Genomic DNA, 44984 nt, shown 5'->3' with positions numbered 1-44984 from the left:
CTTGCCTGTGCTTGTTTGTGGAACAGGCATCTTGCCTGTGCTTGTTTGTGGAACAGGCATCTTGCCTGTGCTTGTTTGTGGAACAGGCATCTTGCCTGTTGAATTTGTGGAACAGGCATCTTGCCTGTGCTTGTTTGTGGAACAGGCATCTTGCCTGTGCTTGTTTGTGGAACAGGCATCTTGCCTGTGCTTGTTTCTGGAACAGGCATCTTGCCTGTTTTAGCATCAACTCTCGATCGCCAAGAAAAGGTAAACTATAAACAGCAAACATAACATTCAAACAATTATGATTTTTCCAGGTTCGGCAGTTCGAGTTAAAGATAAGGGTGAGATTTACTACGCATTTCAAGGACAAGTCCAGCGAGTTACCGACGGGAAAGTCGCGGTACTGTTTGAAGGCGGGAATTGGGACAAGCTGATTACGTTCCGCCTGTCGCAGTTGGAACTTGTCGATGCTACGGCTGGTCGCGCGAAATAGTCAGCGGTCATTAGTCATTGTTAATGGGTAATTTGTAATTGCTAAAGTACCCAATACCAGGCTACTAACTCATGACCCTTGAAAACTAGCACAAAACCAATGACGAATGACTAATGACTGATGACGAATGACTAATGACTAATCACTAAAACTATGCGTTTACCTTTACCCCAATTTGCTACAAAAGAGCGCCATCCCGATCGCATTGCTGAGGTTATCGAGACGGCAACTTCGGAGTTTTTGGCTCAATGTTTGGAACCGTTCGACTTAAGCTTTCCCGTGATGCCGCCTTTTGGGAGTTGGGTGAAGGCCGAGGATGAAGAGTCAAAAAATCAAATTTACGGCGTGGTTTATTACGCTACGACTAGCCCGATCGACTCGGTGCACAGAGCTCGCGCTTTGGGTTTGTCCCTCGAAGAGTTGCGGGAAGAACAACCGCAGATTTTTGCGATGCTAAAAACCGAGTTTCGAGTGGCGATTGTGGGGTTTGAGGCTGCGCCGGAAAGGTTGAACGGTCACGGCCCATCGAGGGGTAAAATTTATCAGTATTTGCCGCCGCGCCCGCCGCAAATTCACCAGGCGGTTTATCGCTGCGAACCGGATGAGGTGATTGATTTTACGGTGCAGTTGGATTTTTTGAGGACGCTGCTGGGTGTGACTAATGCGCCGGTGGAGGCGCTGACGGCGGCGGCGATTCGGGAGATTTATCAGTTGCGGATGCGCGATCGATCTTGGTTGGTGGAAGCGGGGAGGAGTTTGAGTGTTTTGTTGAAGGATGATTATGACAGGTTGAGGGTGATTTTGAGTCAGATTCATCCGTAGGGAAAAGGTTAAGAATCAGAATAATAAACAGTGACATAGCCGTCGTTCCAGTGGTCTTTATCTAAGGGATAACAGCTTATATGAAAGCCTTCTGGAGCATCTATAAAACCGGGTTGGGAGAGCATTCTTGCCTTAGCAGATTCGGCTAATGTTTTAGTCGAATAAATACCGATAATTTTTAAGTCTTCGCGGTCATCTCCCAATTCATGGACGTGCTCAAGAATAAAGACATTAATTATTTTATGAAAATCCTTTCACAATCGCTCTTTAGGTTGATTATAGTACAATACGGTTCAGTTAGTGCTAAAAAAACCGATCGTGCGTAGGTTGGGCCCGTGGAACGAACCCTCCGTTTCACTCCACCCAACATTTCCGCTACAATTTTCCTTAACCCAAGCGTATTGGATTATAGTACATAGCATTCATTCCAACCAGGCATCTAAATCTAATGTAAAGTGATGGGTATTTTGCAGTAAAAAAGAGCGACCTTGTTTAACTAAATTGCCTTGACAAATAACCGGAATTCTGGCTTGATAAGCTTTGACTGCCAGTTCGTAGACTGGTTCTGCTAGTTCTAACTGAATGCGCCGCAGCTTGCCAACAATAACGCCCGTCAAAGTTAATTTTCCTGCTGATAATCCTTCTTGCAAGTTGGTAACTATGCCTTGAATGGTAATGTTAGGAGCTGATGTCAAGAGATTGCTGAGGATTTCGATCTGGGAACGATTTTCAGCAATTTCTAGGGTTTGTAAAACTTCAGCCATCCGGCGGGGAAAGTCTAAAAATTCTGGTTTTAATGGTAGCAGAATCTCTAACTCTTCTGAGGTTTCGCTGTGGCGATTCCAGAGAGAAGCTTTATCGTCAATTTGTCGCACTTCTTGCCAGCAATGCGTTTCGAGGTAAGTACGCACAATTTCTGGCTGTAGATTTTTGAGAATTTCGGGATCTCGAACGGTGACTATCATAGAGTTTCGCCTGCTTCTATTAGCTGCATGAGGGTGGTAAGAGCATTTACATTAAAGATATTCTGTCTGGGTATGGAAATTGTAACAGTGGTTTGATTCTGGGTTGGGGGTTGACCTCGCAGAGAAACCCAATAACCGCAATATTTCAGGCAAAGTTCCTGTTGAGATTGGATTAGCCAATTGTCTAAATTGTCGGGTACGACTACAAGGATTAACAGTCGGGGAGTATGAATATTTTCTACTTTCAATTCATTGTAGTTCTTGACTTCGAGCGGATATCTAATTGCTTCCTGTCCAATCACATCCCTAGATGTGCATTTTACCTGGAGTTCAAGTCGGGGATATCGAATAATTCCACTTCCCATACCGCCAGCAAGAATGATATCGATGCCGTCAAAATCTAATGGTCTAGCTGCTATCTGGAAGGAGTAGCCAGCCGAGGCAGCAACTGCATAAATATACGCATAACTGAACTGTTCTTTTTGCTGGTTAATGTCCACAATCGCTATTTGTTTAGTCTATCTCAAGCATAACTGGCACGGGATGATCTCGCTCCTACCTTAGTGTAGCGCCCTAGATGACAATCAGCAACGTTTACAGGAGCATGACTCTCTGACAAAATCGGGAACATGGCAAGAGCAGGTAAAGCCCTCAAAAAAATATTAGAGGCATACGATATCAGTCAATATCAATTGGCGGCAAAGATGGAAATCGATCGCTCAAACGTTAGCCGTTGGGTGAGTGAAGAACGAGATCCATCCGCTGAGGCGGTATTTGCGATTAAGCAAGCGTTGCAGACATTCAATCGGGAGGCGGCTGATGAATTCGTCAGGTTGTACCTGGGAAATGGCGAGGAAAACGGTTAGGTTCTCAGGTGTGGAGAGCGCCCCACCGATCGCCCTTGCTGCATTCAAGGACGATCGCCCATGAATTTGCAATAATTTATTTAAAGCGAGGAAGATTATATGTGGCTAGAAATAACAGCGCTAAATCAAGTTCCCGAATGGGGTGTCTTGAAGGTAAAAGTTGACGAAACTTCAGTGATTTTGAACCGTCAAGGCATGAATGTCACTTGTTACCGCAATGCTTGCACTCATTTAGAATATCCGATCGACATGGGTAAAGTCAGCAACGGTATCATTACCTGTCCGTTTCACAAATATCAGTACAAATTAGATACGGGTAAATGTTTGAATGCACCCGCCGATTCCCTGGAATCTTATCCGGTAAAGATTGAGGGCGATCGAGTTTTTGTAGAAATAAATTAGTCAGGACTTACGGACTCCGACAAAGAAACCGGGTTTTTTACGAAATACTTTGTTACACACCCTAAATTAGGTAAAAACCCGGTTTCTGCGCCCATGTGTACTTTATACCGTTTTCGCGCGCCGCTGACGGAGAAAAACTGCCAAAAGCCCGATCGCACCTACCGTCAACAGCAGCCATTCTTCGGGTTCAGGAACCCCCGAAACATTCAGAGGATTATTCGGCTTACTCAACTGTTCCTTACCCGATTCTACCTCTCTGTCAAATCGATCGCTCTTAGCTTCCGCTGCCTTTAGCTGCTCCCTTTGCGCGTCATTAACTAACACAATCATCGAAGAATACGGAGTCACCACTTTGAAATTTTTAGCTACTGCGTGCATCGCATCCAATTGCGTCAATTGATTTGAATTTTTCTGCTTGCTAAGTGCAGTTATCAACTGCCGCGCAGCTATGGGTTTAAACCCTTCATTTCCGGTATCTTTTAGCTCTGTAACAGCCCCCGATTTGAGTGTCTTTTCTGATTTGGAATTTTTGGCATAACTCCAAGCATAGCCGTCAACAACGCTAACTGTAGATTCGCCCGAAGCTGCTGTCGTTGCTACTCGCTGCATCGCCTCTTTCATATCTGTAGAAACTCCGCCACCGCTATCTTGAATAGCCTTCAATGTTGCGTCGTCGTAGCCGGGGGGCAAACCTCCCAAATGCACTGTCCATAGGGGTGAAGAGATGGAAAGTTTAAGTTTGCGATCGTCCGACAATTCATAACTGTGGCGATCGCTCACCAAAAATACATTATCGTAACTTTTATCGCCCCGCAACTGTGCAAACTGTTGCAGCATATCTTTGAGCTGGATTGTACCATAAAATGTCACCTTTGCCGCATCGAAATTGCGTACATCTTCCACAAACTTAGGTGGCATTCCCGCAGCGCTGGCGACATACACATCAACACCATTTTTGCCTGCTGCATTAGCTTTCAACCATTCAAAAGTCTCTTTTACTTCCTTACTTTCCGCCGCCATGCTGCGGGAAGTATCGAGAATAACTGCAAATTTCTTGCCTTGCGGTAGCGAGTAATTTGCATCAGCCAACGGCTTAGCAGAAATGATATTTCCTCCCGGTAGAATCGCCTGCTGCACGGTTAGCGGTTGCTGTGCGACTGCGGGCAAAAAGTGTGGTAGCCAAGTTTCTCTTGCTTCTTTGCGACTGTATTTTACCTCTTTTCCGGCGATCGTGCGGCGAGTATTTTGGTTCCAAAAAATGTTGCGTTTTTCAGCCAAAACAGGCATCGCCCAACCCTGGGGCTGGCGCATGACTTTGTAAGTAAGCCACAGGTGCATTTCCGTTGGCCCTTCTGTTTGGGTGAATTCTCGTTTAGCCGGGATTGGAAAAGCCCGCAAGCGGTATTGTTTGGGGCCAATTTGTTCTAGCAAAGCCGGATCGACTCTTTCTACTACCTGTTGATTGTAGACTTGTTGGGCTGCACCGCGAGGCGATACCGTAAATACAAAACGTTTGTTTAAATCGCCAGTATCTCCCAGCCAAACTCCTGTAACTGCGGCGCTTTCCGGCAGGGAAAAGTAGTAGAATACTTCTTGCAAGTTCGGCGTTTGATTTTTGTAAACTTCGTAGAGTTGAACGTCAGCCCAGTCGCCGTTTTCTTTGACTGTAACTTCTTGCGACTGCAACCATACTTTTTCCTGATTGACATTCAGCAAACCGGCTTTCGCTTCTTCACGATTTGAGGTTGACTGCACCGCGTGTTTTACTGCTTCTGTGTCGCCTTTTTGCAGTTCCGTATCGAAGAATTCGCCGTAGAGTTTTTCTGCTTTTTCCACATCAGCACTAGAGCCTTGATACAAAAACGGCGACATTAAAAAATTATAGCTGTTCTGCAAGGTTTGAGCCGCTGCGTCAGGGAAAATCCAAATATTTTTGTATATCTCATAAATGTGGTTGTTTTCTCCTACCGTGCTCAGGTAGCGGTAAGGGGACAAATAAGCGTTAACTAAGCCGGATCGAATCATATCAGACTTGGCTAATAAAGTTTGGCGAACCGTGTCATTTGCGGGGGGAGTCGCCAGCATTTTCATTACTGCAACTTGTGGCTGCTGCTGCAAAGCCGAGAAAATAGCCAGCCAAGCTGCTATGACTCCCAAACTTCCAATTATCGCTTTATTTTTGCCGTATTGTGCCGCAAAACTCTGCCATATTTTTCGGCCGGAATGAATGTAGAGAAAGCCGTACAGCGAAGGCATGACAACGAATAAGCTACAGGTTAAACCAAACAATATAAACGATAGCGGTATCCAAATTAAAGCCGAGGCCCATGCCCCGTATTGAAACATCTCCAGAAATGGTGAAACCCAGGTAAACTTGAAAAATTGAATGACGAAAAATAAGAATCCATAAAGTGTATACCATGCCACAGGTACAGCGTAATAAATCAGCAATGTTGCCGCCCAAACCCCAACTACTACCATTAAACTGTGACATCCTAATTGCAGCCACGCACTTCGCTTTTCTCCGATTAAGTTGAAAATACGAGGCTGTTTATTATGGGAATTCTGGGAATCGAAAATATTTTGCACATTTTCTCTTTTACCCAGATATCCGTACAGCATTTCCACTGAAAATGCTGCAATGCACAAAGCAATAGTAGCGATGATTTGAGAACTAGCTGGGGTGAGTTCTCGCAGCAGGAACAAGCGGAGCAAACACAGCAAAAATAGCGGTGCTTCTACGCCGTAAAACCAACGCATTAGCTGTAGGGGTTGCTTGCCAAAACGCCTAGCTCCTATTACTGTACATACAGTGGGTACTGCGATCGTAGCTGCCATCGTCAAAGAAAACTCTAGGGGGATAGTGCCATCGATTGTCGCCATAATTAATGGCACTCCTATAATCGGCAAAATCCCCAAGTAAACAATCGATAAAAACGTCAAATTCCACGCCCAAAAAAATGTTTTAAAAATTCCATCAAATACCTGTTTAATTTTCATTCATTTCTCCTTGTAAGCTTTGTTTAACGGTCTCGTATATGTTACCCGCAAACTCTTTTACTTCATGATTTTCTGCTTGTAGCGAACTGTCAAATAAAATAGAAACTAGCACCCAATTGTGATTTTTGTGAGTGAGATCGCTGCCGATGCGCGACAAGAAGTTATCGGTAGTTTGCTGTGCAGATTGCAGCCAGTATGTAGCGGATAGTTGGTTGTCTTGGAGAGACAGCCAGCGCCCCGTTATAGCAGGAGTTAGCTGTTTTTTTTCTATGCGATTGACGGGAATTCCGCTCGCTACAAAACACAACTCGGGGGCGTGATAAGTTTGCCAGGATGTGCTGGCTACTGTGAGCATGGAACCGCGCAAGTTGCCTGCGACAAATCTGATTTTTTGTGTTTGCGTGTCTGGATAGTTGCCAAAGAATTTTTGTTCGCTAGGATTCAGGGAAATCGACTCTGATTTAATGTATTCAGGTAATGTTAAAGGTGCGATCGCCATTTTTGACGTTTCTACATGAGACAGTTGAGCCATTATTGCCAAAACTGTGACTGCTGCAATTATTCCTGGTTTGGCTAAAGGGTGATTTGGGAGAATTTCTGAGTTGGGTTTTGCAGAAGTACCGCTGGTTTTTTCTGGCTGAAATTTCGGTACTCGTTGCAGCATTAACCACGTCACAAAACAAGCACATACTAAACCGACAATTCCCAGAGGAACGTGCATAATTTGTGCTATGTTGGGCTGTTGAAAAACTTCTGAAACCAGGACTAACACGGCAACCCGCGCAGCGTTAGCACATACCAACATTAAGAGATTAGCAGCGCCGACTGCTAGCCATTTTAAACTCAATTTACGCCCTTCTAGCCAGGTAGCAGCAAGCAAAAATAGCGTTCCCACTAAGAGAGTTTTAATGCCGCTGCAAGGCACGTCAACCTGAGCGATGCCGTTTTCCAAAATGATAATATCGTAAGAAGAAATAGCCCCAATGTGCAGCAGAGAAAGCAACTGTTCTACTACCTGAGCAGTGAGGACTCGCGCGGGCAAACCTAAGCCGCTATTCAACTGACTATTAAATGGTAAAATACAAGCAAGCAAGCCCGCAATTGGTAAGTTTTTTCGCCAAAAGTTGGAATCCACCAATAAGCCGCACAGCCCGTAAGTTCCGAGGATAAATAGCAGGACAGTAACTTGTTTGATATCAATTATGTACTGAAGGGCGATCGAGCAAATACCCGCACCCAACATTAACAGCAGCGGATCTCGCCTTAAAACGAAATTGGGTGAAAATCCGAAGGGGCGAGCGGAGTTCCCGCTCGATCGCACTACTAATGCTACAATCAGAAAGCCAATTACTATTTTATATAGTGTGGGTATCTCAACAAACGAGGATAACAGCCACTTAACAGCCGAGATATTGGCCCAAAACCAAGCAAGCGCCAGCAAAAAAGGAGCCAGCCAAACCAAATTAACCGCAGGATGAGGAGTAACAGAATCTGGAATTGCAGAATCAGTGATATTGGTGCGCTGCATGATACCGCTTGATATTCACGTTGGTGACATCTTAGCTCAGCCAAATTGGTAATGTCCAGACCGATTATTTAAGTTTTGTCAAGCTTCGATTTTCTCTACAGAGAAGCTAGCGTTATAATAATTAATTTTATCGGAGGTAAAAATGAGCGAAAAAAGTCCAGGATACAAAATTGTTAGCGATAACCGACAAGCGCGCCATCTCTATGAAATTATAGAGACATACCAAGTGGGAATCGAGTTGAAGGGCACCGAAGTCAAATCTATTCGGGAAGGAAAAGCCAATTTGCGCGACGGATATGGTTTAGTTCGGAACGGGGAACTGTGGCTGATCAACGTTCACATTTCGCCTTGGAGAAGTGCTAGCAACTATTTTAATCACGAACCCCGCCGCACTCGTAAATTGCTGATGCACAAGCAGGAAATTCGCAAATTAATCGGCAAAGTCGAAGAAAAAGGCTTGACTTTAGTGCCGTTAAAAATGTATTTGAAAGGCGGCTGGGTAAAACTGGATATCGGTTTGGGTAAAGGGAAAAAACTGTACGACAAGCGCGAAGATTTGAAGAAACGCGAAGATAAGCGGGATATGGAAAGAGCGATGAAGCAATTTTAGTCATTAGTCATTAGTTATTAGACATCTCCAAAAAATAAACTCAAACCTTTGCTACTGGAAGGTAGAAATTTAATTTATGGAGATGTTTATTAGTCAGGAGTCATTAGTGGTTCATGATGGGTGATTGCTGATTAATGATTGGCTATTTTAAATCGATTTCGGTTCATGACTCATTATAATATTTTTCAAAATCCTCAAGGGAGGAGGTTGAGGACTTCCATCGTCACTACAAACTTAATTAGAGTTATTTCACCGCAGTCCATCTTAGGATCGCGAATTAAATAACTTACAATTTTAATTGTTATTGTGGGATGGGCTCTTATAGCCCGTCCACTCATGACGGGCTATAAGAGCCCATCCCACTTTCAAGAGTGGAAGTTATTTAATTCTCATTCCTTACAGCAAATTCTATGTTGATTAACTAAACCCCAGCTCGTTCGCTCCCCGTAGGGAAACGGCCCAGGGTAAGTCCCTCTACACTTCATAAACCTGGAATACGCTGTATCTCCTCATACAGTCGCATACTGTCGATCGACTGCTGCCTAAGTATTATTACTTAGACAAGGAGAAGAGTTCTATCTGCTTTCTGCTTCCCGGTTCTTTTTTTCTGAAAATATCCGGATGGCTTGTGGAGTCTCAGGAATGGTTAACCTATGCTCGAATACCTCTGGGTAGTGGGAACATTACCCAAGCATTCGGCTGTGGACTCACAAACTCTTATAAGAAAGGGACTCAAACCTGAGTCATTTCGTAAGATTATATGCCATTAGGGTGGCAATTAAATCTGGTCAAAAAATATCGCCCAACTCTCAAGTTAAAAAATGCTAAAAATGACACCATTAGCTAACATTTTCAATGCCATGAAAGAGCCAGTAAAAAAGCATAATAACTCCAAGTGGGGAGCCTTCTTGCTGATGCTAGCAGTAGGCTTTGGCGGCTGGCAAATTGGGTTGCCGGAGCTGGCATCTTTTTTTAATAATAGGGCTTTTGAAAACTACAAAGCCAATCGATTCGCTGATACTCAACAAGCATATGAGTTAGCGCTCTGGGTAGATCCAAAAAGCCGCACAGCTCTTTACAATTTAGGATGGCTTTGCGAAGAGGTGCAAGATTTAGAGTGCGCCCGAGAAAAATATCTGCAAGCTGCAAAACTCGGTCTGCCTGCTGCTTACAGCAACCTGGCTAGGTTATATATAGTCGATAAAAAAAACTATCCGGCTGCAGTTCACTTCCTGTGGCAAGGTTTGAAATTAGCTGAGGACGATCGAGTAAAATATTCTTTACTCAAAAACTTGGGATGGGCTCGCCTGGAACAGGGTCGATATTCAGAGGCATTGCAGCATCTGGATGAAGCGATTAAAATTGATAGTGAAGGGCCAGCAACTTACTGCTTAAAAGCGCAAGTCCTAGAAAAGATAAAAAATACGAAGGAAGCGCTGCCGCAGTGGAAAATTTGTCTAAAGTATGCGGATTCTCAAGAATTCGATGAGGATATATGGATAGGGATGGCACGTCAACGATTAAACGAGGAAAAAACAAAAAAATGAAACGCACAGTTTTGCTTTCATCAACCATACTGGCAATTATAACGGTACTGGAGCTAAGTCAAGCCTCAAAAGCAGTGCCAACTCCTGCGACTGTTAAACATGCCCTTAATCAATCAGTCGAAATGCTGTTGAGTTCGGATCAGTCGATGCGACAGTGCAGAGATAGAAATGGTGGAAAATATGCGTGTCCGAGATTCATCATGACTCCGGAGAGCGAAGAATAAGAGTTATTTTCAATAAATTTTGTAGAGTGTACCATCACCACTTTACAGCAACAGGTATGTAGTATGTAGTAGTAAGTATGCAGGGTGCGCCGTCCGCACCTTATAGCATTTGAGATGTGAGATTAAGAATTGAAGAATTGGAAATAACTTATGGCGATAATGGTTTGCAGCTTGCATAAAGCTGCATTCTTTTTTGGAACTGTTATAACTCTTAATCATTGCTGTCTAGGCTATTGCTGGCATCCACACCGGGCGCAGGGCTGTTTCATTCGACCAAGGGACAAACCCTGGTGAAGATTCCCGATATTTGAAACATCGATTTGATCATTCGTGGAGGGGGTAGGCATTCTTGGCACTACCCCTACAAAACGATTATTTCCCTGAGAATGAAACCGCCCTGCCACCGGGCGGGGATAAAACCCCGCCAGCAATTCTATCTACTCGCCCTCCGTCAAAGCTGAATCTTGCTGCTGGTGCGAGGTGCTGTAAAAACTAGCAATAATCGCCACCATCAACCACCAAAGCATATTAACTTCCGGCCGGTACCAAACTGTATCGACAAAACCGTGGGCCATCATGCCTGCTAAAGTGGCGATCGCCCCAATCAACCAAAACCCCTGATTCGATTTGAGATTTTGGATTTGAGATTTGGGATTTTGGGATTCTTCCTCTAAATTAGAGATGTTAAATTGTGCATCCCGCAGATTTTTGATCTGCAACAAACCATGATTGACGGTGACAGTCATCAGCCACAGGAAACACATTAAACCGATAAAACCGGTTTCTACCACAATTTCCAGCAGCACCGAGTAAGCGCTCAAAGCAGTGAATCTCGGCTTCATATAAAGCGGGTAAACTTTATTAAAAGCAGTGTTTCCCGGCCCGATTCCCAGAATTGGCCGATCGCGAATCATGTCAATCACCGCCGTCCACACATTAATCCGAAAATTGTTACTGCTGTCACCTCGACCAATAAACATACTCGAAACTCGATCGCGCAGAGGCTCCACTAAAGCCACTCCTAAAATTAACGCCCCAGCCAAACCTCCTAACCCTAACGGCAGCGCCCAAGTTCGCCAGAACCGAGGCATCAAAGGGCTGTACCAGTACCACAGCAGCACTAAAAATACCACCAGTAGAGCCACAAAACCGATCCAAGCACCCCGGCTATCCGTGTAGCGCAAACACGCGCAATTCACCACCAGCATCGTCAGCGCTAAAATTTTTGTTCCCCATCCTTTCCACACAAAAAGTGCGGCAGCGCTCAATGCAATGGCTGGCAGCAAATAGGAACCAAGCAAGTTAGGATTTCCCAGAAAGCTGTAAACTCGCGTGACATTGGCTTGAGTAGAAGTCGGATCGTTCCAAGTAGCTAATGGCGGCACTTTGTCAATCCACTGCCGCACGCCGTAGAAACTGACAACTAGAGAGACGTTCAAAAATACGGCAATTAACCACGATCGCCAACGGGGATCTCGCAAGATCCGAGCCATCAGCGCAAAAAACAGCAAATACAGGGTTAGCTTGCTCCAACCAGTAGCAGCGGCGACTTTCACCGGCGACATCGCCGTTGCGACGGTGGCTATGCCCCAGTACAGCAGTACCAGCAAGTAAATCGGCCTCAAGGCGATCGGGCGATCGTCCGAAACAGTTAGCAGCACCCAAAATGCAGCGCTAGCCGCCATCAACACCCCCACCAAGGCATTGTTTACAAACGGCGCCAAACCGAAAGTCAAGGCCAGCAAAACAAAACCCAAGGGTTCTGCCCACTGCATCAGCCAGCTACTCTGCCGCCAACTGCGTAAAGAGCCGATCGCCAAATTGAATAAATAACTTCTACTTTGCCACTGAGAGAGCGGCAAATTTGCCAGAGTTAACTGTTGCCAAACTGAATTCATTTTTAGATTGATTATTGGTAATTGGAAATTGGGAATCGGGAATTGGGAATTGAGTCTAAAAGCATCGACAATTGGTAGTAACTCCCATCTTGGACTATTCTCTCTTAAGGCTTTTCTTGTCGGATCCACAAAGAATAAATTTATTGTGGGGGGACACGCGAGCCCGCGCCTAAAAGCCTTATTGAGAATAGTGCAACATCTCAGTATTAATTAACAAATGACTTGTTTCATCTTCCTTCTTCTTTCCATCCGTTACATCCGTTAGAAAATCCGTTGCCGAACTTCCTTCTTCCTTCTTTAGCCTTCCAACAATTCCGTAGCATTTGTGCAAGGCAGCCAGAGCACGTAGCGATATCCAGATTCCGGGGTTCCTTGAATCGAGAGTTGGCCGCCTTGAATTTCCACCAATTGGCAGCAAAGCAGCAGCCCCAAGCGTTCGCGCGCCCCGTAACCAGCTAACACTGGTGCACTATCCTCTGCATTCTGCGCCGCCAAAGCCGCCAACTCAGAAAACGCCAGCGTTAATCGCTGCGAACCCTGTGTCGGGAGTTGCGGTTCTCCGGGAGAGTCGGTTTCGGAGTTCGATGGCGAACCGCTACCAGATCCGGCCTTCAACAAGTAGTCGGTGTAGAGTTTAGCATGGGGCAAACTTTCCCCTAACCAAGGATGAAAAACCCACACTCCGATGTTGATACCGTCTTCTTTCCGAGAAACGTGGACTCGAATCACGCTGCCTGCCCCAGCAGATTGAATAATGCTAAAAATTAAGTGGTGCAGCATTTGCTGAACCTTATCTTTATCTACCAACCAGATGCGCGACCCGGGCCCCATCGACAAATTAATTTCTTGCTCTCGTCTACTTGCCGCCGAGGACAGGATTGTCACAACCTGCTGGGACAGAGTTTCTATATCGACTGCGGTTCGCTTCAATGTGAAAGCGGAATCATCTAGTTCTGCCAGTTCCAAAATTTCTTCAACTAGCGATCGCAAAGAGCGGCTGCTGTCTTGGATCACGTCAATATATTCTTTTTGCTTGCTCGTTAAGGGGCCATAAATTTCTTGTTTCAACACACTTGCCATGCCGAGGACAGAAGTGAGTGGTGTGAGCAATTCCTGCGCTAAATTATTTAGCAGTTTTACTTTAATTGAGTTAGTAGACAAATCGATAGGTTTGTTAGTCATCGTTAATTTTTATTGGTTCATTGTCGAGCGAGGGTTTGCGGTTCATTAGACCTATTCCCAAAGTCTATAACAATCTGTTTATAATTCACGACAAAAAAAAGTCGTGAAGAAAAATATATATTCCTTCTTCCCTAGAAGCTCTTGTTTATCTGAGTAATTAACTACCAGCCGGGAAGTCCCTCGGTATATTTAAAGGGGATTAATCTGAGCGCTGCGCGAAGTACCCCGTTGGAAATTACTCCTTGGGATGAAAGGCTCGTCGGGTGTAGGTACCCAAAGCGACAATTATTTCTGTATATCCCTTGATAATCTGGAAATACTCTGATAATATATTAGCAAGTGGGGGTGGAACTACCTCACTATAAAAAGCCTTTGAAAAAAAGGAAAAAGAAGCCTGCGGTCTAACTGTACTCAGTTGACAGTCAGGTTTGTTCACGATTTAATCATTGCTTCTAAAGCTGATTGCAAGTCTTGAGTGAGTTCGGCAACTGCTAACCTGCGGCTGGTTTGATATCCCTCCCAACGATCGCTCACTGATATGGGTTCGCCCACGGTCATTTGTACCTGCTGTTTGCCCAACTTCGGTCTGCCGAAAGGATTTCCCCCTTTGATGCGAGCCAGTACGTCCCACAGCAGTAAAGTTGTTTCTGCCAAACGTTCTGCTGTCAGTTGTTCTGCGACGTACCTGCCCGTGACAGACACGAAACTTTCTACAAGTCTCATGTGCCACATCCGAAGACTTGCTTCTTCAGCGAGGCGATCGGCTAATCCTCTTTCTAAGGGAGAAAGTGCTGCAATATCTTTGATATCTTCTCGATAGATATACTCCCAGCCTGCTTGTTCCAGACGGCGGCAGCGGTCTATTAAACTGCCTTTGGGCTTTAAGTTAAAATATTCTTCGGCTACTTGCAAACCCACGTCTAACAAAGCTTTCAGTCGAGCAATTATTACTTCATTGTCCGAATCATTTGCCGTTATTTTGGGGGGGAATAATGATGTTAAACTAGATGTAGATGACTGTATTTGCTTATGATAAAAACGGCTGTAAAACTCTTCCATTACTGCTAGCAAATGACCGCCAAGTCGAATCAGGCGTAGATATTGGAATTTATGATTTTGGTTTTCGGAATCGGAATTTGCCGTCTCTAAATTAGCGATATCGGTGCGTTCTAAGGGTGGCAGTCCGCAATCAATTTCTAATTGAGTTAAAAGTTTTTCTAGGGGTTGCCAAGGTGGATTGACATAGCGGTATTGAATGCCGATCGGCACAATTAAAACTTTTTCAGTGCGTGCGGCTTTTAGCAAATCTTCAACGCACCAGAAACCCATTTGAGCAATTCCCGGTTCGAGGGGGCTCACTATTTCATTGTGACCGTTGGTAGCGCCTTCTGGGGCGGCGGCGATCGGGAATTGGCTGTTGGCAAATAAATCGCGGGCCGATCGCAATCCGGCGCGATCGATCTTACCGCGAACGATCGGAGTGCCACCGAGTTGGGAATAAAGCCAGCCGACTCCCGCACCGGCCCACAGGGGAATGCCGCGATCGTAGATAAAGTGGGAATGTACCGGGGATTGCAGGGGAATGCCTTTGGCCCGCGCCGCCTGGGGAACGAGTTTCCAAATTAGTTGTCCCAAACAGTAGGGATCGTCTGAGTTGGGGTGGCGGAAGGCTAGCAAGAAGCGAACTTTCTGATTTTGAAATTGGTGGAATAGTTCGGCGAGGGTTTCGACGTTTTCGGCTTGAACGTGGCTGATACTCGTCCGAAATCGCAGCCACCAGGGGAGTATTTGCTTACAACCTTGCATCACTAGGGGGTTGTAGGCTGGGGGTATGAATTCCAGCGGTGGCTGAACTTGGCTAATTGAATTGGGCATTGTGCGATTTTAAATTTTAAATTTTAGATTTTAGATTACTAGGTTGGGGTGAAAACTTCCAATTTTGAGAATGCTGAAGTTTGTTTTATTAACCGCAGAGGACGCAGAGGACACGGAGGAAGAGAGGATATAGCAAAGCGTGTCGTGTCAATTTAATGTCAAAAGTATTACCTGTCTGGGATCGGATATCATGTCGAGTCGATCGACCCCAATATTTTCGTCGGGGCGAGTTTACGGGATTTCTGGCTTATATTACAACTTGGGGGTAAACCCGCCCACACAAGAATTACGATTATTTTACAGGACTAGATATGAACCCATCATCTTTTTTACCCCCCTGCCCTTGACAAAGGGGATGCGAGGAGATGGGAAACTCGACTAAAAAGGTGATTTATCCTCAGTTTCAGCCTTCAACACAGATTTTTGCAATCCCAAATCTAAAATCTAAAATCTAAAATCCTATTGTGCGGCTTCAAATATCATTTCTTGGAAGTTAATGACATCCGATCGCGGATCGCAGTGAGTGACTTTGACTTCAAACCGATCGCCTATTGCCACCGATCGACCAAATCGCATTGCCAATTCTAAACCCAAATCTTCCAATAAAATCAATCCGAGATTGCTGTCTTCCCTCAGCCAGCGAAGCATTAAGGCTTCCCAAACTTCATCGGGGTTGCGCCGCAAATATTCCAATCCCCAATAGCGGTTGGTTTGGCGTTCGACGGTGGATGCTTCTTTAACTGCGGTGCCGAGACACATCACAATGTCCTGTATTTCTTCAGCGGAAAAAGGTAGTGGTTCGCCTCGCAGGTGGGCTTTGATTTGGAAGTGAGTCAGCAAATCGGTATAGCGGCGGATCGGGGAAGTAACTTGAGTGTATAATTCCAAACCCAAGCCTGCGTGGCGTCCGGGGGTGAGGCCCATTTCGCTGCGGGGCATACACCGACGCACGGCGCAAGCGCGGGCGGGGCCTGCAGGCACGGCTAGCAATTCTTCATCGGGAGGGAGTTCGGGCTGTGGCTGATAGCGGTAGGGTATGGGCAGGCTGTGAGCTTGACCGTAGCGGGCGGCTAGTTCGCCGGCTAAAATCATCATTTCGGCGACTAGCATCCGGGCGGTGGAGTCGTCGATGACGTGGATTTTGATGTCGTCGCCGTTGACTTTGATGACGGATTCTGGCATGAAAATGCTGATTGCGCCTTGGGCTTCCCGCCATTTTTGGCGCAGTTTGGCCGCAGAGGCGATCGCTGCTATTTCTGGTTCTGCTTCGATTCCCAACTCCAGCATTTCGTCTACGTCATCGTATGTCAAGCGGTAGGTGGGTTTTATGGTGCTGATGTGGATGCTGTAATCTTGAGCCGCGCCGATTTCGTCTAAGGTGACGCTGAAGCTGAGGGCGCTGCACTCTTTGCCTTGAATTAAACTCATCGGCCCGGTTGCCAAAGCTGGGGGAAACATGGAGATCATTCCCGTGGGCAGGTAAACCGTAGTGGTGCGCTTTCTGGCTTCGAGGTCGAGTTCGTCTCCGGGGGAAAGCAAGCGGGTGGGATCGGCGATGTGTATCCAGATCCGCTGCTGGCCGTTTTCGAGGAATTCTAAGCTGAGGCCGTCGTCGATTTCGGTGGTGCTTTCGTCGTCGATCGTGTAAACCTTGAGGTGAGTTAAATCGAGACGATTTGTGTCCGAGTCGGTTGGGGGATTTTCTAGGCAGCGTTGGGCCACTTCTAATACCTTTGCGGAGAATTGTAGGGGAATTTGGCTTCGCCGCAAAAACAGGTTTTCGTGGGTACTCCAGAGGCCTAGATCGACTAGGAGGCTAAAGGCTGCTTCGGGGTTTTCGGATCGTTGTAAGCTGGCTAAAGTTTCTAAGGCTGGGGTGCGGTGCGTTGCTTCTTCTCCGAGGATGGCAAAGCGTTCTAGGGCGTCGAGGCGAGTTCGATCGCTATTTTCCCAATCTACATTTTCCCCTGCCAGCCGCTGTTTGACTCGATCCCAAAATCCTTGGGATTCTTGGTGTCGCTGCTGTTCTACTTCTTGCTGGTGTTTGATTTCGGCTACTTGGGCTGCCGATCGCGGTTCGTAGCGATCGCCCTTTTGTTTGAAATACAGTTTATCTGTTGACAGCAAACAGTACGCCGCGTAACACTGGGCCGCACTACTCTCAGAAAATAGCAGCATTGCCAGGGATTCGGGATCTGCTGTTTCTCCGTCACCGACTAAAAGTTCCCAAGCGACTTCCAAACTCGACGGATCTGAGTAGGCTTCTACTTCTTTGAGAAATTTGGGAATGTCGGAGGGTTTGTAAGTTTCTCCGACTACTTCGTAGCTGATTTGTTTGGGCGGTATGCTGTGCGGTTGACCGTTTTCGTCTACCACGACCCAGTTTTTCTTGCCGTCGGGGCGATCGGCAACTGCCAGACGGCGGTCGCCGTGCACTCTAAATTCTACTAACGTTCCCTTCTCCACTTGCCAGCTTTATATTTGAGATTTTGGATTTTTACAGTAGCCACTTATCGAGTTTCGAGCTTGCGATTTTAGATTTTGGATGTTGGCAATTTTTCTGGTCAATTGTGAAAGTTAAAATCTAAAAAGTTTTTCTTTATTCTTGCTTTTTTTTTAACTTTTGACTTGTGATTAAGACTTGCGCTGCTGCGACTCTTAATCTTATTTCGCGATTATTTCGCTGCATTCTTGCTGCACTATTAATGACAGAAAGACGTTGTTCTCGCGCAAGTCTTATTCCCAGTCCAAAATCTAAAACCCAAAATCCCAAATCCTGTTAACCTTCTTGGTTTACGAAGGGCATCAAAGCTACAATTCTTGCTCTTTTGATGCTTCTGGTCAGGTCTCGCTGCTGTTTTGCCGTCAAACCGGTAATCCGGCGGGGCAAAATTTTACCGCGTTCTGTGACGTATTTTTTGAGCAAATCTACATCTTTGTAGTCGATCGGGTCTCCTGGTTTGATGGGCGAAACGCGCCGGCGAAAGTAAGTCATGGTTTGTTGTTTGTTGACTGTTGTTTGTTGACTGTTGATTGTGAGTTTTTAGTTATTAGCCGTTAGTTGCTAGCCGTCAGGAAAGCATTGGTTAATTATCTGCTTTTCGCCGATCAATATCAATTGCCAACAACTGATGACTGATGACTAAGGACTAATGACTAATCGCTACTTGATCTCTTTGTGGGCAGTGTGGCTGTTGCAATGGGGGCAGAACTTTTTGAGTTCCAGCCGCGCCGTCGTGTTGCGACGGTTCTTGGTGGTGGTGTACCGAGACACGCCTTTTGAGCGTTTGCTTACGTTTGTACGGCACTCAGTACACTCTAGAGTAATTATGATGCGGACGCCTTTAGCCATAATTCTAAATAAATTTCGACTAATTTAAACACAATTTATTATCTTCTCACATTGCTCTGCACTTGGTCAAGCAATCTTCTAACTTTGATGTCGAGGGAGTAGCCACGGCGGGTTCCAACTACGATCGTCCCGCCGATGCGATCGTGGAAAGCTTGGGGAAACCTTTCGGCGGAGGTGAGGGCTACGCTACAGTCGATCGCCAGGGGCAGCATCAGCAGCAAGACGGCGGCGTTGGTAGATGTGAGTCCACCTATACCTGCGAAGGCTAAGGCCGCGCAAAAGCCCAGCAATGCCTCGCGCTTGCACAGTTTTTGCACTCCGGGAGTCCGTTGGAATCTGGGATCGACAATTTTCATGTCCAATGCCCAGCGCCCGAGACTTTGGCCTTGGTTTTTCCTGACGATGGCTACGCGCATGATCAGCCACAGCAAAACAAAAAATATGATTTGGACGATCGCATTAGTACCCAGAAGCAAACTGGGTAGCCAAACTGCGATTCCGTCGATGCAGAGGGCCGCGGCGCGGCGGCCGACGGATACTTTGGGAAGGAGAGGTACTAAATCGGAACTCATAGGCAAAAAGGTCGATCGCCACTAGCTACTTTTTGATCTTAAGCTCTCGATTAATCGATCGGCATCAATGGCGTGTAACTCAACTTCCAAGCCAAGCGCTAATTATTCAAGCTGAAAATGGATGTTCGCCAATTCCCAACTGCTTTTTCGACTTTTCCACCTGTTCCCAGAGTGTTTGGATCTGAGTAAATGCCTGTTCCACAGAGATTTTACCGTTAGATGTCAAGGAACTGATGTAACCCACTCGCTGAGAAAACTCTTGTAAATTCGCATTAAATACTAAATTCTCTGGCTTTACTTCACCGTAATAACGATTTTGAGGATATAAAAAATTTGAATTTGCTACCATTGCTTTAACCTCGCTTGAAAACCTTTTTTTCTAGTTATCTATATTATAAACCGCGATCCCCTTCTAAAGTTGTGCTGTAAGTAGCAGAAATTATGTGACATTTGGCGAACTTTTTTGTGATGGCAATTACACGGATAGATGAGGGCGACAAAAACCTCAGTATTTTCACCTGTACAACTTACGCAGGCGGGGTCAACAACCAGGTTTATGCCTTAAGGCTTATAACTTCGGATGTTGCGTCCAAACCAGGTTTTTGTTAGTCCAGGACTGAGTTATTGAAAGAAGTGACAAAAACCCCTGAAATGGATAATATTATTGCAGAGATAAATAGTTAGACTTTTAGTAAAAAACTGCGTAGTGTATCCCAATGCGCGTCAAGCGAAGCTATCCCGAAGGGAATCGCCCCGTCCCAAACCCCGGCTGAGGCAAGTTTTAATCAGACTTCCCATCGCCGTAATTGCTGCTGTTATTGCCTTCAACCTTCTTCACTCCTTAATTCCAGTGTTTAAAGAATCTGTATCCCAAGCAACGCCGCCACCAGAAATCCAAAACGTGCTCGCCGGCAATCGCAAAATTGTGATAGTGGGCGACAGCATCACCGAGGGTGGGAAATACCCCGGAGGTTACGTTTGGCTGCTGCAACGCTATCTCAATGCCCTTTATCCCGATCGCCAAATCGAAATCGTCAACGCCGGAATCTCCGGTAACAAGGCGACTGATATGCAAGCGCGCTTCCAAAAAGATGCGATCGACCAAAAGCCAGATTTAGTGATGATTAATGTCGGAGTCAACGACGTTTGGCACGCTTTCTTTGACTTCCAAAACCTGCGATTTTATCCGCAAGGCAAGTTGCCCACGGGAGTGCCACTGGCAGAATATCGGGAGAAAATAACTCAAATGGTGCTGGCGGCAAAAGCCGCAGGAATTCGAGTTGTACTGCTTTCTCCTACTCCTATCGGCGAAATTCTCGACGGCCCAGAAAATCGTAGGTTGCAAGAGTATATTGCCGCGATGCGAGAAATTGCGTTAGAGAATCAGTGCTTGTTTATCGATTTGAATGCGCCTTGTCGGGAAGTTATCGGCACTTATCAAAAGCACGCGGGCAAAACTCTGAATTTGTTGGCTGCAGATGGAGTGCACCCAAATCAATCGGGATATCGAATTATAGCTTTTACTATCTTGCGCGGTTTGGGCGTACCCGCAAAGGATATTGAGAATTTGGAAGTCAAAAATTGAATCTTTGATTTTAGTTAACAGTTGACTTTGGGGTGTTAATTGAAAGTATCAAAGCTACAAGCCCCCTGATTTATGTCGCGGGTGAATTATTCCAATATAACATCTAAAATCTCAAATCATTCAATCGGCGGATGATACCGCTTTAACCAACAACTACCGATAATCACCAACGCCACCACAACTATAATTTCTGTCCAAAAAAACGACAGAAAATCACTGGCAGTTCCCACCGGAGGCACCCCAGGTTGAGCATTGCGAATAGCGGGAAAAGCAAATAGCATTACACCCGTCCAACTCAGCATTCCTACTTCCGGTAACTTACCCGATTTCATCACTTTTAATGCTAGCAAAAGCGCCATAATTGACAGCACCCACATGATCACAATAATCACTAAGGCAAAGAACTTCACCGGGAGCGATCGAGTTGCAGAAACATCGATATAAATAAAGATAGATGAATTCTCTTCCATCGGCTTATAACTGATGTCGAAACCGGGAACATCGGCATGGAAATTAAATTCCAGAGGTACGGGATTCAGTTCAAAGGGAGCAAACTTTTTCCCAATCGAAGGCAGCGGGTCGATCGAAATAGCTACTTTAGCAATGTGGGTGTCAAACGGGTAATTGTTAATTTTCCCTTTGACTAAGTTAAACTTCAATGCAGGGACAATCATCGGTTTGCCTTCTTTAAAGGTAATTTCCGAATCCGGTACATTTGCGCCGTTAACTGTCATTAACAAGTCTTGAGCCGGGTAAGTTGGCCCTTTTTTATAAATACCTTTGAGTTCAAACTGCAAGCGGGCTTCTAATTCGTTTTTAATGGGGTCAACGGCAATTAATGTCATTTTTACCTCAACCAAGCCTTTCGACGCTACAGCGCTTTCTGGAGATGGATTGTAAGGCTCTTGGGCGTTAGCATTGTGAGAGTAAATAGATAAGATAATTGCAAAGATTACGACCAGACTGCAAATTAAAATAAGTATTTTTTTGAGATTAACTTTGTTGATACTTTGCATTTAATAGGGATTTTTATGTGTTAAAATGTTGTTAGTATTTCCCGCAGTCCGCCAGGGGTTTAAACCCCTGGCTCATAGCTAAAGTCGGTTAAAACCGACTGAAGAAACTTGAGCGATAATAAATGTTGGTTTTAGTCCTCTTTTAGAGGACTTTCGCTGTGAGCCGGGGTTTTCAACCCCCGGCGGGCTGTGGCGAGCGGCGCAAGAACCAGGCGAATCAACGCGAAACTACGAACCGATAGGAAGCAGTACATTTGATGTAAAACTGCCGTGCAAGCCGTAGGGAATGTGCTGTTTTAAATGCAAGCGCGCTACAGGGCCTTTGGTAATGTCGCGAGCATCTAAAATCACTAAGGTCGATCGATGATTAGCTGCATCATACATTAAAACCAGCAGCCAGCCGTCATCCTCAGCCGTTGCACCTTCAGGCGAGACGCCTGAACCACGGGGAACAAACACCGGTTCCCCCGCAAAACCACGCGGTGCGGCACTCCAAATTTGCCTTTCACCAGTCACGAAATCAATTTTGAGGATAGCTTGCAAAGGAGCATTTCCCGTGGGAGCATCCGCAGCACCGATATACAGATATCGGTAAGGTTGTCCGACATTATTAGGATGCAAAGTTGGAAACTCGCAGCACCGAGTTTCAACAACTTGATGCTGTACGGTTTTGTCTTGCAAATTCAACTTAAACCGCCACAATTCGCCCGCTGGAATGCTCTCAAAATCAACCTCGCGAAAATCGCCGTCTGCTTCTACAGTTGGAAATGATTCGTAACAAACTGAATCCACAAAAACTTCGTCTCCTTCTTCCCATGCGTTGCAGTGGTGGAACACAAAACAAGGTTCGGTTTCTAATATCTTCACCTCGTCAGTGCCGTTGCGGGGAATTAAAATTGCTTGCGTTGGCTTGTTTGGCGAAAATTGAATGCACTGGGATGCACTCCGAAATCCTAACAAGAAAAGCAGCGGATTGAAGCTGACGGGATTTTGGAAGAATATGCAGTAATTCGGGGTAATTACCATGTCGTGCAGGAAGGCAAAACCCGGTATTGTATGGGCGTGACGCTGCAAAAGTTTGCCGCTTTCGTCGAGTTCGTAAATCGTGATGGTACTCGACAAACCGGGCTTGACGGAAAAGTTGACTAATCTGTCTCCTTTGCCATTTTTCCCTTTTTCAATTCTGGGGTGGGCGGCGAAGGCTTCACCGGGTTCCAAGATGCCATCTAGGGTGTCTAAGCCGAGTGTTTCTAGGGTGCGGGGGTCGAGTCTGTAGGGCTGTGCGGCTTCCCAAAGTGCTAGCAGTTTGTCGCCCCAATAAATGATGTTGGTGTTGGCAATGTTTTTGATTTTGACATCAAAGATGTTGGCTAGCCAGCCACCCGGTTTCTGTGTGCCGAAAACGCCTCGGTGGAGAATTTTTCCGGCTTCTTGTTCGGCGAGATAGCCTTCTGTGCGGACGAATCGGTTGCGGAAATGGGCGCGGCCTTCGGATATGGCGATCGCACAAACCATCCCGTCGCCGTCAAACGGGTGGTGGATGCGCTGGCCGTTGACATCCAATAATCCGGGCCCGTTGCGAAAGAATGTGCCTTGCAAGTCGGGGGGGATTTCGCCTTCTATGTCGTCAATCCAGTAGTCGGATTCGTTGGGTTGGGATTCGTAGCCACGCTGCCAGTCTGTGCGATCGTATGATGGGTTTTGGGCTGCTGTTTGAGGTTGGGAAATCTGTAATTTTTGCATGGGTATAATAAGCTTTTCTTGATTTAACCGCAGAGAACACAGAGGGCGCAGAGAGAAGGAAATTCGGAGAATGGGGAAACACAGTTAAATTCATCCGTTAAATTCATCCGTGTATCCGTGTCAAAATCTGTGTGTGCCTGCCTTTATTTACTGTCTGCGGTGCGACTTTGTGACCTTACTGTCGGTACTAAGTCGGGAAAGTATTCGGGCATGAAATGCTGTCCGCCTGGTTTGGAACTGCCTGGTTCTGGTTCTAATACGGGAAGAGACTTTTGATTGTTTGGATCGCTGCTTTCTGTACTGTCGGCGGGCAGCCAATTTAAGAAGGGTAGGGGCAGAAGTGTGGACAGGTTTGTGATGACTATTAGCAGCCAGAGGTTATCGAAATTGCGATCGGTAATTCCTAGCAAGTGGGTCAAAAGTGCACCGCCTTCGTGGGACAAAAGTCCTGCTAAATTTGTGATTGACATCAGCAGCGCAAATAAAGTTGCTTCGACGCCGGGGGGACACAATCTGGCGGAGAGTACGAGCACCGGCATATAAGCAATTTGTCCGATTACTGTCAGGATTAGGCTGTCTCCGATGCTGAACCATTGATCGTCAATTCCTAAAGCTCTGTTGGCATGAGTTACTAATAATAAAGTAGTCATGCCTAATGCTGTCGCTATGACGGTTGACCAGCCAAAAATTACTCGAAATGGAACTGTTTTGAGGAAGCGTTGAAACAGCCAAATGCCGGCGAGGGAGGCAATGCTGGTAACGAGGCGCACTCGGCCGAGAAACTCTGGTTGAAAGCCTAATTCATTGGTGGTGAAAAAGAAGAAGGCGGAGTCTGAGCTTGGGGTGGCTTGCCAGAGGAAGAGAAAGGCTGTGGGCAGCCAAATGGTTTTTTGGGTAACAGCTTGCCGTAGTTGTTTGAATTGGTCTTTGACAGTTTCAAAGTCGGTTCTTTTGTCGGTTTTTTCTTCGGCAATTAACCAAGCTGTTGCTGATACAATTAGCGGGAAAGATGCGGTGATTAAAAAGATAGTGTGGGTGCTGAAGTGTTGCAGCAGGGAACCGCTGAGGTAGGCGGTAATTAGTCCGCCGAGGGCTGAAGCGCCCCAAGACAAGGATTGCAGGGAACCGGCGTCGGTAACGGATTCTTTTCTGGCCCTTTCGACTACCAGGGAATCGGCGATTACGTCGCTGACTGCGAGGGAGAGGGAACTCAGGGCGATCGCGCCTGTAGCTGCAAGCGGTGTGTGTACAATTGTTGCGAGGCTCACCCATGCTAAGGTTCCCAGCAGCCCGGAGAGGACGATGTAAGGGCGTCTGCGGTAGCCGAATATCGGCAAGCCGTCGGACATGAACCCGAACACGGGTTTGATAATCCAAGGCAGGGCTACGACGCCCAGCATGGCCGAGACTTCTGCCGGACTCATGCCGAGTTCGTCTTTGAGAAAGAAGCTGACGGCTAAGCGGGCTAGTCCGAGAATGCCTTGGACGAAGTAAATCAGTAAGATGGCTATGAGTTCGGGGGTTGGCTCATTCCCAAAGAATACTTTTTCTTTTAAAGATTCTTTGAGTTTGCTGACGCCGGAGGGGGAAACGAGCATTTGAGCAATATTTCTTAATGAATCTCAATATTTATAACACATTCTTAATGAGTTGGGGGAACTGCCGGAGGTGGGAGGCGAGAGTGGCGGGGATCTGGTAAGTGCTATAAAATTGTATTTATCTTGAATTTAAGCGTGTTTTGTAATAATAAAAACCGAAAAACGAACCGCGAAGGCGCGTTAGGCGAAGCCGCGCGTAAACCCTAGGACGCCAAGCAAGAGAAAGAAGAAAAAACTCACAACTGCGGTCAGCTTTGTTATATGATTATTGACCCTAAAAATGTACCGGAAATTACGGGTTCTAAGTACCCTCGGCAATTCCAATCTGCTGTTGCGGGGAGAGTTAAAAAACGCTTGGGCGATGCTGCCGGATTGCAGAATTTTGGGGTAAATTTGGTTAGACTGGCGCCGGGAAGTTGTTCTGCTCTCAGGCACTGGCATACCCGTCAAGATGAGTTAATCTATGTTCTGGAAGGGGAAGTTACTCTGATTACAAATTCGGGAGAGCAAGTGCTGAAACCGGGTATGGCGGCGGGTTTTCCGGCGGGTGATGCAGACGGGCATCATTTAGTCAACCGCTCGAATGCAGATGTTGTTTATCTGGAAATTGGCGATTCCCTTCGGGATAGCTTCGCTTCACGCACTCCGGGAGATAGTGCCGAATATCCCGATGACGATCTAATGGCAAAAGCTAACGGGAATAGTTGGATTTTTACTCGCAAAAATGGCGAGGTTTATGAGGATTAAAAAATTATGAGTCAAGTGAATCTTTGGACTTCGGCGGAACACGCTTTATGGTATCTGGCTAAGGCTGATGGTATTCCTCACCGCACTGAAGGTGAAGCGGTTTTGTTGGAGGAAGTGCCGAAAAATGTGAAGCGAATTCTGGATGTGGGCACGGGAGACGGGCGGTTGTTGGGTCTGCTTAAGTGCGATCGACCAAATGTTGAATGTGTGGCGATCGACTTTTCGCCGACAATGCTGGAAAAAGCCAGAATTCGCTTTGCTGATGACCCAAATGTCACGGTAATCGAGCACAATTTTGATGAATCGCTGCCGGATTTGGGCAAGTTTGATGCGGTTGTTTCTAGTTTTGCGATTCATCATGTAGCAGACGATCGCAAACGTTCGCTTTACACTGAGATTTTCGAGCTTTTGGAACCGGGAGGCATTTTTTGCAACTTGGAGCACGTAGCGTCCGCAACTCCGGCTTTACATGAGAGATTTCGAGAGGCGATCGGTATTAGCGATTCGCCCGACGATCCATCTAATAAATTGCTGGATGTGGAAACGCAATTGCGCTGGTTTAGAGAAATTGGTTTTACCGATGCCGACTGTTATTGGAAGTGGCGGGAACTCGCTTTATTAGTTGGGGTGAAACCTGTTTAGAGTATTTCGTGAAATTCCTAGATTAGGTAAGGACACGGCAGTGCCATGTTCCTACAAATATCGCATAGAATCTGTATGAGTTGCGTGAATTAATTAAATTAAATCAGGTACTTTAGGTTTGATTCGGCGCTCGTACCAGTTCATTAACGGGGTGGAACTAATACCGTGCAAAATCACAGAAAGTACGATCGTTGTAAAGGTAATCCAGGCAATTTTTTCGGCGGTTTCGCCTTTCAAACCGTCACCGAAAGCATAAGTAAGATAATAGATAGAACCGACACCACGAATGCCGAACCAACCGCACAGCAAGCGGCTGGCGGGATGCAAAGGACTGCCGATCGTACTAATCCAAGCTCCCACAGGCCGAATTAAAAAAATTAACAATCCACCTACTAAGAGGGAGTATCCTCCAGAGGCCAACATAGGCTCTAAACGCAAAAGCGAACCTAATAGTAAAATAGTTGCTACTTCCATTAACTTTTCTATGCGCTCGGTAAAGTGCAGTTGGGAAAGCGGCTTTTCTGGGTTTCGGTAACTCCGCTGCACCACAATTCCTGCTACAAAAACTGCGAGAAATCCGTAGCCGTTGACTACTTCTGTGAGGGAATAGGTGAGCAGAATTGTGCTCAGAGCAATGAAATCTTCCATTAATTGATCGGCTGGTCGATAGTGTTGGAGTTGCCGATCGATCCAGGTGACGGCTTTAGCTACTAAAATTCCCATAACGATAGCTGCGCCAATCGCCCAAATCAAGTCAACTGCTACCCACTGCGAAAACCAGTTCGACCAGTTGTTATCTTTTAGCGAATAAATGCCGAAATAAACAAAGGGAAAAGCTAAAGCGTCGTTTAAACCGCCTTCTGATGTTAAACCAAAGCGCAATTCATCGCGATCGTCTATATCAGCTAACTGAACTTCTGAGGCTAAAACTGGATCGGTGGGAGCGAGAATTGCTCCCAGTAAAATCGCCGGGCCCCAATCTAATTTCACAAACCAATGACCGATCGCAGCCACTGCAAAAATCGAAATTGGCATTAAAAAACCGATCAGCCGCGCTGTGGAATTCCAGGCCCAAAGTTGCAGTGGGCGATTCATTTTTAAGCCACAACTGAACAGAGAAACAATAACTACAAATTCTGTAAGTCTTTCTAAAAATTCAGCTTCGGGACGCAAGTCAATCAGCTTGATGCCGTAGGGCCCCAATCCGATACCGACAATTAGATAAATTAAGGCATAAGATACAGGCAATCGCGAAATCCAGCCGGAACCCAAGGTAACGGTAAGCAGGAGGATGCCAATAACTAGCAAGTTGAGAATGTAATCATCCACCATAACGATCGCACTTTTAATCAGATATAGCAAGTGCTATTTTGACAGGTAAAAGCTTCGGGCGCATCCGTCGTCCGCTAGATTCAGCTATCCTCCGAAAGTGGTGTGGGCGGGTTTATATAGATTGTTAGTGGGAATTAGAGATTGTTGGTGAAACCCTCCCTACAAGTATTATGGTTAATTTATCGGCTCTCATCCGACTCATGACTAATGACTAATGACTGAAGACTAATAATTAATTAGAAAGACCACTTTTTTCAGTAGCGATTATGTGCAAATCTACGTGTTTGAGCGATCGCACTAACTGTTGAGTCAAAGAACCCCGCAGCAGCAATTTCCAGCGGGATTGCTGGCTTTCGCCGATCACAATTTGAGTAACGCGATACTGTTTAGCTACTTCGGAAATCGCTTTGGCTATATTAGTGCCGTTTACCCGCAAAAATTTCCCGTTAAATTCTTGACACAGTTTCTCACAAGTTTCAACGTGCAAGCTTTCTGCTTTTGTTAAAAATCGGTCTGGATCGTTGACAAACACAGCATAAAATGGGGCATTCATGTAGCTCGCAATCCTCGCGCCTCGCCGCAGCAATTGCAAGGAGTTCGGATAAGTCGAGATGCACACTAAAACTCGTTCGTGAATGTTGCAAGATTGACCTTTTAAAGTTGCTGCATCGTCTTCCACGGTGTCTGCGACTTCTCGCAGGGCGAGTTCTCGCAAAGCGATTAAATGACGGCGCTGGAAAAAGTTTTCTAAAGATTGTTCAATTTTTTCAGGAGCATAAATCTTGCCTTCTAGCAACCTTTCTTCTAAAGTTTCCGGCGTGACATCGACAACGACTATTTCGTCAGCATCTTCGAGGACGCGATCGGGCACTCGCTCTCGCACTACAACTCCGGTAATTCTAGCTACTAAATCGTTGAGACTTTCTATGTGCTGAATGTTAAGGGTAGAGAAAACATCAATTCCAGCCTTGAGAATTTCTTCCACATCTTGATATCGTTTTTCTCGCAGAGAACCGGGAATGTTTGTATGAGCGAGTTCGTCTATTAATGCTAATTGAGGACGGCGTGCTATGACAGATTCTGTATCCATTTCGGTGAGCATTTTTTCGCCGCGTAGCATTTGTTTTTTGGACACTATTTCCAATGCTTCTGCTTTAGCTGCTGTCTCTTTCCTGCCGTGAGTTTCTAACAGTCCAATTACCACATCAATGCCTTCAGATTTGAGCGTGTGTCCTTCTTCCAGCATTCGGAACGTTTTGCCGACACCGGGGGCCATGCCGATAAATATTTTGTGCTTTCCCCGGCGGGAGGTGCGATCGTAAGTGCGGTTAGGTTGGGCATAAACCGCGTCTGGATTGTTAGTAAGTTCGCTAGAGTGAATCATAGCTGAGTTGTCAGTTGTTCTTTGTTCGTTGTTCGTTGTTAGTCACATTTGTAGGTTGGGTTGAACGAAGTGAAACCCAACTCCAACTTGAACTGAAGTGTTGGGTTTCGTTCCTCAACCCAACCTACGTATATTATAAACGGTCGAGAGCCAAATTCAGTTGGAGGACGTTAACTCCCGGTTCACCGAAAATGCCAATAAATCTGCCCTCTGTATTTTTAGCTACCAACATTTCTACTTGATTGAGATTGAGCGATCGCACCGTTGCTATCCGCTGAATTTGCGATCGAGCTGCCTCTACGCTAATGTGCGGATCGAGGCTAGAACCGGAAGTATAGACTAAATCAGCAGTTGGTTTGATACCAGCTTTGTTGAGGCGATCTAATTCAACTTGCACCCCCTGAAAACCATCTTTCTCATTACCTCGTTTCAGCAAATCAGAGTTACTGGGGGCAAGGTTGCTCGCTCCCGAAACACCCGTTCTTTGACTAACATTTTCTCCCTTTGTCGGATCGTAATTTTCTGTCGCAAAGCTGCTGTAATTGGTGGTGCTGGGACGACCCCAAAAATATCTTTCTGAGGAGAAAGGCTGACCGATTAAAGCAGAGCCAACTACAACTCCTTGGTTGGTAATTAAGCTGCCGTTTGCCTGGGAGTTGAAGGCATTTTGGCCGATTACTAGCAAGATTAAAGGGTAAATAATGGCTGTAATTCCCCACAAAACCAGGGTAAGGCGAATGGCTCTAATTATTTCTCTCATAAATTACCTCGATCGGTTATTTGCTAATGGTTAATTATTGACTAAAATCTTTCCGGCTGAAAGATGACTACGAACAAGTAAATAGAAAGGGCGATAATCACCAAACCTAGGAGACTTAAACCCCAGACAGCTTTTCGGGTCAAATCTTCGCCCGCAGCAGCGTAGACAGCGGGGGCAACTATAGCATTGAAACACATTACTAGAAATAGCTGCACCGGGATTGGGTGGCGCTGCCAAAGCCTTTGAGCTAACTCAATAATTTCTTGGAAATCTCTGGGAAAAATATCATTCAGCAAATCATTCCGTTTCATGAATTCTCCTTATTTTGGGAATAAATATCTGTCTTTCTATTGGATGATTTTTGTGGGAAAATCGAGGCATAGCCTCTGGATATGCGTTCCCAGGCAGAGCCTGGGAACGAGATTAATCCGTGTATCCGTGTCAAAATCCTTGTCATGCTTTCCCGATCTATGCTAACCCAACGGCGGTAATCAAAACATCAATAATTTTGATGGCAATAAACGGCGCGACTGCCCCGCCCAATCCGTAGATTAAAATGTTCCGCTGCAACAGTTGATTTGCAGTCAAGGGTCTAAACTTTACACCAGTTAATGCTAGGGGAATCAAAGCTGGAATAATCAAAGCATTGTAAACTAATGCTGACAAAACCGCAGATTGACCGCTGGCTAAACCCATGACGTTTAATGCGCCTACGGGGGAAAAAATGGCGGGAATAATTGCAAAATATTTTGCGATATCGTTGGCTAGGGAAAATGTGGTCAGCGCGCCGCGAGTAATCAGCAATTGTTTGCCAATTGTAACTAAATCAATGAGTTTGGTGGGGTCAGAATCTAAGTCCACCATGTTTGCAGCTTCCTTCGCGGCTTGGGTTCCAGAATTCATCGCCAAGCCTACGTTTGCTTGTGCTAGTGCGGGTGCGTCGTTGGTTCCGTCTCCCGTCATTGCGACTAATTTACCCTCGGCTTGTTGCTTGCGAATTACGTCGATTTTGTCTTCGGGAGTTGCTTCGGCAATGAAGTCGTCAACGCCTGCTTCATCGGCAATTACTGATGCTGTAATCCGGTTATCTCCGGTGAGCATAATGGTACGAATTCCCATTTTTCGCAGTTGGTCAAATCGATCGCGAATTCCCGGTTTAATCACATCTTTTAAATAGATAATGCCGTAGGTGTCGCTGCCTTGACAAACGCCTAAAGGCGTGCCTCCAAGCCGGGAAACTCGCTCGTAAGCTGCATCGAGATCGGGGCCGATATTGCCGCCGCGCGATCGCACAAAACCCTTCACCGCATCCACCGCACCCTTGCGAACCTCCGTCCTGTCGGGCAAATCCGTGCCAGACATCCGCGTTTTTGCGGAAAAATCAAGCCCTGTGGCGTTGGTGCGATCGAAATTCACCGTTGCGCCCAATTTTTCGGCCAAACGGACGATCGACTTTCCCTCTGGAGTATCGTCAAACACACTCGCAGCAAGGGCTACACTCGCAACATCCTCCAGCGAGTGACCGTTTACCGGAATGAACTCCTCGGCTAAACGGTTCCCCAGCGTGATCGTCCCCGTTTTGTCCAAAATCAGCGTATTCACGTCGCCGCAAGCCTCCACGGCGCGTCCAGAGGTCGCTATCACGTTAAACTGAGCGACGCGATCCATGCCCGCAATGCCGATCGCGCTCAGCAAACCGCCGATCGTTGTTGGAATCAGCGCCACCAGCAGCGAAATCAGCGTCACCACGCCCACAGGGGTTTTCACGTAATTTCCCACGGGCGGAATCGTCGAAACCACAATCAAAAACACCAGCGTTAGCACCGCCAGCAGCACCGTCAGCGCGATCTCGTTCGGCGTTTTCGACCTTTCAGCGCCCTCTACCAGCGCGATCATCCTGTCCAAAAATCCCTTACCGGGGTCGGCCATCACCCGCAGCGTCAATTCGTCGGAAAGGATGCGCGTACCGCCGGTGACGGAACTGGCGATGTCCGAACCCGGTTCCTTGAGCACCGGCGCGGATTCGCCAGTGATCGCAGATTCGTCTACAGATGCGACGCCTGCAATCACTTCGCCGTCGGCGGGAATGACATCGCCTGCGATCACTTTAATTTGGTCGCCCCGTCTCAGGGATGTCGAACTAACTTCTTGAATTGAACCGTCTGGTAGGAGTTTGCGGGCTGTTGTGTCGGCTTTGGTCGATCGCAGTGCGTCTGCTTGCGCTTTCCCCCGCCCTTCTGCTATCGCTTCGGCAAAATTAGCAAATACCAAGGTGAAGAACAAAATAAACGTGACTAAACCGTTGAAAACTCTCTGATTTTCGCCGGGAACCGGGCCGAACAGCGTCGGGTCGATCGTTAATAATGCAGTCACAATTGTGCCAACCCACACCACAAACATCACCGGATTTTTTAGCATTACCCGTGGGTTTAGCTTGACAAAAGCTTCTTTAAAAGCTCTTTGATAAAGACCTTTTGTATTTGCTTTTGGCGTGTGCTTGCGAGACTCGCGAGAGCCTCTAGCAGGTTTTTTTGGGGAATCTGGAGTATGGGATGAGGTCATGTCGATTTGGGATTTTTAATGAACCACAGAGAACACAGAGAACGCAGAGAGAGAGAATAGTGAGGTTGAGAATTTTCGCTATTGAGATGGAGGAGTTGGTGTTGCTAAAGGTGTTGTGGGTACAGTTATCGATGCTGGTTCAAATTTGCCGCTGCTAATTTCATATCCTTCGGCAATTGGCCCTAAAGCTAGAACTGGGAAAAATGTCAGCGCGCCCAGAATTATAATTACTCCTGCGGTGACGCTGGTGAATAAAACTGAATCGGTTCTGAGAGTGCCGGTTGTTTCGGGAACCAGTTGTTTGTTCGTCATGCTGTCGGCTAAAAGTAGCAGGGCAATAATTGGAACGTAGCGCCCCAATAGCAGGCTGAAACAGGTGCTTAAATTCCACCAAAGTCCGGTAGGTGCGGGTTGAGAGTCGGCCAATCCTTCTAAGCCAGAACCGTTGTTGGCTGCCGCCGAAGCGTATTCGTACATCACCTGGGAAATGCCGTGAAATCCGGGGTTGCTGATGCCGCTCAAACTGTCGGTAAATGCGAGAGAAATGGCACCGGGGATTAAAACTGCGATCGGGTGAATTAACAAAACAACGCTGGCTAAAACAATTTCCCGTTTTTCAATTTTGCGTCCCAAAAACTCCGGCGTTCTCCCCACCATCAAGCCCGTGAGAAACACGCTCAAAATTGAGTAGATAAATAAGTAAGCAGTTCCCGTTCCTTGTCCGCCCCAAACGATTTGCAGAAACAAATTAAACAGAGTGGCAAAACCACCGGGAGGCATTAAAGAATCGTGCATTCCGTTGACAGCGCCGCACATTGTGCCAGTGGTAGTCACCGCCCACAGTGCAGTTTCTGCCCAGCCAAACCTAACTTCTTTGCCTTCTAAATTTGGTTGCTGCGAACCCAGTAAATTATTAATTTGAGGGTTGCCGCCGTACTCGCCAAATGCTGCAATGCCAATCAAAATTACATAGATGGCAAACACCATCCAAAAAATCAGCCATCCCTGCTTTTTGTTGTTGGCAAATCTGCCGTAGGTGTGAATCATAGCTGCTGGTATAGAAAGCATTGCTAGTGTTTCCAGCAGGTTGGTAAAAGGATTGGGATTTTCAAAAGGATGAGCCGAGTTAATGGCAAAAAATCCGCCGCCATTTTCTCCCAGTTGTTTGATGCTTTCAAAGTGAGCTACTGGGCCGCGAGCAATTATTTGCGTGCCGCCTTCTAAGGTACGGGCAACGGCCGGCCCTGCGAGGGTTTCCGGCACTCCTGAAATTAGCAAAAGTAAGGCAATTATTAAAGAAAGGGGTAGCAGAATCCGGGTGATTGATTGAATTAAATCGATGTAAAAGTTGCCCAAGGGACGGCCGGTCAAGCCCCGGATAAAGGCAATCCCTACTGCTAAACCGGTAGCTGCTGAGGTAAACATTAAAAATCCCAGGGTTAACTGGGACAAATAAGTAAATGTTGTCTCGCCGGAGTAATGCTGTTGGTCGGTATTTGTGAGGAATGAAATAGTTGTGTGCAGCGCAGTATCCCAGGTTGGGGCAGTTAAGCCGGTGGCATTTAAAGGCAGCACTCCTTGAAGCATGAAAATTAGGAAAACAAATATGCCCATTGCTGCATTGCTGTACAGTAGCGATCGCGCATATTGCCAACCTGTCATCGAATCTATAGACCGGATATTGCTGGCTTTATAGATGAGTTTTTCTAGGGGTTTAATAGCGGGGTCGAGAATGGTTGGTTCTCCCATGTACACCCGCGCCATGTAATTACCAAAAATAGGGGCGATCGCTACTACAATGATTAGCGTTAATGCGATTTGAATTAATCCTTCAAGCATAACTGAGCCAATACTTCCTTAAAAGTGCAATCTGCTTTTAAAAATCAATATACTTGCCGTTAGGATTTTTGATAATCAGCCCGCAGGTATAAGTTGCTGTTTAGCCGTTATACTTAGCTGCTATATATTTTCACTGACTGACAAATGTTTAAATATTTAGCAGTATCTATACTTGCAGATATAGATGTTATCTAAACGCTTGTTTTTGCGTCACTGTAGACAAATTTTAGCGAATAAAAACCCTAGGGATAAGGCAGAGAGTAGAGTGTAAATATAAAATATAAAATGGATGGATAAGGGATGTTAAACAGCTTATTAAAAATCACAGACAACCTGGCAATTCAAGAGAAGTATTTGCGGGGGAGGTGGTCGATCGCAATTTTATTCGCGATCGTTGTAGTGCTGGAATTTACTACGCCGTCGGAGTATCTGTTTGGGTATTTGTATACAGGGCCGATTTTATTGGCAAATTCGCGCTTGAGTCGGTTGGGTAAGTTGCAAATTACGCTGGTATCGGCAGCTTTGACGCTGTTAAATTTGTTTGTTCCTCCTGGAGAATCGATCGCCCTAGCAACTGTAGCAAATAGATCGATCGCAGTCATGGCTTTAGGGGTGACGGGATATTTAAGCGATCGCAACCAGCAGTACCAAGAGACGATCGCGATCGCTAAAGCTGAGTTGCAGTCGCAGCAGCAGCTAGCAAGCATCCGAGAAGATTTTGTCTCTACTTTGAGTCACGACTTAAAAACGCCGATGCTGGGGGCGATTGAAACAATTAAAGCTTTTGGATCAGCAAAATTTGGGAATGTCACCGCCAGTCAGCAAAAAGTTCTCGAAACAATGGCGCGATCGCACCAAATGTCACTACAATTAGTAGAAACGCTGCTAGATGTTTACCGCAACGATGCCGAAGGTTTAAAACTGCAACTTGCTCCCGTAAATTTAGTAGCATTGGCAGAAGAAGTAATTGCAACACTCATCCATTTATCGGCGGCGCGCCGCGTCTATATTAGTATGAGTTACGGAGAGTCTGATTTTCGCCGCTCTTTGTGGGTAAATGGCGATGCTGTGCAACTCCAGCGCGTTTTTGTTAATTTGCTAACAAACGGCATCAATCATTCTCATCGCGGCGGTAAAGTGGAAATTGTTATGGAATCTAATTCGAGTTATCAGGTGGTGAAAGTTATCGATAGCGGGTTGGGAATTACCGCCGATGAACTGCCCCATTTGTTCGAGCGTTTTTATCAAGGACACAGCGATCGGCAAGCCAAAGGATCGGGATTGGGGTTATACTTATCTCGCCAAATCATTGACGCCCACGGCGGTATAATTTGGGCAGAAAATAAATTGCCACACGGTGCTTTATTTGGATTCCGACTCCCAGCTATCCCACAGAAATGAAACCAGCTTATCCATTACGAATTCTCCTAGTTGAAGACGACGAACTGTTTCGTTTGGGGCTGCAAACCAGGTTGCAGCAAGAAAGTTGCTTGCAAGTAATTGCTGAAGCGGAAGATGGCGAAACGGCGGTAGAATTGACTCAGGAACACTTGCCAGATGTGGTAGTTCTCGATGTCGGTTTGCCGGGAATAGGCGGCATTGAAGCTTGCCGCCAAATTAAACAGCGACATCCAGCAATTCCGGTTTTAATTTTAACTTCTCATTCGCAAAAATCCTTAATTGAAAGATTAATTGCAGCGGGAGCTCAGGGATATTGCCTCAAGGGAATTGTGGCGGAAACTTTAGTGTTGGCAATTCGATCGGTAGCAGCGGGTGCTTCGTGGTGGGATCAGGCCGCGACTGCGGAAATTAGGGCGGTTTTTGCTAATCCCGAACCTTTGAAAAATGGGTTGAAATCGGAACTTTTGGAGAATCCGCTGACGAAGCGAGAACAGGAAATCTTGGCTTTAGTTGCGGGGGGAAAAAGCAATCAGGAAATTGCACAAATATTGTACATTGCTCCGGGGACTGTACGGGTTCACGTGCACGCGATTTTGCAAAAGTTAGAAGTGCGCGATCGCACTCAAGCTGCTGTACTCGCAATTCAGAAAGGATTGGTAGCAGAAGAACTTTTGGCGATCGAACCTTAAACAGGCGATTTTTGTACTGGAATAGTCGGTTTCTGAAATGAATTAATTGCTAAATACGCCTCTATCAAGATGAATCTGTTGCAGCTTCACGGAAAGTTAATATCAGTCTTGATTGTTAATTTTACTGGTCTCCTGACTATACGATACTACTATTGTTTATCAATGCTGACAACCTTAATGAAGTTTGACATTGCACAAGTTTAACCTCAAGGCTAAGACGATGCAGAACTTCGTGCATTCTCTCCTACGGCCGCCCCCGAAAGTTTGCAACTAGGAGCGATCGACCTAAACTTGACAATACTGGTTTATTCAGCGTACCACCCGCGATCGTACTCTTTAGGACAACTGATTTTTACGTCGGCGGGGGCTGCGATCTGCCGTGCTACTATTAGTTTAAACCTCAGAGACAATGGTCGTATAGCTAACGGCGGTATCGATACTTCGCCTAGCCAGACTTTCGTCATTAACGTCACCAACCAGCAACCAGTGGCACAACCAGACAGTTACAGCATTCCCCATGACAAGGTATTCAATCTGCCAGCCCGCGGAGTCCTAGCCAACGACTCCGACCCCGATGGCGATGCCTTGACTGCCAAACTGGTGTCCTTGCCAAACAATGGCAAGGTAGTTTTCAACAGCGACGGTTCCTTCAGCTATACTCCCAATCCCGGTTTTGCAGGTTTTGACAACTTTACCTACAGCGTCAGCAACGGGGCATCGCCGTCTCCTCCCGTTCCGGTGAACCTGAATGTCATTAACCAGCCGGTAGTGGGACAGCCAGACAGTTACAGCATTCCCCACGACAAAGTATTCAATCTGCCAGCCCGCGGAGTCCTAGCCAACGATGACAACTTCGACGGCGACCCCCTGACTGCCAAACTGGCATCAGTCCCTAACAACGGCAAGGTAGTTTTCAAGGCTGATGGTTCCTTCAGCTACACTCCCAATCCCGGTTTTGCTGGTCTTGACAACTTCACCTACAGCGTCAGCGATGGGGTATCGCCGTCTCCCCCCGTTCCGGTGAACCTGAATGTCACCAACTTTCCACCTGCGAGACAACCAGACAGTTACAGCATTCCCCACGACAAGGTATTAAACCTGCCAGCCCGCGGAGTCTTGGCCAACGACGACGACTTCGACGGCGACCCCCTAACGGCAAAACTGGTGTCCGCCCCCAACAGTGGCAAGGTAGTTTTCAATGCTGACGGTTCCTTCAGCTATACTCCGAATCCGGGTTTTGCTGGTATTGACAACTTCACCTACAGCATCAGCGATGGGGTATTGCCCTCTCCCCCCGTTTCGGTGAACCTCAACGTCACCAAGTTCTTAATCAACCAGCCGCCGCAGGCAAATAGCGACCGTTACAACACTCCTCACGACAAGACACTCAATGTCCTAATTCCCGGACTCCTGGCCAATGACACCGACCCCGACGGCGACCCATTAACTGCAAAACTTGAGTCAGTCCCCAAAAACGGCAAGCTGAATTTCAATGCTGACGGTTCCTTTAGCTATACTCCGAATCCCGGTTTTGTTGGCTTGGAGGAATTCAGCTACAGTGTCAGCGATCCAACCTTCGCCTCTGCGATTACTCTGATAGGTATTAATGTCACCAATCAGCCACCGCAGGCAAATAGTGACCGTTACAACACTCCCCACGACAAGACACTCAATGTCGTATTCCCCGGAGTTCTGGCCAATGACATCGACCCCGACGGCGACCCCTTGAGTGCCAAACTGGTATCCTTGCCAAACAACGGCAAGATCAATTTCAACCCTGACGGTTCCTTTAACTATACTCCCAATCCGGGTTTTGTCGGCTTGGAGGAATTCAGCTACAGTGTCAGCGATCCAACCTTCGCCTCTGCGATTACTCTGATAGGTATTAATGTCACAAATCAGCCACCGCAGGCAAATAGTGACAGTTACAACACTCCCCACGACAAGACACTCAATGTCGTAATTCCCGGAGTGCTGGCCAATGACATCGACCCCAACGGCGACCCCTTGAGTGCCAAACTGGTATCCTTGCCAAACAACGGCAAGATCAATTTTAACCCTGACGGTTCCTTTAGCTATACTCCCAATCCCGGTTTTGTCGGCTTGGAGGTATTCAGCTACAGTGTCAGCGACGGAGCCTTCGTGCCTGCGACCAATCAGATAGTTATTAATGTCACAAATCAGCCGCCGCAGGCAAATAGCGACCGTTACAACACTCCCCACGACAAGACACTCAATGTCGTAATTCCCGGAGTCCTGGCCAATGACATCGACCCTGACGGCGACACATTGACTGCAAAACTTGAGTCAGTCCCCAAAAACGGCAAGCTGAATTTCAATGCTGACGGTTCGTTCAGCTATACTCCGAATCCGGGTTTTGCTGGTTTTGACGACTTCAGCTACAGCATCACTGACGGGGCCGCCTTCCCGCCTTTTTTCACGACTGTCCCGGTAAATCTCAATGTCACAAATCAGCCACCGCAGGCAAATAGTGACTATTACAAAACCCTGCACGGTCGAGTGATAAACGTTCCTGTGGCTGAGGGAGTTTTAGCCAACGATAGCGACTTTGACGGTGATTTGCTGACGGCAACTAAAGTCACAAATCCCAACAATGGCACTCTCGAATTTAATCAGGATGGTTCGTTTACTTATACTCCGAATCCAGGATTCTTTGGACTCGATAGTTTTACTTACACTGTCAGTGATGGGGCTGTTACTTCACCTGAAATTTTAGCAAATATCAATGTCACAAATAATCCACCGCTGGCAATAATTGACAATTACCAAATTCTGCACGGTAAAGTCCTGAATGTGCCTGTTGCTGAGGGAGTTTTAGCCAACGATAGCGACTTTGACGGTGATTTGCTGACGGCAACTAAAGTCACAAATCCCAACAATGGCACTCTCGGATTTAATCAGGATGGTTCGTTTACTTATACTCCGAATCCAGGATTCTTTGGACTCGATAGTTTTACTTACACTGTCAGTGATGGGGCTGTTACTTCACCTGAAAATTCGGCAAATATCAATGTCATAAACAATCCGCCGATCGCACAACCCGATACCTACAGCATCAGTGCGGGAAAAGTCCTCAGCGTAACAGTGCCGCCGGGAGTTTTAGCCAACGACTCCGACGCAGATTTAGACACGCTGACTGCTGCGGTGGCCGCAAATCCGACGCAAGGGTCGATCGCCCTCAACAAAGACGGTTCTTTCACTTATACTCCTAACGCTGGCTTTTCTGGAACAGACACATTTACCTACACAGTCAGCGACGGGATAGTTAACTCTGAACCGGCGGCTACCGTGACTGTAAACGTCAACAATAACCCGCCTGTTGCGAATTCGGACAGCTATACTACTGCTTTTAATACGAGTCTCAACGTGGCAGATTTGGGAGTCTTAATCAACGATACAGACCCGGAAAATGACCCGCTGACGGCGATTCTGGTGACAAATCCGGCTACAGGGTCGATCGCCCTCAATGCTAACGGTTCTTTCAATTACACTCCGAATCCTGGTTTTGCAGGGACAGACTCTTTTACCTACAAAGCTAACGACGGGAAAGCTGATTCTGCGATCGTCACGGCAAGCATTGTTGTCAATAACCCTCCGACTCCTACGGAAACTCCGACTCCGACTCCCACGGAAACTCCGACTCCGACTCCCACGGAAACGCCGACTCCTACGGAAACTCCGACGCCGACTCCTACGGAAACTCCGACTCCGACTCCTGCGGAAACTCCGACTCCGACTCCTGCGGAAACTCCGACTCCGACTCCTGCGGAAACTCCGACTCCGACTCCTACGGAAACTCCGACTCCGACTCCTACGGAAACTCCGACTCCGACTCCCACGGAAACTCCGACTCCGACTCCCACGGAAACTCCGACTCCGACTCCCACGGAAACTCCAACGCCAACGGAAACTCCGACGCCAACGGAAACTCCGACGCCGACTCCTACGGAAACTCCGACGCCAACGGAAACTCCGACGCCAACGGAAACTCCGACGCCGACTCCTACGGAAACTCCGACTCCGACTCCTGCGGAAACTCCGACGCCAACGGAAACTCCGACTCCGACTCCCACGGAAACTCCGACTCCGACGGGAACTCCGACTCCGACTCCTGCGGAAACTCCGACTCCGACTCCTGCGGGAACTCCAACGCCAACGGAAACTCCGACTCCTGCGGAAACTCCGACTCCGACTCCGACGGGAACTCCGACTCCGACTCCGACGGAAACTCCGACTCCGACTCCGACTCCGACGGGAACTCCAGACGATCGCGATTGCATTTGCGAACAGATTACCCTACCCGCGATCAGTTCGATTCCCGGCCCGAATTCTGTCGATCGCACTTTCAACGGCACTGACGGTGACGACTTCCTCACTGGCAGCAATATCAACGACGTTATCAGCGGTTTCAACGGCGACGACATTCTGCTGGGCGAAAAAGGCAACGACAATATTTACGGGGGACTGCCCAGCAATATCCCCCTTGGCCCGAATGCAGACAGAGACTTGCTGTTTGGTGGGGGTGGCAATGATTACCTCCACGGCCACGCCGGCAACGATCTCATTTTTGCGGGTAAGGGCGATGATGTCGCGATCGGTGGCAAAGACGATGACTTGATTTGGGGTGACAAGGGCAATGACACTCTGGTTGGGGCTCAGGGTAACGACTGCTTGTTTGGAGGCAATTTTGACCCCTCTAGCCCTGACTCGAATGGACGCGATTTGCTGTTTGGCGCTGCTGGCAACGACTTCTTGAATGGGGGAGATGCTGCGGATACTCTAAGCGGCGGCGAGGGCAACGATACTGTTTATGGCGGCAAGGGCAATGACGTTGTGGTGGGGGGTACTGGCAACGATCTGCTGTTGGGCGATCGCGGCAGTGATAGCATTTGTGGCGGCGATGGGGACGATACTATTTTAGGAGATAGTGCGATCGACTTTAACGGCGAGCCAGATTCCATGTGCGGCGCTGCTGGCAATGATTTGATGTTTGGCAACCGCAGTAGTGACAAGCTATGTGGCGATGAGGGCAACGATACTCTCTACGGCGGCAAAGGTGACGATTGTCTGATTGGGGGTTTGGGCAATGATATTCTCAGCGGCGGCATTGGGCGCGATCGCTTTGTTTTAACAGCAGGTGAAGGCAGCGATCAAATTACTGATTTCACAAAAGGTGAAGATTTGCTGGTGTTAGCGGGCGGTCTAACTTTTTCTCAACTTAGTATTACCCAAAGCGCTAATGCAGCTTTCATCAGGATTGGTGAGAACGGTCAACTGTTGGCTGCTTTGAATGGAGTGCAAGCTAGTGCGATCGGTCTGAATGATTTTACCATCTTCGGGTAAGCACAAATTAATTAACTAAGGTGCGGAGTACGCACCTTAGTTAATTATGTAGGGTTGACAGCGCGTAGCTTGCCCCTATGAGCAGTGTATCAAATCACTTTTTGCGTCCGGGAGTGCGATCGACAATACTCCAAGCTTTTGCTTGACACTGCTCTGCACTCCCGGTATTATTTTAGTAATAAAAATGACTTAAAAAAGCCACTTTACGGAGAAACTACTGACAGTGTATTTACGTAAATAAAAATTAAATGTAAAAAAATTGATAGTAGTTGGCAGCTAATACATAATCATCTCAAATTTAGGTGCATCTAGATGGGACAGATAATTATTAACGAATTCCGGCGGGACGGGCAATTCCAGGGGAATGAGTATGTGGAACTGCTGTTGACGGAAGATGTAAGCGCAACTCAGCTTCAGAGCTATTTTGTAGGCGACTCAACTGAGCCAACAGTAGCTAAATATTCAGCTTATCGATTTACTAATATGGCAAGTATTGCTCCTGTGTTTAAAGCAGGAACAATACTTACGATCGGCGGTTCGCCTGCCGATCAAGAGATTGCCTACAACCCCATACCGTCGGGAACAAACAACGATTGGAACATTCGATTGAGTCCCCAAGGTGGATTTTTGACAAAGCTGCTCCCAGCCGGAAATTTTCATGGGAATTTCGCGGAGTCAGATGTTGTTTATGTTGATAATGCTAGCACTACAAATACCGATACAATAGATTCGATCGCCTGGAGGAGTCCAGGAACAGGAACTCACGGAGCCTTTGGGAGTGCAGCTAAGGTGCAAATTCCAGCACCACCCAACGGGGGTAATGTTGAGTTTTCCAGCGCTATTGGCGGCATCAACAGAACTGCTAGTTATACTATAGATAGTCCCGGCTCCTTGGGTTTGCCCAACGGCGGAATTAACAGTATTTATATTAACAGTCTCCGCAACCGATCGGTTAACATTGCTCCCAATTTGGCAACTCCTAATGTTAATCCGCCGATCGCAATTAATGAAGATATACCCAGCGCCGATAACACAGGCTTTAGTATTTTTAACCTCACTAGCGAGTTAGGCGGTGACGCTAATGGCGATCCTTTGGGTGTCGCAGCCACCGCTGCAGACAATACTAACGGTAACTGGCAATTTTCAACAGATGGCAATACTTGGACAAATTTCGGTGCAGTGTCGGAAACTTCAGCAACAGTGCTCGGCCCGACTCCTCTTTATAATGGCTTACTTGGTAACACTCCCAGTTCTCAAAATTGGCTGTCTTTGACTAACTCAAATTTTGCTTCTCCTACCGCTACAGCTTCAGAATTTTTTAGCGGTAATGGAGTTAATTTAAACAGCAGTGCGGACAATAGCATTTATGCTGGCTATACAAATAATCCTTTAAATCCGTCATTTCCCCCGCTCGATCGCACTACAGGCTTTAGCTTGTCTTTTAATCTCCAAATTATCTCGGAATCCCGCACTAATCAAAATCGGGCGGGTTTTAGCATTGTTGCTGTTACTAGCGATCGCAAAGCCATTGAAATCGGTTTCCAGCGGCTATCTGAAAACTCTGGCAATATCTTTGCACAAGGCGACGGCATTACTCCCAACCTAGTCGGACAAACCAACGGCTTATTTGTTGCAGCAGAGAATGTTGCTTATAACACCAATATTGCTACTAACTACACTCTCAGAGTTCAAGGTGACAATTACTTTCTTTCCGATGGCAGCGATATCATACTAACCGGCCCGCTGCGCGATTATTCAGGATTTAGCGACCAGATAGATCCTTACGAAACTCCTAATTTTCTATTCCTCGGTGACGGCACTAACTCGGCGCAAGCTAACATCAACCTGACGGGGGTTTCCCTGCAAACGCCTGCGAGAGTCCGCTTTGTACCCAACCCAGACTATTACAGTACCCCTGGAAGCGAACCAACAATTACTTTTCGGGCGTGGGATGGAAGTAACGGAGTTGCCAGCGGTACTGCGGGCGTCAATGCTTCAGTTACTGGGGGAACAACGCCGTTTAGCACTAATAGTTTAACAAGTTCGATCGCAGTTAATCCAGTCAACGATCCACCTTCGTTTGTCAAAGGGGTCGATCGCACTCTCAGCAGCAATTCGGGGCCACAAACCATCCCCGGATGGGCGACTGCGATTTCTCCAGGCCCTAACGAATCAGGACAAACTGTGGCTTTTCAAGTGGTAGGGAATGATAATGCTGCTTTGTTTAGTGTACAACCTGCGATCGACTCGGTGGGGACGCTAACCTTTACACCGATGCCGGGGGCGATCGGCAGTGCTAATATAACTCTAAACCTGAGAGATAATGGCGGTAGAGATAACGAAGGACTCGATACTTCTGATACCCAATCGTTCATTATCAACCTCACTAATCCAGGCACATTTAATTTCAGCAACGCCAACTACAGCGTTAATGAAAACGGTCAATTTGCCACAATTACCGTTACTCGCACTGATGCTAATGTGGCTGCTGCTGTCAGTTACAGTACAAGTAATGGCACTGCTAATGCTGGTAGTGACTATAACCAGAAATCGGGAACATTAAATTTTGGCATTGGCGAAACTACTCAAACTTTCACGATTCCAATTGTGGATGATTCAGAGATAGAAGAGAAGGAAACTGTTAATTTAACTCTGAACAATCCCACTAACAAAGCAGATTTAGGAGCAATTTCTAGTGCTGTTTTGACTATTGTAGATACAACTCCAACTCCGACGCCGACGCCTGCGGAAACTCCAACTCCCACGGGAACTCCGACGCCTGCGGAAACTCCAACTCCCACGGGAACTCCGACGCCGACGCCTGCGGAAACTCCGACTCCCACGGGAACTCCGACGCCTGCGGAAACTCCGACTCCCACGGGAACTCCGACGCCGACGCCTGCGGAAACTCCAACTCCCACGGGAACTCCGACGCCGACGCCTGCGGAAACTCCAACTCCCACGGGAACTCCGACGCCTGCGGAAACTCCAACTCCCACGG

General features: G+C 46.8%; 37 protein-coding genes. 15 read left to right on the top strand and 22 right to left on the bottom strand.

Annotated elements, in window-relative coordinates; translation table 11 throughout:
• Window positions 1–120 precede the first annotated feature (120 nt).
• From QUA88_RS23860 to QUA88_RS23850, 3 genes are all read left to right on the top strand, one after another.
• Complete coding sequence (locus tag QUA88_RS23860; RefSeq protein ID WP_333274191.1) at window positions 121–273, top strand: hypothetical protein; 153 nt, start codon at window positions 121–123, stop codon at window positions 271–273.
• Between the two features lie 13 nt (window positions 274–286).
• A complete protein-coding gene (locus tag QUA88_RS23855; RefSeq protein WP_293145052.1) occupies window positions 287–478 on the top strand; it encodes an NAD(P)H dehydrogenase subunit NdhS in 192 nt (63 codons plus the stop codon).
• A 153-nt stretch (window positions 479–631) separates the two neighbouring features.
• On the top strand, window positions 632–1300 hold the full coding sequence (locus tag QUA88_RS23850) for an HAS-barrel domain-containing protein (RefSeq protein ID WP_333274188.1): 669 nt from the start codon (window positions 632–634) through the stop codon (window positions 1298–1300).
• 8 nt (window positions 1301–1308) lie between these two features.
• Here the strand turns inward: QUA88_RS23850 and QUA88_RS23845 are convergent, their stop codons facing one another.
• From QUA88_RS23845 to QUA88_RS23835, 3 genes are all read right to left on the bottom strand, one after another.
• Window positions 1309–1524: a DUF7336 domain-containing protein gene (locus QUA88_RS23845; RefSeq protein ID WP_445251582.1), complete on the bottom strand. Its 216-nt coding sequence runs from the start codon at window positions 1522–1524 to the stop codon at window positions 1309–1311.
• Between the two features lie 198 nt (window positions 1525–1722).
• Window positions 1723–2265 carry a hypothetical protein gene (locus QUA88_RS23840; RefSeq protein WP_333057241.1) on the bottom strand — a complete coding sequence of 181 codons (543 nt, stop codon included), beginning with the start codon at window positions 2263–2265 and terminating at the stop codon, window positions 1723–1725.
• Window positions 2262–2765, bottom strand: a complete 504-nt coding sequence (locus QUA88_RS23835; RefSeq protein ID WP_333057240.1) for a DUF4365 domain-containing protein — start codon at window positions 2763–2765, stop codon at window positions 2262–2264. Before QUA88_RS23835 ends, QUA88_RS23840 begins: the two co-directional genes overlap by 4 nt.
• Window positions 2766–2894: 129 nt before the next feature.
• Between QUA88_RS23835 and QUA88_RS23830 the strand changes: the two genes are divergently transcribed.
• On the top strand, window positions 2895–3131 hold the full coding sequence (locus QUA88_RS23830; protein ID WP_333057238.1) for a helix-turn-helix transcriptional regulator: 237 nt from the start codon (window positions 2895–2897) through the stop codon (window positions 3129–3131).
• 99 nt (window positions 3132–3230) lie between these two features.
• Window positions 3231–3533 carry a Rieske (2Fe-2S) protein gene (locus QUA88_RS23825; protein ID WP_333057237.1) on the top strand — a complete coding sequence of 101 codons (303 nt, stop codon included), beginning with the start codon at window positions 3231–3233 and terminating at the stop codon, window positions 3531–3533.
• Window positions 3534–3635: 102 nt separating this feature from the next.
• On the opposite strand, the gene QUA88_RS23820 is transcribed toward QUA88_RS23825, so the two are convergent.
• Window positions 3636–6533 carry a TIGR02921 family PEP-CTERM protein gene (locus QUA88_RS23820; protein ID WP_333274183.1) on the bottom strand — a complete coding sequence of 966 codons (2898 nt, stop codon included), beginning with the start codon at window positions 6531–6533 and terminating at the stop codon, window positions 3636–3638.
• The gene (gene xrtO, locus QUA88_RS23815; protein WP_333263794.1) at window positions 6523–8061 is read right to left on the bottom strand and encodes an exosortase O; all 1539 of its coding nucleotides are present in this window, start codon (window positions 8059–8061) and stop codon (window positions 6523–6525) included. The genes QUA88_RS23820 and xrtO overlap by 11 nt, the downstream gene beginning before the upstream one ends.
• Window positions 8062–8203: 142 nt before the next feature.
• On the opposite strand from xrtO, the gene smpB reads away from it, so the two are divergent.
• The 3 genes from smpB to QUA88_RS23800 all read left to right on the top strand — a co-directional run bounded on the left by smpB (window position 8204) and on the right by QUA88_RS23800 (window position 10442).
• Window positions 8204–8671: an SsrA-binding protein SmpB gene (gene smpB, locus QUA88_RS23810; protein WP_006631384.1), complete on the top strand. Its 468-nt coding sequence runs from the start codon at window positions 8204–8206 to the stop codon at window positions 8669–8671.
• Window positions 8672–9501: 830 nt separating this feature from the next.
• The gene (locus QUA88_RS23805; RefSeq protein WP_333057234.1) at window positions 9502–10218 is read left to right on the top strand and encodes a tetratricopeptide repeat protein; all 717 of its coding nucleotides are present in this window, start codon (window positions 9502–9504) and stop codon (window positions 10216–10218) included.
• Window positions 10167–10442: an Osc7112_2153 family protein gene (locus tag QUA88_RS23800; RefSeq protein WP_333274180.1), complete on the top strand. Its 276-nt coding sequence runs from the start codon at window positions 10167–10169 to the stop codon at window positions 10440–10442. The genes QUA88_RS23805 and QUA88_RS23800 overlap by 52 nt, the downstream gene beginning before the upstream one ends.
• Before the next feature lie 437 nt (window positions 10443–10879).
• On the opposite strand, the gene QUA88_RS23795 is transcribed toward QUA88_RS23800, so the two are convergent.
• The 8 genes from QUA88_RS23795 to QUA88_RS23760 all read right to left on the bottom strand — a co-directional run bounded on the left by QUA88_RS23795 (window position 10880) and on the right by QUA88_RS23760 (window position 19670).
• Window positions 10880–12340, bottom strand: a complete 1461-nt coding sequence (locus QUA88_RS23795; RefSeq protein ID WP_333057231.1) for an IctB family putative bicarbonate transporter — start codon at window positions 12338–12340, stop codon at window positions 10880–10882.
• Between the two features lie 297 nt (window positions 12341–12637).
• On the bottom strand, window positions 12638–13522 hold the full coding sequence (locus QUA88_RS23790; RefSeq protein ID WP_333057229.1) for a histidine kinase dimerization/phospho-acceptor domain-containing protein: 885 nt from the start codon (window positions 13520–13522) through the stop codon (window positions 12638–12640).
• Between the two features lie 432 nt (window positions 13523–13954).
• On the bottom strand, window positions 13955–15397 hold the full coding sequence (locus QUA88_RS23785; protein WP_333264115.1) for a 1-acyl-sn-glycerol-3-phosphate acyltransferase: 1443 nt from the start codon (window positions 15395–15397) through the stop codon (window positions 13955–13957).
• Between the two features lie 459 nt (window positions 15398–15856).
• Entirely contained in the window at window positions 15857–17863 is a 2007-nt protein-coding gene (locus QUA88_RS23780; protein WP_333057227.1) for a ribonuclease R family protein, read from the bottom strand.
• A 313-nt stretch (window positions 17864–18176) separates the two neighbouring features.
• Window positions 18177–18392, bottom strand: a complete 216-nt coding sequence (rpsR, locus tag QUA88_RS23775) for a 30S ribosomal protein S18 (RefSeq protein ID WP_006631377.1) — start codon at window positions 18390–18392, stop codon at window positions 18177–18179.
• 168 nt (window positions 18393–18560) lie between these two features.
• The gene (gene rpmG, locus QUA88_RS23770; RefSeq protein WP_006631376.1) at window positions 18561–18749 is read right to left on the bottom strand and encodes a 50S ribosomal protein L33; all 189 of its coding nucleotides are present in this window, start codon (window positions 18747–18749) and stop codon (window positions 18561–18563) included.
• A gap of 38 nt (window positions 18750–18787) precedes the next feature.
• Window positions 18788–19321, bottom strand: coding sequence for an RDD family protein (locus QUA88_RS23765; protein ID WP_333057226.1), 534 nt, complete (start codon window positions 19319–19321; stop codon window positions 18788–18790).
• Window positions 19322–19427: 106 nt separating this feature from the next.
• The gene (locus QUA88_RS23760; RefSeq protein ID WP_333057225.1) at window positions 19428–19670 is read right to left on the bottom strand and encodes a DUF7219 family protein; all 243 of its coding nucleotides are present in this window, start codon (window positions 19668–19670) and stop codon (window positions 19428–19430) included.
• 501 nt (window positions 19671–20171) lie between these two features.
• Between QUA88_RS23760 and QUA88_RS23755 the strand changes: the two genes are divergently transcribed.
• Window positions 20172–20906, top strand: a complete 735-nt coding sequence (locus QUA88_RS23755) for an SGNH/GDSL hydrolase family protein (protein WP_333274174.1) — start codon at window positions 20172–20174, stop codon at window positions 20904–20906.
• A 116-nt stretch (window positions 20907–21022) separates the two neighbouring features.
• Here QUA88_RS23755 and QUA88_RS23750 read toward each other — a convergent pair whose 3' ends face one another.
• From QUA88_RS23750 to QUA88_RS23740, 3 genes are all read right to left on the bottom strand, one after another.
• A complete protein-coding gene (locus tag QUA88_RS23750; RefSeq protein ID WP_333057223.1) occupies window positions 21023–21922 on the bottom strand; it encodes a DUF4436 family protein in 900 nt (299 codons plus the stop codon).
• 228 nt (window positions 21923–22150) lie between these two features.
• Window positions 22151–23665 carry a carotenoid oxygenase family protein gene (locus QUA88_RS23745; RefSeq protein WP_333274170.1) on the bottom strand — a complete coding sequence of 505 codons (1515 nt, stop codon included), beginning with the start codon at window positions 23663–23665 and terminating at the stop codon, window positions 22151–22153.
• Between the two features lie 143 nt (window positions 23666–23808).
• Window positions 23809–25263 carry a folate/biopterin family MFS transporter gene (locus tag QUA88_RS23740; RefSeq protein ID WP_333274168.1) on the bottom strand — a complete coding sequence of 485 codons (1455 nt, stop codon included), beginning with the start codon at window positions 25261–25263 and terminating at the stop codon, window positions 23809–23811.
• Between the two features lie 261 nt (window positions 25264–25524).
• Between QUA88_RS23740 and QUA88_RS23735 the strand changes: the two genes are divergently transcribed.
• Together QUA88_RS23735 and QUA88_RS23730 are read left to right on the top strand one after the other, a co-directional pair.
• A complete protein-coding gene (locus QUA88_RS23735) occupies window positions 25525–26010 on the top strand; it encodes a cupin domain-containing protein (protein ID WP_333274165.1) in 486 nt (161 codons plus the stop codon).
• Between the two features lie 6 nt (window positions 26011–26016).
• Window positions 26017–26652, top strand: a complete 636-nt coding sequence (locus QUA88_RS23730; protein ID WP_333057219.1) for a class I SAM-dependent methyltransferase — start codon at window positions 26017–26019, stop codon at window positions 26650–26652.
• A 93-nt stretch (window positions 26653–26745) separates the two neighbouring features.
• Here the strand turns inward: QUA88_RS23730 and QUA88_RS23725 are convergent, their stop codons facing one another.
• The 6 genes from QUA88_RS23725 to kdpA form a co-directional block, all read right to left on the bottom strand.
• Window positions 26746–28014, bottom strand: a complete 1269-nt coding sequence (locus QUA88_RS23725; protein WP_333212157.1) for a sodium:proton antiporter — start codon at window positions 28012–28014, stop codon at window positions 26746–26748.
• Between the two features lie 202 nt (window positions 28015–28216).
• A complete protein-coding gene (locus QUA88_RS23720; RefSeq protein WP_333057217.1) occupies window positions 28217–29368 on the bottom strand; it encodes a universal stress protein in 1152 nt (383 codons plus the stop codon).
• A gap of 133 nt (window positions 29369–29501) precedes the next feature.
• Complete coding sequence (gene kdpC, locus QUA88_RS23715) at window positions 29502–30128, bottom strand: K(+)-transporting ATPase subunit C (protein ID WP_333057216.1); 627 nt, start codon at window positions 30126–30128, stop codon at window positions 29502–29504.
• Between the two features lie 41 nt (window positions 30129–30169).
• Entirely contained in the window at window positions 30170–30439 is a 270-nt protein-coding gene (gene kdpF / locus QUA88_RS23710; protein ID WP_333057215.1) for a K(+)-transporting ATPase subunit F, read from the bottom strand.
• A 157-nt stretch (window positions 30440–30596) separates the two neighbouring features.
• The gene (kdpB, locus tag QUA88_RS23705) at window positions 30597–32690 is read right to left on the bottom strand and encodes a potassium-transporting ATPase subunit KdpB (protein ID WP_333274160.1); all 2094 of its coding nucleotides are present in this window, start codon (window positions 32688–32690) and stop codon (window positions 30597–30599) included.
• A gap of 78 nt (window positions 32691–32768) precedes the next feature.
• Window positions 32769–34529, bottom strand: a complete 1761-nt coding sequence (gene kdpA / locus QUA88_RS23700; protein ID WP_333233660.1) for a potassium-transporting ATPase subunit KdpA — start codon at window positions 34527–34529, stop codon at window positions 32769–32771.
• Window positions 34530–34829: 300 nt separating this feature from the next.
• Here kdpA and QUA88_RS23695 point away from each other — a divergent pair, with 300 nt between their 5' ends.
• The 4 genes from QUA88_RS23695 to QUA88_RS23680 all read left to right on the top strand — a co-directional run.
• Entirely contained in the window at window positions 34830–35930 is a 1101-nt protein-coding gene (locus QUA88_RS23695) for a HAMP domain-containing sensor histidine kinase (protein WP_333233659.1), read from the top strand.
• Window positions 35927–36619, top strand: coding sequence for a response regulator transcription factor (locus QUA88_RS23690; RefSeq protein ID WP_333233658.1), 693 nt, complete (start codon window positions 35927–35929; stop codon window positions 36617–36619). The genes QUA88_RS23695 and QUA88_RS23690 overlap by 4 nt, the downstream gene beginning before the upstream one ends.
• Before the next feature lie 264 nt (window positions 36620–36883).
• Window positions 36884–41983 (top strand): Ig-like domain-containing protein, encoded by a 5100-nt coding sequence (locus tag QUA88_RS23685; protein WP_333274156.1) that lies wholly within the window; start codon window positions 36884–36886, stop codon window positions 41981–41983.
• Between the two features lie 312 nt (window positions 41984–42295).
• Window positions 42296–44984, top strand: a 2689-nt coding sequence (locus tag QUA88_RS23680) for a choice-of-anchor Y domain-containing protein (protein ID WP_333274153.1), incomplete at its 3' end; no start/stop codon positions are given.

Source organism: Microcoleus sp. D3_18_C2, from assembly GCF_036702395.1.
In the GTDB taxonomy this organism is placed as follows: domain Bacteria; phylum Cyanobacteriota; class Cyanobacteriia; order Cyanobacteriales; family Microcoleaceae; genus Microcoleus.
Note: the sequence above shows the minus strand (reverse complement) of the source record. Positions and strands in the feature narration are given on the sequence as shown.

Coding starts and splice junctions, on each gene's coding strand:
- rpmG (WP_006631376.1), bottom strand. CDS start 18,749: ATGGCTAAAGGCGTCCGCATCATAATTACTCTAGAGTGTACTGAGTGC.
- QUA88_RS23825 (WP_333057237.1), top strand. CDS start 3,231: ATGTGGCTAGAAATAACAGCGCTAAATCAAGTTCCCGAATGGGGTGTC.
- QUA88_RS23850 (WP_333274188.1), top strand. CDS start 632: ATGCGTTTACCTTTACCCCAATTTGCTACAAAAGAGCGCCATCCCGAT.
- xrtO (WP_333263794.1), bottom strand. CDS start 8,061: ATGCAGCGCACCAATATCACTGATTCTGCAATTCCAGATTCTGTTACT.
- QUA88_RS23830 (WP_333057238.1), top strand. CDS start 2,895: ATGGCAAGAGCAGGTAAAGCCCTCAAAAAAATATTAGAGGCATACGAT.
- kdpF (WP_333057215.1), bottom strand. CDS start 30,439: ATGAAACGGAATGATTTGCTGAATGATATTTTTCCCAGAGATTTCCAA.
- QUA88_RS23750 (WP_333057223.1), bottom strand. CDS start 21,922: ATGCAAAGTATCAACAAAGTTAATCTCAAAAAAATACTTATTTTAATT.
- kdpC (WP_333057216.1), bottom strand. CDS start 30,128: ATGAGAGAAATAATTAGAGCCATTCGCCTTACCCTGGTTTTGTGGGGA.
- QUA88_RS23840 (WP_333057241.1), bottom strand. CDS start 2,265: ATGATAGTCACCGTTCGAGATCCCGAAATTCTCAAAAATCTACAGCCA.
- QUA88_RS23795 (WP_333057231.1), bottom strand. CDS start 12,340: ATGAATTCAGTTTGGCAACAGTTAACTCTGGCAAATTTGCCGCTCTCT.
- QUA88_RS23790 (WP_333057229.1), bottom strand. CDS start 13,522: ATGACTAACAAACCTATCGATTTGTCTACTAACTCAATTAAAGTAAAA.
- QUA88_RS23745 (WP_333274170.1), bottom strand. CDS start 23,665: ATGCAAAAATTACAGATTTCCCAACCTCAAACAGCAGCCCAAAACCCA.
- QUA88_RS23820 (WP_333274183.1), bottom strand. CDS start 6,533: ATGAAAATTAAACAGGTATTTGATGGAATTTTTAAAACATTTTTTTGG.
- QUA88_RS23690 (WP_333233658.1), top strand. CDS start 35,927: ATGAAACCAGCTTATCCATTACGAATTCTCCTAGTTGAAGACGACGAA.
- QUA88_RS23785 (WP_333264115.1), bottom strand. CDS start 15,397: ATGCCCAATTCAATTAGCCAAGTTCAGCCACCGCTGGAATTCATACCC.
- QUA88_RS23730 (WP_333057219.1), top strand. CDS start 26,017: ATGAGTCAAGTGAATCTTTGGACTTCGGCGGAACACGCTTTATGGTAT.
- kdpA (WP_333233660.1), bottom strand. CDS start 34,529: ATGCTTGAAGGATTAATTCAAATCGCATTAACGCTAATCATTGTAGTA.
- QUA88_RS23735 (WP_333274165.1), top strand. CDS start 25,525: ATGATTATTGACCCTAAAAATGTACCGGAAATTACGGGTTCTAAGTAC.
- smpB (WP_006631384.1), top strand. CDS start 8,204: ATGAGCGAAAAAAGTCCAGGATACAAAATTGTTAGCGATAACCGACAA.
- QUA88_RS23765 (WP_333057226.1), bottom strand. CDS start 19,321: ATGAGTTCCGATTTAGTACCTCTCCTTCCCAAAGTATCCGTCGGCCGC.
- rpsR (WP_006631377.1), bottom strand. CDS start 18,392: ATGACTTACTTTCGCCGGCGCGTTTCGCCCATCAAACCAGGAGACCCG.
- QUA88_RS23740 (WP_333274168.1), bottom strand. CDS start 25,263: ATGCTCGTTTCCCCCTCCGGCGTCAGCAAACTCAAAGAATCTTTAAAA.
- QUA88_RS23695 (WP_333233659.1), top strand. CDS start 34,830: ATGTTAAACAGCTTATTAAAAATCACAGACAACCTGGCAATTCAAGAG.
- QUA88_RS23805 (WP_333057234.1), top strand. CDS start 9,502: ATGACACCATTAGCTAACATTTTCAATGCCATGAAAGAGCCAGTAAAA.
- QUA88_RS23855 (WP_293145052.1), top strand. CDS start 287: ATGATTTTTCCAGGTTCGGCAGTTCGAGTTAAAGATAAGGGTGAGATT.
- QUA88_RS23760 (WP_333057225.1), bottom strand. CDS start 19,670: ATGGTAGCAAATTCAAATTTTTTATATCCTCAAAATCGTTATTACGGT.
- kdpB (WP_333274160.1), bottom strand. CDS start 32,690: ATGACCTCATCCCATACTCCAGATTCCCCAAAAAAACCTGCTAGAGGC.
- QUA88_RS23720 (WP_333057217.1), bottom strand. CDS start 29,368: ATGATTCACTCTAGCGAACTTACTAACAATCCAGACGCGGTTTATGCC.
- QUA88_RS23800 (WP_333274180.1), top strand. CDS start 10,167: ATGGATAGGGATGGCACGTCAACGATTAAACGAGGAAAAAACAAAAAA.